The following is a 57,671-nucleotide window of genomic DNA, read 5'->3' on the forward strand; positions in this document are numbered from 1 at the left end:
CGAGGTCGCTGGCGACATCGTTGAGTACGCCCACCGGGAGAAACTCGCTGGTCACCAGGGCAAAGGCGCCCACGGCGACCGAGAGAATCGCCAGCCACTGCTGTTTGACGCTCTGTTGATTATGTTCGGGAAGACCGCTAGGGGCCTGGCTGGCGCTTGGCATGGTGTTGGGTTCCGGATGAATGCAGCCTGAAGCCAGGCCGGGAGAGAATTTGGAGGCGATTATATGAATCAGTGTTGGCAATTAAACAGGTCGGTCGGTTTGATAGTCATCATCAGTGCAATCAATGCGACACGCTTAAGCGGCCTTAAAGGCAGCCCTTTCAAGGTCTTTGAAAAACCAGTCGCATCAGGCCGGGGATCACAATCTAACCGTCGAAGTGAACCCCCTGTGGGAGCTGTCGAGCCCCAGCGAGGCTGCGATTGCGGTGGGTCCGCCAACATCAATGCTGGCAGTGCCGACGCTATCGCAGCCTCGCTGGGGCTCGACAACTCCCACAGTTGATCTTCACTGCCCGAAGCTGGGTATTTCAACCGTATTTGGCTGATTTTTCAAAGACCTTGACAGGGATGGGTCTTAAAGGGGCCTTTGGGCTCGGGAATAAGGCAATGACTTTTAAGGTATAGGGATGCCTGCAAAACCCGGGGCGATTGACAATGGGAACCAGCCATATTGGTTTCCGTACTGTCGCCGTCATCGATCATTTGTGAACAACCACTTCAGTGGAGCACCAGCCATTGCGACCCTTTTGCTTGGCCAGGTAGAGCATCTCGTCAGCCGATTTCAGCAAGTCACCAGGGGTGACCTGTTCACTGGCAGGATGGCTTGCAGTGATACCGGCACTGGCAGTGACGTACCCGAGCGGATGTTCGGCATGCTCGATTTTCAGTGCTCGAATGGCGTCCAGAATGTCGTTGGCAACCCGCGTTGCCCCCGCATTGTTGGTATTGGGCAACAGCACCGTAAATTCTTCTCCGCCGTACCGGACAGCCAAGTCCCCGGGTCGTTTGATCGCGCGTGCAATTGCCTGGCCCACTGCGCTCAAGCACTCATCGCCAGCGGCGTGTCCATAGGTGTCGTTGTAGCGTTTGAAGTAGTCGACATCGAGCATGATCAACGCGAGGAATGATCCCTGGCGCCTGGCCAGACGAATTTCTTCAATCAGCACGGCGTCCAGCCGTCGGCGATTGCCCAACCCGGTCAGGCTGTCTGTCATCGCCATATCTTGCATGGCCTGATGGGCGTGACGTAAGGCTTTTTCCGCCAACATTCTTTGACGTAGCTGGCTCAAGACGATCAGCCCGAATACCGCGAGCACGGCAATCAAAAACACCAGCACAAACCCGGTTTTCCAGAGGTCATGGAGCCAGGGGGCGATGATGGACTCACGGGAAAGCCCGGCCTCTACGACGAGGGGATAGGTCGTCAGTGCTCGATAACCGTAAAGCCGGTCGGTGTCGTCGATGATCGCTTTGACCTCGGCGACGCCTGAGTTGGAAACCGGCAGGTAGCTTTTGAAGATCTCGCTGTCCGCCAGGCTTTTACCGACCACGGATGCGATGAAAGGGCGCCGCACCAGGATGGTGCCGTTGCGCATGGCCAAGACCAGGGAACCCTTGTCATCTATCTTGAAATCACCGTAGTAGTCCACGAAGTAACTGAGCTTGATCGTCCCCAGCAGAACGCCGGCGAAGGAACCATCAGGGTTGTTCAATCGGCGAGAGATGGGAATGATGAGTTCGTCGGTGGATCGGCTTCTGACAACTTCGCCGATGTGTAAATTTCGATCATCGTGGGTGCGGTGGTACTGGAAATAATCGCGGTCGGCATTGTTCGCGGTATCCGGGGTTACGCTCTTGTCCGTCACCACCCATTGACCGTCAGGGCCGTAGATAAACAGCCCATGAAGCTGCGGCATGATTTGGGTTTGCTGGACCAGCAACTCGTGGATGCGAGGAACATTGATGCCTTGCAATCCATCGCTCTGCACCCGTTCGCTGAGGGCTACGGTCAGCACATCGACTTGCCGGATGGCGTCTTCGGCATGCTGGGCCGTTGCACGCGCCAGGTTGGTCACGGAGTCACGGGCAGAGTCGAAGGCTGCGCGATAGTCGCGCCATGTCCGCCACCCCTCAACGCTGATGAACGCAATCACGACTACCAGCATGAAGCTCACGGTGAGTCGAAAGGTAGCTCCCGCCCGCACAACCTTCCCGGGGCAGGGGGCCGTGGCGTTGTCGTCCCTGGGCGTTGGCTGTTTGCGTCCGAGCATCGGGTGTCCTTCTATGGCGGGCACTTGTAGCACGTGCGGCCTTTTGATCGTTCGAGAGAGGGCTTAATCGGGAAAGTACTTTCGCGCCTCTTCGATGGTATAGCGCAAGAAGATCTGCACAGCCTGCCGAATCAGGTGTTGTGTGAGTAGGAAAGCATACAACGACATGTTCTGCAGGGCATAGCTGGGCAGGATACGCACTTGTCGGTGTTTCCTAACCGCCGTCTACTGACAATCAGACGAGCTACTCCGCGGGCTACACCTGGCAGAAGACCGATGCCATCACAGCGCCATTAAGCAAACCCTCAGCTCAAGGCCGCGAAGATCAACTGTGGGAGTTGTCGAGCTTTAGCGAGGCTGCGATGACGTCGGCACAGCCAACACTGATGTTGCCTGACCCGCCGCTATCGCAGCCTCGCCGAGCATCACTGGTCCCAACCCGGTGCAGCAGCCGTCGGTCACGACTCCGGACTTCGCCAGCGCTAGAAGTAATACCCAATGTTCACGTTGGTGCGGTAATACCACTCGTTACTGCCCACCGAATGGGTATTGGTAAAGCCGCTACCGTTTTCCGCGCCACCATAGGGGTTGGCATTTTTGGCCCAGGTAAAATCGACCCAGGCCATGATCGGCATTGCCAGGAATTGCGCGCCGACGGTGTACATCTGTGAGTCGTCCCAGCCGTTTTTGTCTTTCATCAACCGGCTGTAGTCGTTGTAGAGCTTGATCTTCTTCAACTGGCCGAGTTTCGGTGTGTTGATGTCGTAGCTGATATTCAACGAAGCAATGGTCGCTTTGGAGGCAATGAGGTAGGCCGGGGTCAGGCCGTTGCCGCCCATGAGCACCGAGTCTTTGCTGACGCCGGCAGGGTTTTTCGGGTCGTACTCGTAGCGAATGCCCTGGGTGGTGACGGTCCAGGCGCCGTTATTGATGATTGCGTGGAGCCCGCCGGCCCAGTAATCACCGTCATCCTTGGTGGTGGCGTTGTACAGCTGGGCGGTGGCCAACGAAGCGCCGATTTCGGTCTTCCAGTCGCCGCTGCTGAAGCGACGGGCCACCCGGGCGTTGAGTTGGTTGTGCTTTTCGTTGTCCTGGCCTGATTGGGTAAAGGCGATGGCGTTGTTGTCGAGGTCTGCGTAGCGTCCGACTTCCGGTGAGTAGCGAATGCCTGTGGGCAACATGCGTGGGAAGTAGGCCAGTTGCACGTCCCAGTTCTGGTCCTTGTAGCTGTATTTGAGGCCAGAGCCTGCGCTGGAGCCATAGCCCATGAAAAACGGGATGTGGTAGCTCCAGCCAAATTGTGGGTAGGGTTCAAGGCCAAACGGTTTGAAGGGCGCGCCCAGTTGCAGGTTGGAGTTCTCGTTCAGCCGATAAGCCACGAAGCCGCGATCGATGGAGCGTTTGCCATCGTCCTGGAACCAGTAGCCGATGTCGCTGTAGAGGTTTTTGTAAGTGGCCTGCACGTCGAGACGGAAGGTGTCGAACAAGAACCGGCCATTGTTCTCGGTGGTGTCCCAGTGCTCGTCACGGTAGTTGGTGCGCAAGGCGCCACCGATATCCAGGCTGCTCTGGCCGTCGTCGCTGCTCCAGGCAATGTGCGGAAAGGGTTTATTGGCGGCATTGGTACGCACGGGTTCGGACGGGACTGGCTCCACCGCAAAACTGGCACAGCTGATACACATTAATCCCACGCAGACGACCTGGTTTTTCATCTTGTTCCCACCTGTGAAGTTGATCACGGCTTGTTTTTTGGCAACACTTTCCCGCTTGCCTGATAGGGCAATAAAAAATTGCAGGTGAGGTCTTGCCGTATTTAAGCGCTGGTTATTTTTATTGTTTCGAGTGTGATACGCCGTATGGCCTATGAACTCTCAAGGGGTAGAGCAGGAAGTGTGCCAGTCACTGCAAGTGTCGTTTTTATATAAATATTCTTTTAAAAACAGTTGTTTATATGGGAAACGGATTTTTCTGTATTACCCGTGAAACGCAGCCTCTATGGCGTCACCGGTTTGCACAGTGTCAGTGCGGGGTTGGGTATTAGTGAGGCACTTGAAACCACCCAACTCCCTGTAGCCGCTGGCGCAGCCTGCGATCGGCTGCGCAGCAGTCGCAAGGTCTTGAAACCGCCGAAGGTCCTGCGGCCCTTATCGCAGCCTCGTACCTCGACAGCGGCTACAGGGAACATCACGTGTGATGTGTGTCAGAGGTCAAGCACCAGCCGCTGGCTCTTGCAACCAGAGACGCAGACCATCATCGACCGATTTGTCGCGCGCTCGGCCTTGGTCAGCACCCCGTCGCGATGGTCGATGTCACCTTCCAGCACGCGGGTCTCGCAGGAACCACAGACCCCTTCGCGACAGCTGTAGTCAATGTCGCAACCGACTTGCAGCAAGGCATCCAGCAAACTCAAGCCCGGTTCGACCGACAGCGTCTTGCCCGACTTTTTCAGCTCGACGCTGTAGCCATGCTGTGCGTCTTGCGACGGCGGCAGTTCGGCGGCCGCAAAGCGCTCGATATGGGCATGAGGGTAACCCAACCCCTCGCAGGTGCTTTCGAAGGCATCGAGCATAGGCGTCGGACCGCAGCAGTAAAAATGCGTGTCCTTGGGCTGGCCGGCAAGGTAGATGGCCAGGTCGGGGAACGTACCTTTTTCGTCATTGAAGTGGTAAGTCACCCTCGCGTTGAGGCCGCCCAGATCTTCCACCAGCGCCGCTTCCTGGCGGGAGCGGGCGCAGTAGATCAATTCGGCGGATTTTCCCAACGCCAGCAACTGGTGAAACATGCAGTAGATCGGCGTGATCCCGATGCCGCCGGCTACCAGCACGCTGTGGCTGGCGTTCAGGTCCAGGGCGAAATTGTTGCGCGGCGCCGAGATCGACAGTTGCATGCCGACCCGCAACTGGCTGTGGACGTACTCCGAGCCGCCACGGCTGTTGCGATCACGCAGCACGCCAATGACATAGCGCCCCTGGTCGCGGGGCGAGTTGAGCAGGGAGTAACTGCGCACCAGGCCATTGGCCAAGTGCAGGTCGATGTGCGAGCCGGCCTCGAACGGGGCGAACACCGTGTCGCCCAAGGGCCGCAATTCAACGCTGATGATGCCTTCGGCTTCATAGCGCAGCGCCTGGACGCGCGCGGTGAGCAGGGAGGGTTTGGACATCGTTCACCTCTTTGGGGCAGTACGCAGGTCAATATCCAGCCGGGCTGCGGCCTCGATTTCGACCCGCAATGTAGGGAACACCAGGCCACTGACCTCCACCAGCGTGGACGTCGGCAACAGCGCCTGCCCGGCGAAAAAATCGCGCCGGGCCCGGCCGACCTGGTCTTTGTCGCCAATGTCAGTGAGGTACACCGTGAGCCGGTAGATCGTGCCTACGTGTCCGCCGGCAGCCTCGACCAACGCGCGGATTTTGCCCAGCACGATCAGGGTCTGGGCGTAACAGTCCAGCGCCGGATCCTGTTGCGTGGCCGGGTGGGCGGTCATGCCGGACATCACCACCTCGTTGCCAATCAGCAACGCGTTGGACCACGTGGCATTGGCCGGCTCACGTACGGCGTCGGCCTGTACCTGCTGCACGGTGTGGCTCATGACAACTGCTTCGCGTCGATCAGCTCCAACTGCGCCTTGGCCGCGTTCTTCAAATACCGGCGCAGCCGCACCACGCCCAGGTCATGCTGGTAGAGGTTTTCGCGCTGATTGGCGTCTGGCTCCATGAACTCCAGCAGCACCCGGTCTTGCTCCAGCACTGCCCAGTGGCGCGCCTCCAGGCGGTTTTTGTAGAGGAAGCGCCAGGTGTCACGCTGCCAGCCGGTCAGTGGGCGGCAGCGCCAGTGGAACACGGCGGCCAGGGAGCGACTGCTGGGGGTGTAGCTGCCGATGATGGTGAAGTTGCCGCCTGGGCCGCCGGTCTTCGGGTAGGGGATTTCCAGGCGCAGCCAATGGCAGCCGTTGTCCATGAACTCGGTCCAGTCGAAGTTCACCCCGCGCTGGCCTTCCTTCTCGAAGAAAAAACCCTGGTCGGTGTCACGGGTGACGAACTTGGCGGTGGCTTCGCCTTCGCTCATCGAGTGGGACATTTTGTGCAGGTAGGTGCCGTGCATCGGGTCCATGACGTTGTCGATCACGTAACGGTAATCGCCTTTCCACTCGGTGTAGCAGATGAAGCTGCTCCACTCGGGGGAGGTCAGTTGCTCGGGCAGGATCAGTTCTGGCGGTTGCTCCACGTGGGGCTCGGCGGCGTTGTAGAGAAAAATCGCCCCTGCGGCTTCACGGGTGTGGAACATCCGCGTCGGCCGGCTGCCCTCAAGCTTGCAGCCAGGGCTGCCCGGGACTTTGGTGACCGTGCCGTCGCAGCGCACTTCAACGCCGTGATAGGGGCACTGCAAGCGGTCGCCCAGCACCGGTCCCTGGGATAGTGGAGCACCACGGTGAGGGCAATGGTCTTCCAGCGCGTGGACGCTGCCATCGTTGTCACGCCACAGGGCAATCTTGTAGCCCAGGCGACGAATCGAAAGCGGTTTTTCTCCCAGTTGATCGCTGGGCAGTACGGGGAACCAAAGGTTTTTCAAACCAGTGGCGAGAAGGTGTTCAGCAGGGTCGACGGTCAAGTGCGCGTTCATTTTTATCATTACCTCTGTCGGGTCATTCGCCCAACCGGGCCATCAGGGTTGTATAGGCTTGTGGCGTCCACTCTCCGGTGGTCAGGGGGCAGGGCGGGCCGGCCAGGTTCAGGTGCGCGAGCAGCGCAGGCAGCTCCGTTACGCCATTGCCAAAGGCCCGCTCGATGGAGTCTCCCAACAATTCTTCGAACTGGGTGTTGGGCCGTTTGCGCGCCTGATGGGGCTGCAGGTAGGGTTCGGTTGTGCTCATCTCATTGACCTCCGTTGCGTACCCGTTCGCGGATCATTTCGCGCACGGGGATAAAGTCGTAAGTAGGGAAAACTTCAGTGCTGAACACGCCCCAGGCCGAGCGTTCGAGCTCGACGTTGAGGCTGGGCAGCAGGCTGGGCGCCAGGCGCAGGGTGACGATCTGGCCCAGGCCCATGGCCACGGTCCACGACACCACCTCGACGCCCTGGGGCGGAAAGCGCTCCCACCAGTCCTGTCGCTTCATGTGGCCCTGAATGTCTTCCAGGTTTTTCGATTGGTCGTGCTTGAGCAGCACCGTGACCAGCAAGGTTTCGTTCATGCTCAGGCCGCGTGCTCGGTGGGTACGGTCCAGGCGTCGTAGCCGTAGACCCAGTCGGCATTGCCGCCGTCCTTGAGCCACTGGTTGCCTCGCGAGCCGATCTGGATCTGGCTGGTGCGTTCCAGGCGTGCCTGTTGATAGGCCAGCAGTGCACCCGCAATCGAGGCCGGGTCCTGCAGGTCTTGCACGTGACGGGCAAGCACCACGGCGTCTTCGATAGCCTGGCCGGCGCCCTGGGCCATGAACGGCATCATCGGGTGGCAGGCATCGCCAAGCAGGGTGATTGCGCCTTGGGACCAGAAGGGCAGCGGGTCGCGTTCATACAACGCGGTCTTGAGCACCTCGGTACAGGCATCCAGCAGGGCCCGGGCGTCGGGGTGGAACGCCTGATAGTGGCTACGCAGCTCCTCGGCATCGCCCGCGCGGGTCCAGGACTCGTCGTGCCAGCTGTCCTGGGCGGTGGTGGCGAAAATGAAAATATCCTTACCCTGGTTCAGCGGGAAGGTGACGATCTGGCTCTGTGGGGTAGGGCCCCACCATTTGGTGAACGCCTGGATATTCGGCACGTGGGCCACACGCTCCACCGGCACCACCGCACGGTAAGCCACCACGCCGGTGAAGCGCGGGTGTTCATCGCCAAATAGCGCACTGCGCACCACTGAGTGGATGCCGTCGGCACCGATCAACAGGTCGCAGCGGTGCTGGCTGCCATCCTTGAAGTGCAGGTCGATGCCGTCAGCGCCTTGCACCACACACTCGGCGCGTTTGGCAAACTGCACCTGTGACCGCGGGAACACCTCGGCCAGGGCGGCCAACAGGTCGGCACGGTGAATGGTCAGTTGCGGCGCACCGTACTTCTGTTCGGCAGCGTCGGACATTTCCAGGCGCGAGGTTTCCGTACCGCTGTCCCACATCCGGCTGATGCGGTGGGTTGGCCGCGCGGCGGGAATGCGCACCGCCGCACCGATCCCCAGGCCATCGAGGGCACGCACGGCGTTAGGCGTGAGGTTGATGTCGGCGCCGACCCGCAGGAATGCCTTGGATTGTTCAAATACGGTGACCTGGTGACCGGCGCGATGCAGGGCGATAGCGGCGGTCAGGCCGCCGATACCGGCACCGGCAATCGCAATGTTCAGAGAAGACATGGACGACTCCTGCTCAAGGTTTCGGTTTGTCGGTGAGGAACTTGCCTTGCGGCGCCTCGACGTGTTGCTGGCGTCGGGTGTTGCCGTCGATGCCACCGGCAATTGCCCATTCGGCGAACACCGTCGGGCCGGGCTCGAAGGTGCGTGGCTGCCACTCGCCGGTCAGTTGGTCTTCGTCGGCGTAATACTCCACCAGCGCGCCGGCGGGGTTCTTGAAGTACCAGAAGAACGCGGAAGACACCGGGTGACGCCCCGGGCCGATTTCCGTGGCCCAGCCACTGCGGGAGATGTGCATGCCGCCGCCGAACACTTCGTGCACATCGCGCACGGTGAACGCCACGTGGTTCAGCCCGGCCCGTGGCGCGGGCAGTTGCAGCATGAACAGGTCATGGTGGCCGCCTTCTTCGGCGGTGCGCAAAAAGGCGCCACGGTCCGGGTAGCGGTCTGAGGCCTGGAAGCCAAAACGTTCGTGATAGAAGGCTTCGCAGGCGTTCACGTCCTTGACGAAGAACACCACGTGGCCGACTTCAATCGGTGTGGCCCGCTCATAGATCGGCGCGGCCTTGTTGATCCGGCCTTTGGTCTGCCAGGTGTTGTGGCCGCTGCACTCGATGTCGATCTCGCGTTTGCGGGTCACTTGCAGGCGGATCGCCAAACCATTGGGGTCCGTGCAGCCGATACGCCCGTCTATCTCGACAAAACCCGGGTCGCGAATAATACGCTCGCGGTACAGCGCCAGGTCGGCGGTGCTTTCCACCCCCCAGACCACTTCGCGCACGGTGGAGCCTGCTTCGATCGCCGCTGGCAACCCCGGTTTGTGCAGGTCGGCGAGTACTACCCGGCAGCCGTTGAGGGTTTCGAAGATCACTTCGTCTGCCTGGGTGCTGACGGGCGTGAGGCCCCAGTCGCTGAAAAAACGCACGCAGGTGTCGAGGTCTTCGACGCCATAGGTGACTTCATCGATGCCTAAAACGCTCATTGCCCTACCTCGTGTGGCACACCGGCCCAAGCCAGTGGCTGTTCGTTCATGCCCCAATAGAGGCTCTTTTGTTCCATGTATTGCAGGATCCCCAGGCGACCTTTTTCGCGGCCCAGGCCGCTGTCGCGCCAGCCGCCGAAGGGCGTGGAAATCGAGAACTGCTTGTAGGTGTTGATCCACACCGTACCGGCTTGCAGCCGCCGGCCAAGGGCCCAGGCGCGTTTGTAGTCGCGGCTCCAGATCCCGGCGGCCAGGGCGTAGAGGCTGTCGTTGGCTTGCTCCAGCAACTGCGCTTCATCGTCGAACGGCATGGCCACCAGCACTGGGCCGAAAATCTCTTCCTGGCACACTTGCTGGTGGTTGCTGAGGCCCTCGAGGATGGTCGGCGGGTAGTAGTAACCCTGGTCATAGCGTTCGCCACTCAAGCGCTGGCCACCCAGGCGCAGACGGCCGCCTTCGGCCAGGCCCAGGGCGACGTAGCGCTCCACCGACTCACGATGCCCGGCGCTGATCAACGGGCCCATCTGCGTGTCTTCCCGCGCCGGGTCGCCGACTCGCAAATGGGCGGCGGCGGCGACCAGTCGCTGCATGAACGGTTCGTACAGCGCACGGGCGACGAACAGACGGGAGCCGGCGATGCACGCTTCACCCGAGGAACTGAAAATGCCGTACAGCACACCGGCCACCGCATGGTCGAGGTCGGCGTCATCGAGCACGATGGTCGGTGACTTGCCGCCCAATTCCAGGGACACCGGCATCATCTTGTCGGCCGCAATGTGGGCGATATGCTTGCCGGTGGTAGTGCCGCCGGTAAACGACACGCGCTTGACCAAGGGATGGCGGGTCAGGGCATCGCCCAACAGCGAGCCTTTGCCGGGTAACACGCTGATCAGGCCTTTGGGCAGACCGGCTTCTTCACACAGCTGCGCGAGTTTCAGGGCCAGCAGCGGGGTGATCTCCGCCGGCTTGATCACCACCGCATTGCCGGCGGCGAGGGCGGGCGCGACTTTTTGTGCTTCGCTGGCAATCGGCGAGTTCCACGGGGTGATCGCCACCACCACGCCCATGGGCTCGTAGACGCTCATGGTGACGAAGTCACCGCGTGAGGGGGTGATGGTTTCTTCCAGGGTTTCGCAGGCTGCGGCGAAAAACTGAAAGGTGCCGGCCGCACTGGCGACCAGGGCGCGGGTTTCGCTGATCGGCTTGCCGTTGTCCTGGCGTTGCAGTTGCGCCAACTCTTCGGCGTGCTCGCGAATCAACCCGGCGATGCGGTACAGCACAGTGGCCCGCTCGTGGGGTTTGCGCTGGGCCCAACCGCTGTGCAAAAACGCCTGATGCGCGCCTTGGATGGCGTCTTCGACATCCTGCACATCGGCGGCATTGAGCCAGGCCACGGCTTCGCCCGTGGCGGGGTAGCGGCTGGCGTAGCGCTCGCCACGGCCCAGACGCCAGTTGCCGGCGATGCAGATGGGTAAAGTCTGTTCAAGGGTCATCGACGGGCTCCTAAATGGAAATCGCGTGGGCATGGTTGCCCAGGGCACGGACCACGCTGTACACCGTCAGCGCCGAGGTCTTGGGGTTGGCCAGCAGGGGTTTGCCCCGCAGGCTCAACTCAAAACCGCCAAAGGCGCCCCGGGCTTCAAAGTGGTGAACGTTCTCGTCGCTGTGGGGGTCGGCAATCAGGGTGACCTGGGTGCGATCCAGGCCAATCCCGGCCAGGGACAAGGTGGCGGCGACGTTGGCATTTTTCGGGTACAGCCGCGCCGCTTCGCGAGCGCTGCCCTGAAAAATCACGGTCGCCTCGGTGATGCTGTCGAGGTCGCAGGCCTGCTCGCCGGGGGTGTTTTTCCAGGCTCGCGCCGGTTTGCGACCGGTGTAGTTGACCGAGTCCAGCCCACCGACTTTGGCCGCCGACAGCGCATCAATCCCGCCAATGGCGCCGGGCAGTAGCTCGATACGGGTGTGGCCGCGCTCGGCAGCGGCTTCCAGGCGCTCGACCAGGCCGACCTCTGAGAGTGCGCCGACCGAGACAATCAGGCAGGCAATGCCGCGCTCCAGGGCCGGCAGCACGTGTTCTTCAATGGCCCGGTGGCCGGCGCACTCGACCAACAGGTCGGGGCGCGCGTCGGCCGGCAACGCCGTCAACACCTGCGGCGGCTGCTTGAAGCTGGCCAGCCGCTGGCGGACCAGGGCTTCGGAACCCTCGGAGGCGATGACGTAGTCGACGCACAGCTGTGGGTCTTTCTCCAACAGCTCAAGCACGCCGACGCCAATCGCGCCGCAGCCAATCATGGTGATATGCAGCATGGGGCGATCCTCAGGCGTTGGCCTTCTGGGCTTTGGTTTCGCTGTTGGGCGGGCCGGCGAACGGGGTGGCGAAGTTGCCGACGCTGAGCATGTCGACTTCCAGCAGGAACGGGCCGGGCTGGCTCAGGGCGCTGTCGACGACGCGGCCAAAATCCTTGAGGTCGGTGACCAACCCGTGGCGCAGTCCCATGGACTCGGCGAGTTGGGTGTAGTCCGGGGTGTGCAGGTCGACGTAGCAATGACGGCTGCCGTAGACCGCGTCCTGGATGTTGCGAATCACGCCGTAGCGCTGGTCGTTCATCAGCAGGATCACCAGGTTGGCCTTTTCCTGGACCAGGGTCGCCAGCTCGCCCAGGTTCAAAATGAAGCCGCCGTCACCGGCCAGGGCGAACACCTTGCGCTCTGGCGCCGTTTCAGCGGCGGCCACGGCCGCGCCAATGCCCATCGACAGACCCTGGCCAATGCCGCCGCCCAGGGCGTGCACGCCGGCACGTGGGTGGTAAAGCGTCAGCAGGCGGTTGCCCCAGATGCTGTTGGACAACGTTACGTCGCGCACCCAGGAGAAGTTGCGGCCGGTGCTGGCTTGCAGCTGCTCGACCATGGCCGAGTAGGGGCCCAGGTCAGCAATCAGCTGGCGGCGGGATTGCTCGCGAACGGCCTTGAGTTCATCGAGGAAGTTCGGGTCGATCTGCAGGCGACCTTCCAGACGGTCCGCCAGGCCTTCGAGGGCCAACGCCGCGTCACCGCAGATGAACAGCTCGCTGGCATAACTACGGCCTTCGATCGCCGGGTTGGCGTCAATGCGCAGGGTGTTTTGCGGCAATTTCAGCGCGTACTTGAAGGTCTCGTTACTGCGCAGGCGGGAGCCGGCGATCAACAGCGCGTCACAGGTTTGCAGGAATTGCTCGACCCGCTTGTTCTGCGAGAACGCGCCGAGGCAGCGCTCGTCGTCCTCGTTGACCACGCCACGGCCCTGGGTCGAGGTGATCACACCCACGCCCATCGCCAGCAGGCGCTTGACCGCATGCCCGGCATGCCGTGCGCCACCGCCGAGCCAGAGCATCGGGCGCTTGGCACTGGCCAGCCGCTCGGCCACCAGGTCGAGGGCTTCGCGGGGCGGGACGGCGACCGGGATCGGCAGAGGCGTCAGGTCGGTGGGCATTGGAATGAAGGCCGACTGGATGTCGATCGGAATCTCGACGCTGACCGGCCCGGTAGGCGCCGTCAGGGCGGTCTGCACCGCGAGCTTCAAGGTGCTGATGGCGGTCTCGACACTGCGCACCCGAAACGCGGCTTTCGACACGGCCTTGAGCATATTCAATTGGTCACGGGCTTCGTGGATGTACGCCAGTTCCTGGTCCAGGTACGGCGTTTCGATCTGCCCGGTGATGTGCAACAGCGGCGTGCCGGCGGTTTGCGCTTCAACCAGGGCGCCGGCGGCGTTGCCGGCAGCGGTGCCGGTGGAGGTCAGGCATACACCCAGGCCACCGGTGGTGCGGGCATAGGCATCGGCCATGTTGGCCGCACCGGCTTCACCCCGGGCCATGACGAAGCGGATATTGCCGCGCACGGCGAAGGCGTCGAGGATCGGCATGTTGTGGATCGAGATCACGCCGAAGGCGGCTTTGACGTCGCACTGCTCAAGAAAGGCAGTGATGGCAGCGCCAACGGTGACAGTATTTTCATTACGCATGGCGGGACAGGCCTCCGGATACATCGATATGGCTGCCTGTGGTGTAAGCCGACAGAGGCGAGGCCAGAAACAGGATCGCGCGGGCCGCTTCAATCGGCAGGCCCAGGCGCCCCAAGGGAATGTGTTTTTTGTGAGCCAACTGGGCGGTCCATTGACTCCAGTCCAGGTCGCGCTCTTCACGGGCCTCGAAACGGCGGCGCCATTGGCCGGACTCCACCAGGCCGATGAGGATGCCGTTGACCCGGATGCCGTCGGGGGCAAACTCGGTGGCCATCGAACGCACCAGGTTCATCACCCCGGCACGGGCGGCGGAGGTGGCAACCATGTGCGGCTCAGGCTGGCTGGCCAGCAGTGAGTTGACGCACACAATGGCCGCGTCGGCCTGCCCCTGAAGCTGCGCCTTGAAGGCGCGAACCGGGTGAATCACCGAGAAGAATTTCAGGTTCAGCTCTTCGGTCCAGGCGTCATCGCTGGTGTCATGGAAGGTTGAAACGCGGCCTTGACCGGCGTTGTTGATCAACACGCTGGCGGCGCCCAATGCACGCTCGCTGGCGGCCGCAAAGGCCTTGACTGATTGGGCGTCGAGTACGTTGCAGACCTCGGCCAGCAGCTTTGCAGTGGGGAAGCGTTGACGCAGTTGCGCTTCAGCACTGCGCAGACGTTCTTCGTTACGCCCGCAAAAGGCGACCGCCGCGCCGGCTTCCAGCAGCAACTCGACGCACGCCAGGCCAATGCCTGAAGAACCGCCCGTGACGATCGCCGTGCGACCTTGCAGTTGAAAAAGGCTCATCTCAATCTCTCATCAGTGCGGTGACACGGTGCTGCCCGTCGTGGGCACCGCCGTTGTAGTTGAGCAGGCGCGACAGCTCATCGGCGCTGCGTCGCACTTGCGACAGCAGTTCCTGAAAGTTCACATGGCCGATCTGGGTGGTGGGGATGGTCACGCCCAGCGCGGCGGCAATGCGCCCACTCTGGTCGCGTACCGGTGCGGCGACGGTGGAGATCGCCGACTCGAAGAACCCTTCGCCACTGACGAAGCCACGCTGGCGGTCGGCTTGAACCATGTCGAACAGCTCCATCACGGTTTTCGGCGTGCAGGCGGAGTGTTGTTCCAGGTGTTCTTCCGGGTACAACTCGCGCAGCTCGGTCAGGGACAGGTCCTCCAGCAGGATGCGCCCCAGCACCGTGGCGTGGGCCGGCAGGCGGGTGCCGACGTTGACCGCACTGGAGAACACCGACGGTGGCGAGACCTTGGCCACATACACAATCGAACGCCCGTCACGCACCACCAGGTTGCTGGGGTAGTTGAGCCGGTCGCACAGCCGCGCCAGCAACGGTTGACCCAGTTCGGTCAGCTCCAGGGACGCGAGGTATTCAAAGCCCAGGCGCAGCACCGACATGCCAAGGCGGTATTCATTGCCGCTGCGGGTGACGAAACCCATGGTTTCCAGGGTGGTGAGCAGACGAAAGATCGTCGAGCGTGGCAGGGCCAACCGCCGCGCCAGTTCCGGTGCGGTCAGGGTGCGATTGCGCCGGGTGAATTCGCAGAGCAGCAGCAGACCGCGCTCCAGGCCTGGCACGATGTATTTGTCCTGAGCATCCTTCAGCAGATCTGAGTCGTTCATAGGGTTCTACCTGTCAGGGATTCTTTGATGGCAAAGGCCAGGCGGCCTGCAACCACCAGCGGTTGTTCGATGGGGCTGGCGTGCCCGGCGTCGGGGATCAGGCTGAAGGACGCGCCCAGGGCCTTGGCCAGCGGCAGGCAGCCCTCCGGCGGGGTAATGCCGTCGTCCTGCCCGCAATGCACTTCACACGGCATCGACAGCGGGGTGTGGCGCAGCAGGTCGTCGCCGCACAGCAGCTCGATGGCCTGGCGATAACCATCGGGGTTGAGCCGCGCCATGTTCCAGCGCACCCACGCCAGCGCCTGTGGCGAGGCCTTTGCGGACACCATATGGGCGCTGCGTTGCTCGGCGTTGCCCTGGATACCCACCTGTTCCAGCGACCGCAGGCGTTTGGTGCGCACCTCCTGGCGTTGCTGGCTGCGGGACGGATCGCCGTAGCCACGGGCCGGACTGATCAGCACCAGGCGACTGACCCGGTTGGCATACAGCCGGGCAAACGCCACGGCGGTCAGGGCGCCCAGGGAATGGCCGACCAGCACGCAGTGCTCGATGTGCAGGCCGTCGAGCAATTGCAAAAGGCGTTGGGCATAGGCCGCAGCCTTCGGTGACGAGTCTTCCAGCGGCGTGGAGTCGCCATAGCCTGGGGCATCCCAGGCGATCACCCGAGCGCCGGGGGCCAATTGTTGCGCCACCTGCAACCAGGAGGCTGCGCCCGAGCCGATGCCGTGGAGCAAGACGATGGCCGGGCCACTGCCGCATTCGCGCAGGGCCTGCCGGCCGCCGTCGATCTTCAGCGTGCGCTGAGGAAAATCGGCGACCAGGCGGGCCTCGAGGTCCGCGGTCAATGGCAGGTGATCGACGCTGGGTAACATCGGCTTATCCGCGCTTGATCGAGGCCAGAGGGTGCTCTGGCGGGTAAGTCGGGGTGACGGGCTTTTTCGCCCCGAGCATCACGCACATCAGCGCGTCTTCATCGCCGATGTTGATTTCTTCGCGGTAGACGCCTGGCGGTACGGAGATCACGTCGCGGTCGGTGAGGATGGTTTCAAAGCGTTCGCCGTCCTTCTCGATCACCACCTTGAGTTTGCCCCGCAGCACGAAGAACACTTCTTCGACGTCGGTGTGCAGGTGCGGCGGCCCCTCGTGGCCGGCCGGAATCACCATGGTGGAAAAGGTGAAGTGCTCCGATGGGATGGTGTTCATGTCGGTGCTTACCCCGGTGCCGCCCGTGCCGATGTAGCGCATTTGCGCGCGGCGGAACTTGGGGTCGTAGTCGGCCTGGAACTTCAAGGCATCCCAGTCGTATTTACGCGTCTCGTAGCGCGCGATGCGGGTGCTCATCCAGCTCTCCAGGCTCGCGCCGGAGGGGCGTTCCCAGGTTTTCGGGGTGTCTTGCGAAGCAGATAGGTCGGTCATGGCAGTCTCCAGATCAAGGCATGACGAACCCGCCGTTGACCGGCAGGGTTTGTCCAGTGATAAAGCGGGCAAGGTCGGACAGCGCAAACAGCACCGCGCCGCTGACGTCTTCGGGCAGTTGCGGGCGCTGCAGGGCGCGCTGGTCGTTGTACAAGCGGTGGCGTGCTTCAGGCACGTAGGCGGTGGCTTCCACCAATACCAGGCCGGGCGCGATGGCGTTGACGGTGATGTTGTCGGCCCCCAGTTCGCGGGCCAGGCTGCGGGTCATGGCGATGATCGCGCCCTTGCTGGCGACGTAAGCCAGCAGGTTCGGCGCGCCCCACAGCGGCGTGTCGGAGGCCAGGTTGACGATGGCCCCGTGGCCGCTGGCGCGCAGGGCTGGCAGGCAGGCGGTGGTCATCAGCCAGGTACCGCGCACGTTGACTTGCATGACCTGGTCCCAGGTATCGAGGCTCAACTCTTCGCAGCTTTTGCCGCCGGAATTGGTGATCGAGGCATTGTTGACCAGTCCATCCAGCCCACCGAGCACCCGCAGGGTTTCACTGACACAGGCGTCGATGGAGGCGGGCTGTGCGAGGTCAACCGTCACGGCTTGAACATCCAGGCCCTGGCCCTGCAACTCGGCAGCGGCCTGTTGCACGCGCTCGGCCAGCACGTCGGCAATCACCACCCGTGCACCGGCGTGGCCGATGGCGTGGGCGAAGGCATAACCCAGGCCGCGAGCACCGCCGGTGACCAGTACCCGGCGACCTTCGAGTAAACGATTGAGGTTCGTCATCATTGGGTACTCAACATGGCTTTGGGCATGTAGTGCAGCACGCGTTTTTCGGCCCAGACCACGGCGCCGTAGGCAATCACGCCGATCAGGGTGAGCATGACGATGGCGACGAACACGCCTGCGGTGTTGCCTTGGCCTTCGGCGTCCACCAGCAGGAAGCCCAGGCCCTGATTGCCGCCCACCAGTTCACCGACGGTGACGCCGATCACTGCCAGGGTTGACGCGATGCGCAAGCCGGAGAACAGCGCGGCCATGGCCGAAGGGAACTCCACCAGGCGAAAGATCTGCCAGCGGCTGGCGTTCATGGTGCGCACCAGGTTGATCATGTCGGGGTCAACGGTACGGATCGCCGACAGCACGTTGATCATCACCGGGAAAAACACGATCAGGATGGCGATCAGGATTTTTGGGTAGATGGTGTAGCCCAGCCACATCACGAACAGCGGCGCGAAGGCCACCTTCGGCGCGATCTGCAAGGCCAGGATGTACGGCGACAACATGGCCTCGGCCGCCGGCGATAAGCCGAGCGAAACGCCAATCACCACGCCCAGCAGGGCGCCCAGGCCGAAGCCGACGATGATCTCCAGCGCCGTGATCAGGGTGTGCTCCAGCAGGCCGCCGGTGTGCCACATCACCAGGCTTTCCTGGGCCACGCGGCTCAGTTCCGGCATGACGAATTCGGGCATGCCCAGCAGTCCCGGGCCCCATTGCCAGAGCGCCAGGAACAGCATCAACAGCACAGCGCTGCCGAGCATCGAGGTATTAAGGTTTTTCATCGTGTCATTACCTTGTGGTCACAGGCCGTCATTGCGCAGCCATCGGCGGGTCGACGAACTGGTTGGTGTAGAGCTCGTCGAGCTTGGGTTCCTGGCTGACGATGCCTTCGCTGACGTAGAACTGGCGGACCTTGTCCAGGCGAGCCGGGTCGATGTGGCCGAGCACGCTCTGGTTGGCGTAAACGTGCTCGACGTAAAGCGTGAACACCTTCTCCAGGGAGTCTTCCTTGCCGGCATACGCCGGAACGGCCTTGGCGAAGGTCACGGCGGCGGCGCGCGGGTCGGCAATGATGTCGCGCATGCCTTGCAAGGTGGCCTGGACCACGCCACGCACTACTTGTGGGTGGTTTTTGATCGCGTCATCGGAAGCGAGGATCGCCTGGGCCATGCTTTCGAAAATCTGCTCCTGGGGAATCAGCTTGAGGTTCAGTCCGGCCTCCTGGGCATTGACCACCCAGTCCGGTACCCCCGCCATGGCCTGGGCCTTGTTGGCCGAGAACAACTGCCAGACCCCGGCGGGGCCCGCGGCCTGGATGTTGACGTCGGTCTTGCTCAGCCCGGCTTTGCGCAGGGTGGCAAGCAGGGCGTAGTAAGTGGTGTCGGAATAGGACATCACCGTCATGGTCTTGCCCTTGAGGTCGCTGACGGTGTTGATGTTGTCGCCGGCGTTGGTGGCAATCATCGTCACGCCGCCGGCTCCCAGCACCGCCACGGCGCGCACTGGAATGCCATTGGCCCGGACCACGATTGGCGTGTCGCCAATCGCACCGCCGAGCAAGGCATTGCCGGCGCCGATCTGCTTGGCCACGTCGACGCCGCCCTTGGCGGCAATGAACGTCAGGTTCAGGTCCTGGGCGGCGTAGTAGCCTTTTTCCTTGGCAATGATCCAGGGCGCAAAGGCCGGCGAGTTGGGCGGCGCCGGCAGCAGGTAGGTGACATCAGTCGGTTGCGCCTGGACGCCGGCGGCCAGGCCGAGGCCAAGACCGAGCACGCAGAAGCGTTGAAACAGAGACGTGAGCATGGGCACTCCGGAATCAGTTAAGGGCATCGGGGCGGTGATCAGTGCAGTTCGGTGTCGGCGCCTACTTGCAGCAACTCCATCAGGCGGCCTACCAGCGGGCCGATTTCCGGCAGCTTGCGGCGCTCCAGCGGGTTGTCGCGAAACGGCAGGTCAATGGTGATTTCTTCGATGATGGTGCCGGGGCGGGCGCTCATGACCAGCAACCGGTCGGACATGGCGATGCCTTCGATCAAGTCGTGGGTGATAAACAGTGCGGTCTTCTTTTCATCGAACAGCATCCGCGCCATGTCCTGTTGCAGGATCATCTTGGTCTGGGCATCGAGGGCCGAAAACGGCTCATCGAGAAACAGCACCTGCGGATCAATCGCCAGGGTGCGGGCCAGTGCCGCACGCTGGCGCATGCCGCCGGACAATTGGAAGGGATAGTGGTCGGCGAAGCCCTGCAGATGGCAGCGGTCCAGCAGTTCTTTCGCCACGGCCTCGCGCTTGGCCCGAGCGACGCCCTGAATCTCCAGACCCAGCTCGACGTTACGGCGAATGCTGCGCCACGGCATCAGCAGGTCTTTTTGCAGCATGAACGCGACTTTGCGTACGGGGCCGGTGACCGCTTCACCGCCGACAAACACTTCACCTTCACTGGGGCGATACAGACCCGAGCCCATATTAAGGATGGTGCTCTTGCCGCAACCCGATGGGCCAATGATCGACACCACTTCACCGCGACGAATCTTGAAATTCACCTCGCGTATGGCGAAAGGGGCCTCGGACTTTCCTTTGGCCGGGAAACATTTACCGACATTACGAAACTCAATTTCGGTCGGCTCCAGCTCTTCCTTGTGAACAGGCTTATTCCATTGTGGGGCGACGGCGTACATCTCATTCACAGCCATGGGAGGGGTCTCTGGTCTGTTTTATAGGTGATACATCGTTTAGTGCATGAACAATGCCAGGTGTTTTTATTGAAGTGATTTTGTTGGAAAGTGCTTATTTATTAATAGGTTGTAAGTATTCGTAACAGGTATTGATGTTTCGCATATGAAACAAGGTTTCTTATCTGGCACGAAAATGCACATCGGCACTGCATTTCACCGCGACGTGCCTCACGAAGTAACGCGCGGCGAAGGTTGACGTTTTATGGGTGAAACCGATGGAGGCTTCCAGTGATGTTGCGGGCGATAAATATGCGTGTTGGAGGCGAGGGGAGTGTCCGGCAGTTACCTTTGTTCACTTCTGCTTAAAAAAGATTGAATATTCACAGAAAATGTTATTTAAATACCAAAATAATAGCGGCACGACCTGCCTGGTCGTACCCGCAAAAAAAGGGATGGCACTGTGAATGACTATTGAAGAGCGTTTGATGGAGCAAGCGAAGCGTGCTGCTGAGTGCACCTATTCGCCGTACTCCCATTTTCCCGTCGGTGCGGCGTTGCTGACCGCCGACGGCGAAGTGGTACAGGGCTGCAACGTGGAGAACATCTCTTACGGGCTGACCAATTGTGCCGAGCGCAGCGCCTTATTCAGTGCTATCAGTCAGGGCCATGCGCCGGGAAGCTTCAAGGTCATGGCTGTCTACGCACCCAACGTTTCACTGATAAGCCCTTGCGGTGCCTGCCGCCAGGTGATGCTGGAGTTGATGGCCAAGGATGCGGTGGTGATCTGCCAGGGCAATGACCCGGCTGCCACGCGTATCTGGACCCTGGAGCAATTGCTACCGGGCGCCTTCGACGCTTTGTAATCCTGGGCAGGCCTTCGGGCCTGCATTCGCGTGGTCCACTGTTGAGGCGCCTGCATGATCAGTCTTGTCGGAATAGCGACACTTATTGCCATTGCCATTGCTTTATCCCACCAACGACGCTCGATCAACTGGCGCACGGTTTCAGTGGCGTTTGTGATCCAGGTGTTGATCGGCGCCTTCGCGTTGTACGTGCCGTGGGGCCAGACGGTGCTGGCCTCCTTATCTAATGCGGTGGCATCGCTGCAGCTCTACGCCAACAAGGGCATCGAGTTTCTCTTCGGTGGCCTGAGTTCGCCGCATATGTTCGAGGTGTTCGGCAATGGCGGGTTTGTGTTCGCCATCAGGGTGCTGCCGATGATTGTGTTCTTCGGCAGCTTTATCTCGGTGCTGTATTACATCGGCGTGATGGGCTGGGTCATACGCCTGGTGGGCGGCGCCCTGCGCCTGTTGCTGGGCACCAGTCGCGTAGAGTCGATGGTGGTGACGTCGGCGATTTTCATCGGCCAGTCGGAGGTGCCATTGGTGGTACGGCCGTTCATTGCCAAGCTGACGCGCTCCGAGTTATTCGCGGTGATGGTCGGTGGTTTCGCGGCAGTGGCCGGCTCCGTACTGTTGGGTTATGCCGGGCTTGGGGTGGAGCTCAAGTACTTGATCGCGGCGTGTTTCATGTCGGCGCCGGGGGCGTTGCTGATGGCCAAACTCATGGAACCGGAAACTGAATCGGCCCGCACCGAACAGGTGATCGAGGAGCTGAACCAGGGCGAGCATCGCCCCGCGAATATCATCGACGCCGCCGCCGAAGGGGCTCAGGTCGGCTTGCGCCTGGCCTTGTCCGTGGGTGCCATGTTGCTGGCGTTTATCGCCTTGATTGCCCTGTTCAACGGGCTGCTGGGTTGGGCGGGCAACTGGTTTGGCTATCCGCAGTTGACCTTGCAACTGGTCCTCGGGCACGTGCTGGCTCCTATCGCCTTTCTGCTCGGGGTGCCGTGGCACGAGGCAGTCATGGCGGGTGGTTTCATCGGTGAAAAACTGGTGCTCAATGAGTTCGTCGCCTATGCCGACCTCTCTAACTACCTGACCCCGGCCAAGGCCGCCGAAGCCGGTGTGCCGCTGTTGTCGGTCCACACTCAAGTGATCGTCACCTTTGCCCTGTGTGGCTTTGCCAATCTGTCCTCGATCGCCATTCAACTGGGCGGCCTGACGGGTATCGCCCCGCAGCGTCGTCACGAACTGGCGCGGCTGGGCTTGCGGGCCATGATCGGCGGCACACTCTCTAACCTGATGAGTGCGGCCATCGTCGGCTTTTTCATTTCGCTGTAAGGAGTGCGGTATGTGGTTGCCACAAGAAGTGATTCGCCGTAAACGCGACGGGCACGCCCTGGCGGCGGCTGACATTCAACGGTTTGTCGCCGGCATTGCCGACGGCAGTCTGAGCGATGGGCAGGTGGCGGCGTTCGCCATGGCGGTGTTTATCAAGGGCATGGACGTGGCCGAGCGCATCGCTCTGACCGAGGCAATGCGTGACTCCGGCCAGGTGCTGAGCTGGGAACTGCCGGGACCAATCGTGGACAAGCATTCCACGGGCGGCGTCGGCGACCTGATCAGCCTGCTGCTGGCGCCTTTGCTGGCGGCCTGCGGCTGTTACGTGCCGATGATTTCCGGGCGCGGCCTGGGGCATACCGGCGGCACCCTGGACAAGCTCGAGAGCATCCCTGGCTACGACTGCCAACCCAGCCCCGAGCGGCTGCGCGCGGTGGTGGCCGAGGTCGGTTGCGCCATCATCGGCCAGACCGCCAACCTCGCGCCGGCGGACAAGCGCTTGTACGTGATCCGCGACGTGACCGGCTCAGTGGAGTCGATCGACCTGATCACCGCGTCGATCCTCGGCAAGAAACTCGCCGCCGGCCTCGACGTCTTGATCATGGACGTGAAGACCGGCAACGGCGCGTTCATGGCCGAGCCTGAGCAGGCTCGGGAACTGGCGGCCAGTATCGTTGCAGTGGCCAACGGTGCCGGGGTCAACACCCGCGCCCTGATCACCGACATGAACCAGCCGCTGGCGCGCAGTGCCGGCAATGCCTTGGAGGTTGCCGAAGCGGTGGCCTTGCTCAAGGGCGAGGTGCGCAGTGAGCGCCTGTGGGCGGTCACCCTGGCACTGGCTACTCAGGTACTGACGATGGCCGGCCTGGCGAGCGATGACGCCCAGGCGCGTGATCAACTGCATCACGCCTGGCAGAGCGGGGCGGCCCTGCAGCGATTCGCGCAGATGGTCAGCGCCCTGGGCGGCCCGCAGGACTTTACCCGCAACCCAAGCGAGCATTTGCCCAAGGCCGCCGTGTCGGTGCCGGTGTGGTCCGAGGAAGCGGGGCACGTCACCGAGATCGACACTCGGGCAGTGGGCTTGGCGGTGGTGGCGCTGGGCGGTGGACGCAGTCATCCGGATGACGTGCTGGACCTGTCCGTGGGCTTCAGCGAGTTGGCGTTTGTCGGTGAGCAGGTGAACGCGCAACGGCCCCTGGGTTGGGTGCACGCGCGCACTCCAGAGCAGGCCGAGCAGGGCGCATCCGCCTTGCGCGCAGCCTATCGCTTGGGCGGCGAAAGCCTTGCCGCACGCGCCTTGATCCAGGACATCCTATGAACAAAGCCATCGTGTTGGTGCTGGACTCTCTGGGCATCGGTGCGAGTGCCGACGCTGCCCTGTTTGGTGATACCGGCGCCGATACCTTGCGCCATATCGCCGAGGCGTGTGCCCGTGGCGAGGCCGATGGGCCGCAGCGCAAGGGGCCACTGTCATTACCGAACCTGGGTCGGTTGGGGTTGGGTGCCGCAGCGGCGGCCAGTGGCGAGGGGCCGTTGCCGGGTTACTGGGGGGAGGCTGCGCCGATCGGTGCCTTCGGTCATGCACGGGAACAATCCTCAGGCAAAGACACGCCGTCCGGGCACTGGGAAATGATGGGCGTGCCGGTGTTGTTCGACTGGGGTTATTTCGAACAGCCGGTCGATTCCTTTCCGCCGCAGTTATTGGCTGATCTGATTGAGCAGGCTGGGTTGCCGGGTATCCTGGGCAATTGCCATGCCTCGGGCACCACCGTGCTGGACGAGTTGGGCGAGGCGCACATCCGCAGCGGGCAGCCGATTTGCTACACCTCGGCCGACAGCGTGCTGCAGATCGCCGCCCACGAAAGTCACTTCGGGCTTGAGGCGCTGTATCGGGTGTGCGAGATCGCGCGCAAATTGTGCGATGCATACACGGTCGGACGGGTGATTGCCCGACCGTTCACCGGGGAGCGTGCGGGTGAGTTTCGCCGCACCGGCAACCGCCGCGACTACACCGTACCGCCGCCCTCGGCCACGCTGCTGGATCGTCTGTGCGAAGCCGGCGGCACCGTGCATGCCGTTGGCAAGATCGGCGATATTTTCGCCCACCGCGGCATCAGCCGTCTGTACAAGGCGCACGGTAACGATGCGCTGTTCGATGCCACGCTCAAGGCCTGCCGGGAGGCGCCAGACAACAGCCTGGTGTTCGCCAACTTCGTCGACTTCGACATGCTCTACGGGCACCGTCGGGACCTGGCCGGATACGCTGCCGCGCTGGAGGCCTTCGACCGCAGGCTGCCGGAACTGTTGGCGTTGATGGGCCCACAGACGTTGTTGATCATCAGCGCCGACCACGGTTGCGACCCGTCGCGTCCCGGCAGCGATCACACCCGCGAGCATGTGCCTGTATTGGCCTATGGGGCCGGTGTGGCGGCCGGATGGTTGGGCGAGCGGGGCAGCTTTGCCGATATCGGCCAGACACTGGCTGCGCATTTGGGATTGGCGCCGTTGGCGTGGGGGGCCTCTTTTCTGATGCGGGACTGCCTGCCATCGCAGCAAGGATAAACCTGACTCTGTAGCCGCTGCCGAGGTACGAGGCTGCGATGCGGGCCGCTACGTCGGAATGCCGCCCAGCCCCATCGCAGCCTCGTACCTCGGCAGCGGCGACAAGAACAAAACCGGCAGGCTTCGATTGACAGGATCGTGCAAGAAATAGCGAGCTTCGTTCTATCACCAAGTTGCCTTTACCTGATCAACTACTGTGTCAGACAACTTGCGCCTGTATCCGCAAAGAATCGGTTGTTGCTTGCTCATAAGTTGTTCTGCTTGCTTTAAATAATAATCCCTATCATTAAGCTTTGCCTGGATATGTAAAGTTTGCCTGCCGCTACTTGGTTGTTTGCGGTGCCTGCGAGTAAGGTGTGTCATCAATAGATTGAAACGGGGACAGGCTGCAGTGGCGTGCCGTAGGGCCTCTGTTACCGTCGATCACCAGGATGGAGTTATTTAATGAGCACTTCTGAAGTCTCGTTGTCTCGGCGTCAGTTTATTGTGGGCTCCAGCGTATTGGTTATTGGGGCCTATCTTCCGGGCAAAGGCGCGCAAGCCAAGTCCGGCGTTAATAACGAAGCCGCTTTTGTACCCAATGCCTTTGTGCAGATTGGTGAAGACGGCATTGTTACGGTATTGAGCAAACATTCCGAAATCGGCCAGGGCGTGTATACCGGCATGGCTACCTTGGTGGCCGAAGAACTGGACGCCGACTGGTCGCAGATGCGAGTCGTCGCAGCGCCGGTGGATACGGCGGTGTACAAGAACCTGGCCTTCGGTTTCCAGGGCACTGGTGGTTCCAGTTCGGTGGCCAATGCCTACCAACAGATGCGCAGCATGGGCGCCATGGCGCGGGCCATGCTGGTCCAGGCGGCGGCGAAGGAATGGCAAGTGCCGGCGCAGCAGATCAGCGTCAAGCAGGGGCGCATCAGCCACGCGGCCAGTGGGCGTGAAGCCGGCTTTGGTGAGTTCGCGGCACAGGCCGCGCGCTTGAGTGCCCCGGACCCTGCCACGTTGACCCTCAAGGACCCGGCGAACTTCACCCTGATCGGTAAACAAACGGGTATGCACCGTGTCGACTCGTTGGGCAAGACCAACGGTACGGCGCAGTTTTCTGAAGACATCCACGAACCGGACATGCTCACCGTCACCCTGGCCAAATCACCGCGCTTTGGTGGCAAGGTCCGCAGCTTCGACGCCACCCAAGCCCTGGCGGTGCCGGGGGTGGTAGCCGTCAAACAGGTCGACACCGGCGTGGCCGTTTACGCCAAGGGCACCTGGGCGGCGATTCAAGGCCGCAACAAGCTGAAAGTCGAGTGGGACGATAGCCAGGCAGAAATGCGCAGCACTGAACAGATCTTCACGGAGTTCCGTGAAGTGGCGCAGAAAACCGGGGTGACGGCGAAAACTGTCGGGACGCCGGATGACGCCTTCAAAAACGCCGACAAGGTGATCGAAGCCGAGTACAGCTTCCCCTACGTGGCCCACGCGCCGATGGAGCCGCTGGGCGGCTACCTGTTCTGGGACGGCAACACCGTCAAGGCCCGCTACGGTTGCCAGATCCAGACCCTGGACCATAAACAGCTGTGCGACCTGTTCCAGTTACCGCCGGAAAAGGTCGAGATCGAAACCATCATGGCGGGCGGCAGCTTCGGTCGCCGTATCGACTTGGGTAACCCGGCGCTGGGGCCGGACCTGGCGGCCGACATGGCCGCAGCGGCCAAGGGAATCGGGCCCGGCCACGGAATCAAGGTGGTCTGGACCCGCGAGGATGACCTGCGCAACGGCTGGTACCGGCCGATGATCCTGCACCGCCTGCGCGGGGCGATCCGTGGCGGCAAAGTGGTCGCCTGGACCGACACCATTGTCGGCCATTCCTGGACCCGCAACAGCGCCATGGATGCCCTGGTGGTCAATGGCGTCGACCTGATGATGGTCGAAGGCGCCAGCGAGATTCCCTACACCTTCGAGCACTTTCGCTGCGACGCGCATATCGTCCCGGGCAAGGTGCCGACCACCTCGTTGCGTTCGGTGGCGAGCACCCATACCGGGCATGCCGTCGAGAGCTTCATTGACCAGCTGCTGCACGAAAGCGGGCAAGACCCGGTGGAAGGGCGCCTGGCCCTGATGGGCAATGCGCCTCGCGAAGCGGGTGTGTTGCGCGCGGTGGCCAAGGCGGCCAACTGGCAAGGTCCGGGCGTGATCGAGGGCAGGGCACGCGGCGTTGGCGTGGCCAAGGCTTTTGGCACCTATGTGGCGCAGATCGCCGAAGTGTCTCTGGGTGAGGGCGGCGTGCCGCGAGTGCATAAAGTCTGGTGCGCGGTGGATTGCGGCATCGTGGTCAACCCCGATGTGGTGCGTGCGCAGATCGAAGGCGGTATCGGCTACGGCCTGGGCATTGCCTTGCACGGCAACATCAGCCTCAAGGACGGGATTGTCGAGCAGAGCAATTTCCATAACTACCGCCCCTTGCGTATCGACGAAATGCCGCAGATCGAAGTGATCATCGTGGCGTCGGGTGAGGTACCCACCGGGGTCGGTGAATTGGGGGTGCCGGTCATCGCGCCGGCGGTGGGCAATGCCCTGGCCCAACTTGGACTGCCCCGTTCGTCTCTCAGCCTGCCTCTGCAGCGGCCCAGCGTATAAGGAATAACCATGATCAATCTGACCGTGAATGACCAGGTGCTGTCCTTCGAGGGCGACCCCAACATGCCACTGCTGTGGTTCCTGCGTGACGAAGCCGGCATGACCGGCACCAAGTATGGCTGCGGCATGGCCATGTGCGGCGCCTGCACCGTGCACATGGACGGTGTGGCGGTGCGCTCTTGCGTGCTGCCCGTGTCCGCCGCACAGGGCAAGAAGCTGACCACCATCGAAGGCGTCGGCGCCACGCCGGTGGGCCAGGCGGTGCAGCAGGCCTGGGTCAATCTGGATGTGGTGCAGTGCGGTTACTGCCAGTCCGGGCAAATCATGAGCGCCAGCGCACTGTTGATGCAAAAGACCACGCCGAGCGACGCGGATATCGATGCGGCCATGTCCGGTAACGTCTGCCGGTGTGCCACCTATGTGCGGATTCGTGCCGCCATCCACGAGGCGTCCGGTGCCCTCGACAAAGGTCAGCCGTCATGACTGGCGTGTGGAAGCGCCTGCTGTGGCTGTTGATCGCAGTGGCGGTGCTGGTGGTCGTCTATGTCCTGTATGTGGTGCTACGCCCGGTAGGGGCTGAACCTGCTGCGCCGATTGCCGGTGCGCCGGCACAGATCACCGACCCGTTGGCCCGTGGTGAATACCTGGCGCGGGCGGCCGATTGCGTGGCCTGCCATACCCAGCCTGGCGGCCAACCCTTTGCCGGGGGCCTGGCGTTCAAATTGCCGTTTGGCGTGATCTACGGCACCAATATCACCCCCGATCGTGAGACGGGCATCGGCAATTTGAGCGATGACCAGTTCGTGCGGGCGGTGCGCGATGGCGTCGGGCCTGAGGGCAACCTGTACCCGGCCATGCCTTACACCTCTTATGCGGCATTGAGCCGTGAGGATGTGTTGGCGATCAAGGCTTACCTGTTCAGCCTGGCGCCGGTCAAACAGCCGAACCCGAGCAACGAACTGCCATTCCCGTTCAACCAGCGTTGGGGCATGTCCTTCTGGAAGCTGGCGTTCTTCGATAACCGACGTTTTGCCGCCAACCCGACCAAGAGCGAGGAGTGGAACCGCGGCGCCTACCTGGCCACCGCCCTCGGCCACTGTGGCGAGTGCCATACCCCGCGCAACCTGGGGTTTGCGATGAAACCCGGCCAGTACCTGTCTGGCGAAGTGATCCAGGGCTGGTACGCCGCCAATATCACCCCGCACCCGCAGAGCGGTATCGGCGGATGGAGCCAGGAGCAATTGGCGGCTTACCTGGCAACCGGTCACGCGCCAGGACGCAGCAGCGCTTCCGGGCCCATGGCGGAAGCGGTGGAGCACAGCCTGCAGTACCTCGTACCTGCCGACATCCAGGCCCTCGTGACTTACTTGCGCGACATACCGGCCCTTGCCGGTGACACCTCTGTCGCCGTCAACCTCAAGCCTGAAGGCGCCCTGGCCGCCAGCGTGGTGGCTCCGGCACAACAGCAGGATGCGTTTGGCCAGCGGCTTTTCGCACAGAACTGCGTGGGTTGCCACCTGTGGAACGGGCAGGGACGCCAGTCGTCTTATGCGTCATTGGTGGGCAGTACCGCCAGCAACGATCCGCAAGGGCGCAGCGTGGTTCAGGTGATTCTCAACGGCACGCGTATCAGCATCGGCGACCATCACGAGTCCATGCCGGCCTTCGGTCAAAGCCATTCCGACGAGGAAGTGGCGGCTATCGCCAACTATGTGGTCACTCAGTTCGGTGGCAAGAAAGGCTCCGTCACACCTGGACAGGTGGCCGAGCAGCGTAAGCAATAGCGCGAGGCTGCGATGCGTGTCCGCAGGACCGCCCTCGGGGGTCGCTTCGCAACCCATCGCAGCCTCGTACCTCGTCAGCGGCTACAACCCGTCGCAGCGGCACTCTTTGTTGGCATTGTTACGCGTTTCGCAAGTCTCTATTCCAAATGTTAGCTAGCTAACTATCTCTATTGCCTGATACGTTTCAGCTCTCTAGGTCGCACCTCTGCGGCCTGAACGCCAGATCAACATGGCGACAATCACAATGCCTATCGTGAGAGGTCTGTATGGAACCTGGCAGTTATCAGTTGAGCATGAGCGTGCTCATGACCCCCGACAAAGCCAACTTTTCGGGCAACGTCCATGGTGGGGCGTTGCTCAAGATGCTCGATGAAGTGGCCTTTGCCTGTGCCAAGCGTTATGCCGGCCGTTATGTGGTGACCTTGTCGGTGGATCAGGTGATTTTCAAGGAGCCGATTCACGTCGGCGAACTGGTGACCTTCCTCGCGTCCGTCAATTACACCGGACGCACTTCCCTGGAAGTCGGCGTGAAAGTGATGACCGAAAACATCCACGAACGAACCGTACGCCACACCAACAGTTGCTATTTCACCATGGTCGCGATCGACACCGATGGGCGCCCATGCCCGGTGCGCCCGTTGCTGCCGGATACCCCAGGCGAATTACGCCGTTTTGCCCAGGCGCAACTACGTAAGCAACAGCGCCAGGAACTGCAAGCGCGCTACGCCGAGATTCGTGAGTTGGGTGCCGCCCAATAAGCCCTGTCTTTTCTGTCGGGCCTCAAGGGTGAACCTGAGTCCGCAACGAGGAATAACCATGAAAGTCTCACTCCTGAGCCGGTATGCCGTCTTCGCCGTGTGTGTGCTATTTACGTTGGGTAGCCTGTTTTTTCTGCCGCTGTCACCGTGGCTGACCGGTCTGACGCTGGTCACCGGCGTACTTAGCCTCATCGGCTTCAACGACCTGCTGCAAACCCATCATTCAGTGCGTCGCAACTACCCGATTCTGGGCAACATCCGCTACCTGGTGGAAACCATTCGCCCGGAGATCCGCCAGTACCTGCTGGAGGGCGACGATGAACAGTTGCCGTTTTCCCGAACCCAGCGTTCGATCGTCTATCAGCGCGCAAAAAACCAGCCGGCGGAAAAAGCCTTCGGCACGCTGACCGACGTCTACAAACCCGGCTTCGAATTTATCAGCCACTCCATGTTGCCCAGTGACCATTGCGACCCACAGCAATTTCGCGTGGTGGTCGGTGGCCCTGAATGCCTGCAGCCCTACAGTGCGTCGGTGTTCAACATCTCGGCCATGAGCTTTGGCGCCCTCAGCGCCAATGCCATCCGCGCCTTGAACAAAGGCGCGAGCCTGGGCGGCTTCGCCCATGACACCGGTGAAGGCAGCATCAGCCCGTACCACCGCGAGTTCGACGGCGACCTGATCTGGGAAATCGGCAGTGGTTACTTCGGCTGTCGGACCCTGAACGGTCGCTTTGATCCGGAACGCTTCGCCGAACAGGCCCGCCAGCCGCAAGTCAAAATGATCGAAATCAAGCTGAGCCAAGGTGCCAAGCCGGGTCATGGCGGGATCCTGCCCAAGCACAAAGTCACCGAGGAAATCGCCAGCACCCGTGGCGTGCAAATGGGCAGCGATTGCGTGTCGCCTGCGCGGCACTCCGAGTTCAGTACGCCCATGGAACTGCTGGCGTTCATCGTGCGCTTGCGCAATCTTTCCGGAGGCAAGCCGGTGGGTTTCAAACTGTGCCTGGGCCATCCGTGGGAGTTCATGGCCATCGTCAAGGCCATGCTGGAGACCGGTATCCTGCCGGACTTCATCGTGGTCGACGGCAAGGAAGGCGGCACCGGCGCCGCGCCCCGCGAGTTCACGGATAACATCGGCATGCCGATGCGTGAAGGCTTGCTGTTTGTGCACAACACCTTGGTCGGCGCCGGCTTGCGCGGGCATATCAAGTTGGGGGCCAGCGGCAAGATTGTCAGCGCCTTTGACATCGCAAGCGTGCTGGCTATCGGTGCCGACTGGGTCAACTCGGCCCGGGGCTTCATGTTTGCCATCGGCTGCATCCAGTCGCAAAGCTGCCATACCAACAAATGCCCCACTGGTGTTGCGACCCAGGACCCGCTGCGCCAGCGCGCCCTGCAAGTGCCGGACAAGGCTGAGCGGGTGCACAACTTCCATCGCAACACCCTGGTGGCGCTGGGGGAAATGCTCAGTGCCGCAGGCCTGAGTCATCCTGCACAATTGCAGCCCAAACACCTGGTACGGCGCATGACCACCACCGAGGTGCGGCTGTTTTCGCAGATTCATGTGTTCCTCGAACCTGGGGAACTGCTCAAGGAGTCGATCAATTCCGAGTTCTATGCCGGCATGTGGCGCGCAGCCCAGCCCCATAGCTTTGCGCCCTTGGCCGTCACAGCGCCGGCCAAGGTCGACAGGCGTGAGGCGTCAGTGACAGCGTGAGAGGGCAGGCGTCTCCCGTTCGTGCTCCGGCGACGTCTTGCTCAGGACCAGGTCCGCGGCTTTCTCGCCGATCATGATCGCACCGGCATTGGTGTTGCCGGTAATCAAGGTCGGCATGATTGACGCATCGGCCACTCGCAACCCCATCAGGCCATGGACACGCAGTTGGTCGTCAACCACCGCCATGGGATCATTGCCCATTTTGCAGGTGCCCACCGGGTGAAACACGGTGCCCAGGTTTTCCCTGATCCACTGCTCGATCTGCTCAGTACTGCTGACCTTCGCCCCAGGCACCAGCTCACCTTGCAAGCGCTCGGCAAAGGCCGGGGTCGCCGCCAATCGGCGCACCAGGCGAAAGCCTTCTACCAGGGTGCGCAAATCGTCCGGATGGCTGAGGAAGTTGCCGTCCACCTGCGGTTTGTCCTTTGGGTCAGCCGAGTGCAGGCGCACCTGGCCACGGCTTTTAGGGTGCATCACCGCCACGTGCAAGCTGATGCCGTGGCCTACGGGAATCAGGCGTTGGGGCTGGTTCTTCAGGGCCGGGGCAACGATCAGCCCCAACTGCGGTGCGGTATCGGTGGGGTTGAGGCGTAAAAAGGCGCCGGACTCCACGGTGTTCGAGGTCAGTGGACCTCGTCGCGCCGCCAGGTACTGAAAGGGCGAGGCCGCCAACGGCAATATCCCACGCACAGACAGCCCGTAACCCAGGTCGCTGTCGCTGCGGTACATCAAGACAATGTCCTGGTGATCCTGCAGGTTTTGACCGACGCCGGGCAGTTCGTGGTGCTGGGTAATGCCGTGCCGCGCCAGTTCTTCAGCCGGACCGATACCGGACAGCAACAACAGTTGCGGCGAGTTGATACTGCCGGCGCTGAGGATCACTTCACGCCGGGCCTTGAGCGTGAACGTCCGGTCTCCCTGGCTCACTTCAATACCCTTGGCACGCTTGCCATCGAGCAACACCCGATGGGTCAGGGTCTCGCTGAACACGGTTAAATTCGTGCGGGACAACGCCGGGTAGAGAAACGCCCGGGCAGCGCTGCAGCGCTCACCGTTGATCTGGGTGACGTGAAACGCGCCATAACCTTCCTGCTCCTCGCCGTTGAAGTCGGTGTTGTAGCGCCAGCCCATTTGCGCCGCCGCCTCATAGAACACTGAGTTGACCGCACTTGGGCTGCGTTGGTGGGTGACGTTCAGTTCGCCGTTCTGCCCATGCCACGGCGAAGGCCCGGGCTCGAAATGTTCGGAGCGGCGAAAGTACGGCAACAAGTCGTCATAGCCCCAGCCCCGGTTGCCGGCCGCCCCCCAGCGGTCGTAATCGCTGCGATGGCCACGCACATAGATCATGCCGTTGATTGCACTTGACCCGCCCCAGACCCGACCGCGCGGGCAGGGGATGGGTGTGTCACCGCGGGTGGACTGGGCCTCGAACTGATGCATCCAGTTCCATTTCGGGTTGGCGATCAACCGGATGATGCCCGCCGGGGTACGGATGTAGGCGCCCGGAAACAGCGTGCGATCACTGGGCCCGGCTTCTACCAGGCACACCGAAACCCCAGGCTCGGCAGACAGTCGGTTGGCCAGCACACAGCCGGCCGAACCTGCGCCGACCACGATGTAGTCGAACGTATGCGCAGGGGATTGAGTCATGAAAATTACCTCTTCTTGGAATGTGTATCCGAACCTGTAGCCGCAACCTCGTGCCTCGGCAGCGGCTACAGGTTTTGGCCTTGGGTTCTACAGCCCCAGCATCGAGCCGACATCCAGCATCACTTGTAGCCCGACAACGAAGCCATTAGCGCTAAGCTCCCGAGCGCCGGGGTTGTAGAAATTGTCCGGATTGATCAGGTACTGCACGCTTGGCTCAATGGACAAATTGCGGCTAAGGGCAAAGTGACCGTTAGCTTCCAGCGCGTAGACATCCCGGTCGCCCAGGCGCGGGTCGCCGTTGTTGTCGGTGCGCATCCGTTGCTGGAACTCCAACTGGTGCGGGTTGATCCGCAGGTAGCTGGTCTTGAAATTGAGCTTGTCCCGGGGCCGGTCGAAGGGCGCGAGGTAGGTCAGCCCGGCTTCGGCAAAATGGCTGAAGGGCTGCTTGTCATCGGCCGCCGCCGACAGTGAGCCGAACACTTGCAAGCCTTGCAGGTTGGTGCGCCACAGTGTCTGACGAAACTTGAAGAAAGCGCCGGCGGTGCCGTGGTCGCGGGCCTGAGTCAAGGGGTCGACCTGCGTCGAGGAGTTGAAGTAAGCGTTGAGCTCGTACTGGGTGGTGTCGTCGCCTGGCTTGCTGCCGATCCCCAGCAGAAAACTGGTGCCGCTGGCGTCGTCGGTGCTGAAGTCCAGGCCCTTGCGCTTTTTCAGGTAGTCCACCGGGTTGGATTCGAACGCCCCCGCGTGCACGTACAGGCTTGGGTTCAGCTGGTATTTCAGGTAGCCGCCCCAGGCGCCATAAGGCGGTGGCAGCACACCGGTGGAGGAGTCGATGATCGGGTCGTTGCAGGTGACCACGGTGTCGCAGTTGTAGATATAGAAATAGCGCCGCGCATTGGTGCGTCCCAGGTGCAAGTCGAGCTGGCCGTCGAGCCATTTTTGTTCGAAGGTCAGCAGGCTCAGTTGGTTGCTGGTGATGTCGTTGTGAATCGGCGCCCCGGCGAAGTAGCTGCCGGCGGCGCCTTGCCAGTTGCGTGAAGTGGGTTGCCCGGTGCCCTGGTCGAGGATGAACACGGTTTCTTCGACATGAAACGCCGAGCCATCGAGGCCAGCCAGCGTGCCCAGGTTGACATCGGCACCGATAAACAGGTCGCCACTGTTGCCAAAGCTGTTGGGCCTTGGGCCGGTGTCGAGGTTCTTCATCGACAGGCTCCAGAACTGCACATGGGGCTGGATGCCGTAGCCGGCCAGTTGTTCACCCAGGTCTGCCAGCGGGCCTTCACGGGTTTGCGCCCAGGCCTGGGGATACACGGACACCGCGAGCAAAAAGGTGCACAAACGCATTGGAGTGTTCATGGTCAGGGACTCTTTTTATTGTTGTTGTGATGAGCGGGTGGTTCATTGATGGGCCAGTGACGGCGTGGGATTGACCAGCACCTTGATCTGGCTCTTGTCGGCTGACAGGCCCTCGAAACCGTGTTCGACGGCATGCTCCAATGCGACGCAGCGCGTCACGATCCGAGTGAGGTCCAGGCGCCCGCTGGCCAGCAACTTGATCAGCGCCGGGTAGGCATGGCGGTACCCGACGCTGCCCAGCAGCCGCAGTTCGTTGTTGACCAGGTGAAAGGCATCGATCTGCACCTCACCCATCAAACCCACCAGCACCGCTTCGCCGCCTTTGCGCAGGCAGTGCAGGGCGTTGGTCAAGGTCTGTTGGCTGCCGGCTGCCTCGAACGCGCTGTCTACACCGCCGCCGCTCAAGGTTCGCAGGCGTGGCAGCAGGTCGGCGTCGCGGCCATCGAGCACTTCCCGGGCGCCGAGCTCGCGGGCCAGTTGCAAGCGCTGCGGGCTGATGTCCACCGCGTAAATCCGCTCCACACCGCGCAGACGCGCAAGCATGATCAACAGCAGGCCGATAGGGCCGAGGCCGAATACCACGCAACTGTCGCCGGCCTGTAAGCTGCTTTGGTTCAGTGCATGGAAGGCCACGGCGGCGGGCTCCAGGACGGCGGCCTGCTTGAAGCTCACCGCATCCGGCAATGGATGGAGCATGTAGACCGGCACCACCACACGCTCGGCAAAACCGCCGTCGCCCATCAGCCCGATGAAGCCCATGGACTGGCACAGGTTGTAGCTGCCCTCCAGGCAATACGCACAGTGGCCGCAGCGGTACTCGGGTTCGACCGCGACGCGGCTGCCGACCTGTACGTGGCTGACACCCTCACCGAGGGCGATCACCTGGCCGCAGAACTCGTGGCCCAGGGTCAACGGGGCGCGGCAACCTGAAAGGGGGTGAGGTGTTTGCTGTGGAATCGAATGCGGGCCGTCCTGGTACTCGTGCAGGTCGCTGCCGCAGATCCCGCAGTAGGCCACTTGCACCAGGACCTCACCGAGGCCGGGGGAGGGTTCGGGCAGATCCGTCAGGCGCAGGTCTTTGGCGGCGTGCCAACGCAATGCTTTCATGGCTGGTTTCCTTGCAGGATGGACGTGGCTGCCACCTGACGGCGCAGCACAGCGGGGGCGGTTTCCTTGAGGAACAACGACAGAACGGCGGCCAGCAGAGCACCGGCACACGACATCCACATCACGATGGACAGGCCAAAACGATCGGCAGCAAAACCGGCCACGGTCGGCGCGACAAAACCACCCACCAGTTCACCAATCCCCATGATCATGCCCAGGGCGGTGGCCATCACTTCACGGGGAACGGTCTCCGCTGGGATGGTTGCCATAAACAGCGTGAAGCAGCCCAGGCCGGTGTAGGTCAGCACCATCAGTACGCCGAGAATCAGTGGTGAAGGCGCAAACAGCAGGGCCATTGGGCAGCACGCGGCAACCAGCGAAAACAGCACCAGCGTCGGGCGGCGGCCGATGCGGTCGGAAATCGCCGGCACTGCAAATCCCCAAAGCACCCAGGCGGCGCCCAGGCAACTCATGATCGCGCCCATGCTCGGTGGGCTATAGCCGCGAACACTGACCAGGAAGGTTGGGGTGAATGAGATCAGGATGATGAACCAGGTCAGGAACACGCAACTGATCAAGGTGCAGAGCACGATGTTGCGGCTTTTCAGCAGGGCCAGGCGATGCCCGGTCTGGTGCTCACTGACCTTCGGCGCCTGGCGCGGTTCGTCGTTGCGCACATAGCGCCAGATCAACCAGGCAATCAGCAGGCCGGGCACCAGCGACACAATGAATGCATGCCGCCAGCCGTAGGCTTCAGCCAGGGCAATCAACACCGGGGGGCCGATCACCGCGCCTAAAAGGCCCGCTGCCGACCCCTGCAACAAGCCCATGTTCAGGCCCCGTCGATGGGGCGACGAGGCTTCTACCATCAGCGACTGGGACAGCGGCAGAATCGGTCCTTCGGCCAGGCCCATGATCCCGCGAAACAGCAACAGGCTGAGAAAGCCGGTGACCAGCCCTGACAGCGCCGAACACAGGGAAAACAGAATCACCGCGATGATCAGCAGCGGCTTGCGTATACCGCGACGGTCCGACCAGGCCCCCACCAGCGCGCCGGACAGCGCCCAGGCCAGTGCCAGCACCGAGGACAGCATGCCCAGGTGGCTATTGCTCAGTTGCAGTTCCGTGGCCATGAACGGAAACAGAAACGCGAGGGCCAAACGGTCGAAAAACACGAAGCCAAAGGTCAGGAACAGCACGCACAGCAAGGTGTTTTCGTAACCGGCTTTATTATTGTTGTCAGCCATGGTGGTTCTCCGAAAAACGCGTTTAGCGAAACAGGCGGTCCACGGCATCGGCGCCCAGGCCGACCTTGTCGTAGTGCTTGCGGCACAGGTCGATGTAGGAGTGCACGTCGAAATAGCCGTTGGGTTCACCCTGTTCATCGAGCCAGATCAGCGGCCCCTTGACGATGAAAAACACGCGCATCGGCTCCGGGTGGTCATAGGCCACCAGCGTGTGGCCTTCGCCCGGGGTCTCGTAGACAAAGTCGCCGGCGGTGGCGGTCCAGTCGTGTTCCAGGTAGCCCCATTTTCCGGAGAGGGTGTAGGCGAACACTTCGTGGGGGTGGTAATGCCGATTGACCAGGCCTGCGCGGCTGGACATCAGGATGTCGCACCAGCGGTTTTCACTCGGGGAAATCCACAACGGGCGTGAAGACACGGTTTCGGTGAACGGTACATAGAGCCGCAGGTCGTCACTGGCGGCGTTGGGCAGGTAAACCTCGGGCTTGGCGTCGGGCTTGAAGCAGTTGGCGATGGGCTGCAAGTCTTTCCAAAATTCGGTGCTGGCTAATTCGGGCATGTTCGGCCTCTGCTTGTGGGGGATGCAGGGCCACTCTAGGGCGTCAAAGCATGGGCGGTTTGATCGCAAGCGACGTGATGGTTGCTTGTATCGGACGCCGCTTTATCGAGTGCCCGGCGGTCGATTCCGTCTGGGCAATCAGTTGACATCGGGGATTGTTCAGATATTAATGAGTTCTCTGGAAGCCCCGGAATTGGCCTTGCCTGGGCCAGGGCAACCTCCCGCTGCCATGAGAAGAATAAAAATGACTCCATGTGCCATGCTCGACACTCGGCGAGCCAGTACCGACAGCATTCCCCTGGACCAGCGCCTGGCCTTTTGGGAGCAGTACAACGCGTCCACCCTGGTGGGCCTCAAATGCTCGTCCTACAGCGAAGGTGGATTTACCGCGACCCAGGACAACCTGAGCCTGGAAAGCATGCACCTGGCCCATATCGTCGGTAACGAACACGTGGTGGAACGCGACGGCTCGATGATTCGAGCGGTGCCCAAGGCCTCGATCTTCGTGTCGTTCGTGACGGGCAGCGGTTCATTTTTCTTTCAGAACGGCCAGTGCCAGTTGTTGGAGCCTGGCGAGTTGATGGTCTATCGCACCGACAAACCCTACCTGTTCGGGTTTTCCGGGCCCATGCGCCAATTCATCTTCGATGTGCCCCAGGAAATCTTTGCCAGCCACTGTTTGAGCCACTTCGACAATGCCCTGAAAATCAGTGCCCACACCGGCGTGCAGCGCTTGTTGCTACGCACACTCGGTGAGCGCACCCGGGCTTTTTTCCAGCAGCCGTTGAGCGGGGAAGCGGGGAGCTATCAGGACGATGCATTCGAGTTGCTGGGCAATATCATTGCCGGCCAAGTGGGGCACCGCCGGATCAACGCCTTGAGCGCTTCCTACCTGTTGGCGGCCAAGCAATGCATCCGGGATCAGTTGGCCGACCCGACCTTGAGTTGCGAGCGGGTGGCGATCCAGACCGGGATCTCCACCCGACACCTGGCACGGCTGTTTGCCCTGGAAGACACCCAGCCACGGCGCTTCATCCTGGAAAAACGCCTGCAACAGGCTTACGGGCTGTTAAGCAGCCAGCAGGTCAGGGGCCTGGATGTGGGGGAGGTTGCCTACCGCCACGGTTTTACCAGCCAGGCGCACTTCTCCCGGGCGTTCAAGGCGCGTTATGGGCAAACACCCAGCGAGGTGCGCGCGCAGGCGTTGGGGGATTAGCACCGCGGCGAAAACCTCAGGCGGTCGCTCTCAAACCAACAACCGCAGGGTTTCAAACAGTTCACGGTCTTCCCTTTTCGCCGAACGGGCGTGGCGCCGAATCACCTGCAGCAGGCAGTCGGTGAAGCACAGCGCTGCATTGCTCAGCGAGCCATTACGCCGGGTGACGATGCTCAGTTGCCGCGGCTCGAACGCTTCGCTCAACTTCAGGGCAACAATGCGCCCCAGGAACGGTGGCGCCGTGCTCATGATGGTTGGCCCCCAGGTGCACATGTCGGCGCGCTCCACCATCATCTGCAGGATCGCCAGTGAGTGCGCACGCACGATGCGATTGCTATCGATGTGCGCGCTGTGTTTGCCGAACAATTCCTGCATCAGGGCGTCGCGACCGTCTGGGGCATAGTTCAGCGTCCAGTTCTGGTCCAACAGTTCGTGGATCGATTGTGCGTTCTGTCGAGGATGGCCCTGGCGAACCAGCACCGAGGTCTGATAGTCCAGCAAGGTTTCGCAGGCAAACTCCGGGGTCGCCTGCGCCGGGTGCAACTGACCGATGGCGAAGTCCATGCTGCCGTCACGCAGCAGCGGCTGGGCCACCGCCATCAGGCTTTCGAACAGTTCCAATTGGATGTCTGGCATGCGTTGGCGAAAGTCCAACACCACTTGCGGTAGAAACGTCAGTGCAATCCAGGGCGTGACGCCGACGCAGAGTCGCCCCTGGGCTTTGCCGCGCAACTGATCAAGCTCGGCCTGCGCATGTTCCAGTTGCTTGAGTACCAGCTTGGCGTGGGTCAGCAGCACTTTTCCGTATTCAGTGAAGTTCAGGCCACTGGGGGTCCTGACGAAAAGCGGCAACTGTTGAGCTGTTTCCAGTTCACGCAGGGCTTTGGTCACGGCGGCCTGGGAGATATCCAGCGAGCGCGCGGCCGCGCGGATGCTGCCGGTCTCGGCACTGGCAATCAGCGCTTGCAGTTGATGCAGCTTCATAGGCTCACCTTTGGGACAACCAATGGTTGTCATCATAACCAAACTGAGTCTCCCTGGCCCAGCACCTGTTCCTTAAGATCGATTCGGCAGCGCCCGCCGGACTCACCCTTGAGCCAGGGGCACTGAATGATCTTATCGAGGAGTACCACCGTGCATGCTGACCATGTCCTGCCGGGAATCGCTGCATCGCAAAATGAGATGATTGCCCTGCGTCATCGTATTCACGCCCACCCCGAGCTGGGGTTTGAAGAGTTCACCACGGCTGAGCTGGTGGCGCAGTGTTTGACGCAGTGGGGGTTTGAAGTGAGCCGAGGAGTGGGCAAGACCGGCGTGGTCGGGACCCTGAAAAATGGCCCCGGGCGTGCCATTGGGTTACGCGCCGACATGGATGCGCTACCGATTCAGGAGGCTACCGGGTTGCCGTATGCCAGCCGCAATGACGGGGTGATGCACGCCTGCGGTCACGACGGTCATACGGCCACGTTGTTGGCGGCAGGGCAATACCTGGCACAAACCCGAGTGTTCAACGGCACGGTGCATCTGGTGTTTCAGCCGGCTGAAGAAGGGCTGGGCGGTGCCCGGAAAATGCTGGAGGACGGGCTGCTCGAACGTTTCCCCTGCGACGCGATTTTTGCCATGCACAACGTCCCGGGTTATCCCGCCGGGCAATTGGGGTTCTACAGTGGGCCGTTCATGGCATCTGCCGACACGGTCACAATCACCATCAAGGGTGTCGGTGGCCATGGTGCGGTCCCGCACAAGGCGGTCGACCCGGTGGTGGTTTGTTCGTCCATTGTGATTGCCCTGCAAAGCATCGTCTCGCGCAACGTCAACCCTCAGGAAACGGCGATTATCACGGTCGGCAGCCTTCATGCCGGCAGCGTGTCGAACGTCATTCCGGCCACTGCCGAAATGATCCTGAGTGTGCGAGCGCTGACGCCGCAGATTCGCCAACTGCTTGAAGTCAGAATCACCGAACTGGTCCAGGGCCAGGCGGCGAGTTTTGGTGCACAGGCGCATATCGACTATCAACATTGCCATCCGGTATTGATCAACGATCCCGAGCAGACGGCATTCGCCCGTGAGGTCGCCAGAGAGTGGTTGGGCGAGGGACAGTTGATCGAGGACCTGCGGCCATTCACCGCCAGTGAAGACTTTGCCTTCATCCTGGAAAAATGCCCGGGCAGTTATCTGGTGATCGGCAATGGCCAGGGCGATAGTGGGTGCTTGTTGCATAACCCCGGTTACGACTTCAACGACGCCTGCCTGCCCATCGGCGCCAGTTACTGGGTCAAGTTGGTGGAACGATTTCTGCGCTGAGCAGGGCTGCATAAACGCTATCGGTAACCTGGCTCTGCGAGCCCTCGAGGAAGATAACAATGAATAAGATAATCGCGGCTGTTTCCCTGGTGTTCTTGAGCGCATCCAGCCTGGCTGGCGCGGCCGACTGGAGCGGAAAAGTACTGAAGCTGGGTGTTGACCCGACGTATCCACCGCTGGAATACAAAAATCAGGATGGCACGCTGACCGGTTTTGGGGTCGATATCGCTGAGGCGCTCTGTGCAGAGCTGCATGCCCGGTGCATCTGGGTTGAAAGCAGCTGGGACGGCATGATTCCGGCCTTGCTGGCACGCAAGTTCGACGCGGTGGCTTCGTCGATGACCGTCACCCCCAAGCGCATGGGGCAGATTGCGTTCACCGACAAAGTATCAAACGCCCCGGCACGTCTGGTCATCAAGCGTGGCTCGGGTTTGGAACCGACTGTCGAGTCGCTCAAAGGCAAGCGCGTAGGCGTGGAGCAGGGCTCGACCCAGGAGGCTTTCGCGAAAGCCGTCTGGGGTTCCCAAGGCGTGGATATTCTCTCTTATCAGAATCAGGACCAAGTCTACGCCGACCTCATGGTCGGGCGACTCGATGCCTCGTTGCAGGGTTCTATTCAGGCCAGCTACGGGTTTCTGGATAAGCCGGTAGGCAAGGACTACGCGTTTGCCGGTGGCACCCTGGACAACCCGGAGTTCTTTGGCGTGGGTGATGGCATTGGTGTGCGCAAGGCGGACGTTGAGCTGCGTGAAGACTTGAACAAAGCGCTGGCGACGATCATCGCCAATGGCACCTACGCGCGGATCAACAAAAAGTACTTCGATTTCGACGTCTACGGCGCGAAATAACCCCGCTCGAAACCCTGTGCAGAGCAGCCGCCCGGGCTGCTCTGTTACCGCTTTACCTTCACCTCAACCTAATAAAAACAAGGAGAGTGAAATGCTTCTGGAAGGCTTTGGTCCACAGATTCTGTTGGGCACCCTGGCCACGATCAAACTGGCGTTGGGGTCACTGCTGTTCGCCGTTCTGATAGGGCTGATGGGGGCCAGTTCCAAGCTGTCTTCAAACCGTGTGCTGCGGATGTTTGCGACGAGCTACACGACATTGATCCGCAGCATGCCGGACCTGGTGATCATGCTGTTGTTGTTCTTCAGCCTGCAAATGTTGCTCAACCAACTGACTGATTGGCTGGGCGTTGCCCAGCTCGATATCGATCCTTTTCTGGCGGGTGTCGTGACTCTGGCATTCATTTATGGGGCGTACTTTACCGAGACCTTTCGCGGTGCTTTTCAGGCGGTTCCAGCCGGCCAGATTGAAGCCGCCAGGGCCTACGGCATGACGCGAGCACAAACCTTTCGCAAGGTCTTGTTCCCACAGATGCTGCGCCACGCGTTGCCGGGGATTGGTAATAACTGGCAAGTGCTGATCAAGTCGACTGCGCTGGTGTCGATCATCGGCATGACCGATGTGGTCAAGGCGACGCAGGATGCGGGCAAGGGCTCAATGCAGTTCTTTTATTTCACGCTGGTTGGCGGCCTGATCTACCTCGCGATCACCAGCGTTTCCAACGTTCTGCTGATGTGGCTCGAACACCGCTATTGCGTGGGTGTCAGGAAGGCCGTGCTATGACCACTATCCTCCAGGACTACTGGCAGGCCTACCTGTGGAGCGACGGGGCGCACCTGTCCGGGTTGGCGGTGACCTTGTGGCTGCTGATCCTTTCAGTGTTGATCGGTTTCCTGTTGGCCGTTCCGTTATCAATTGCCCGCGTCAGCGCCAACCCGCTGATTCGCACACCGGTCTGGTTCTACACCTACGTGTTTCGCGGTACGCCGTTGTATATCCAGCTGCTGTTCTTCTACACCGGGGTGTACAGCCTGCATGTGATCCGGGCGCAGGATTTTCTCAATGCGTTTTTCCGGGATGGCTTCAACTGTACGGTCCTTGCGTTCGGGCTCAATACCTGTGCCTACATGACTGAGATCTTTGCCGGCGCCATCAGGGCCACCCCACACGGTGAAGTCGAGGCCGCCAGGGCCTACGGGATGAGCACCTTCACGCTGTACCGGCGGATTGTGTTGCCGTCAGCGTTACGTCGGGCGCTGCCTTTGTTCAGCAATGAAGTGATCTTGATGCTGCATTCGACCTCCGTCGCATTCACCGCCACGGTGCCCGATCTGCTGAAGATCGCCCGGGACGTCAACTCGGCGACCTACGCCTCGTTTGCGGCATTCGGGATTGCCGGGGTGCTGTATGCCTGCAGTGCATTTTTGCTGATCTGGCTGTTTCGCCGTGGCGAACTGCATTGGCTGGCCTACCTGAAACCCCGCACGCACTGACCTCACTGGAAATGCTCGCATGTATAAATTGATCGTTGAAGATGTCCACAAGAACTACGGCAGCCATGAAGTACTCAAGGGTGTATCACTCAAGGCCAAGGCGGGCGATGTGATCAGTATCATTGGTTCTTCCGGCTCCGGGAAGAGCACCTTTTTGCGCTGTATCAACCACCTTGAACAACCCAGCGCCGGGCGCATTATCGTCAATCAACAGGAACTGCTGACACGCAAGGACGCAAAGGGCGAGCAATGTGCCGCCGACCCCCAACAACTGCGGATCATGCGTAGCCAGTTGTCGATGGTTTTCCAGCATTTCAATCTGTGGAGCCATATGACAGTGCTGGACAACATCATTGAGTGCCCGATCAGGGTGCTGGGGATCAGTCGGCAGCAAGCCCTGGAGCGTGCGCGCAAGTACTTGTCCAAGGTGGGGTTGGCGGAACGGGTCGAGGCGCAGTATCCGGTTCAGCTGTCCGGTGGGCAGCAGCAACGCGTGGCCATTGCCCGAGCGCTGGCGATGGAGCCAGAGGTGATGCTGTTCGATGAGCCAACTTCCGCGCTGGACCCGGAATTGGTGGGTGAGGTGCTCAAGGTCATGCAGCAACTGGCGGAGGAGGGCAGGACGATGGTTGTGGTGACTCACGAAATGGCCTTTGCACGGCACGTCTCCAATCACGTGATGTTCCTGCATCAGGGACGAGTGGAGGAGCAAGGTTCGCCCAGCAGTGTGTTCGACCATACCCAAAGCGAGCGGTTGAAGCAGTTTCTGGCGGGAAGCCTTAAATAAGCAGGTAGAACGAACATCCGATATCGGCAGCATCGCGCTGCCGATTCGTTATCACCTCCCCAATCCGGGACTCAGACCGTACGGGTACCAGCCCTCGATGGCATCAGCACTGCGATCAACGCGGGCATCAGAATCAATGCCCCGATCATGTTCCAGATAAACAGCAGCACCAACAACAGACCCATATCCGCCTGGAACTTCAATTCAGAGAACACCCACGTAGACACGCCCAGTGCCAGGGTTATCCCGGTGAACGCAACGGAAGTGCCGGTGGTCTTCAATGTCTCGAAGTAGGCCGCGCGCATGGCCAGCCCTTGCTGCATAAAGCCTTCCATTCGGCTGTACAAGTAGATGCCGTAGTCCACACCGATACCCACGCCAAGCGCGATCACCGGCAAGGTGGCGATTTTCACGCCCAAGCCCATCTGCGCCATTACCGCTTCACACAGCACCGTCGACAGGTACAGCGGCGCCATGAGTGCGATGGTCACCTTGAGCGACTTGAACTCGAAAAACACCACCAGCGAGATAATGGCGAACACCAGCAGCACCATCAGTTTTTCCGAGTGCTTGATCACCTGGTTGGTCGCCGCCTCTATCCCGGCGTTGCCTGCCGCCTGGAGGATCTGGAAATCGCCGGTGTTGTACGTGCGGTTGAACTGTTCCACCGCTGCACTGACACGACTGAGGGTTTGCGCCTTGTGGTCAGCCAGGTACAGGCTGATCGGCGCGATGTTGCAGTTCGGGTCGACCAGTTCTGTGGCTACGCCGGCGCGGGCGTTATTCATCACGTATTGGTCGCGGGAGAACTCGGCCCACTTGGGATTGCCCTCGTTGCGCGCAGCGATATTGAAACGCATGGTGCCGTACAGCGACTGCACAGACTCCACGCCTGGCACTTCGAGCAAGTGCTGTTCCAACTGGTTGGCCAGGTCGGCTGCGGCGAAGCGTGAACATTGTTCGGGCGGGGTCTTGAAGATCAGTACATACACATCGGTACTGGCGCTGTAATGGGCGAGGAGGTAGGCGTTGTCCTGGTTGTAACGCGCTTGTGCACGCAACTCCGGTGCGCCGGCATCCAGGTCACCGACTTGCAGGTTCTGGCGGGCATGGTAACCAAGGCCGAGCAGCACCAGGCTCGTCAGGATCACCGCGACAGCGACCGGTGTGTGCATGACCCCTGCAAGCCGACGGAAGACCGGCCAGTCGGACTGGCTGCGCTCACGCTGTTGACGCAAACCCCGTGGGCTGATGCCGACATAAGACATCAGCACCGGCAGCAGGAACATCTTGGTGAAGATGGCCACAAACACGCCAATGCTGGCGGTTATGGCCAGTTGCTGAATGACCCCGATGTCGATCACCAGCAGCGTGATAAACCCGACGGCGTCGGCCAGCAATGCGGTACTGCCTGGAATGAACAGGGCACGAAAGGTACGTTTGGACGCGGGTAACGCAGCGCAGCCATTGCCCATTTCGTTCATCATCAGGTTGATATTTTGCACGGCATGGCTGATGCCAATGGCAAAGATCAGAAAGGGTACCAGGATCGAGTATGGGTCCAGGCCGTAGCCCAACAGGCTGAGCAGCCCCAACTGGCAAATGACGGTGAGCAGGCAGGTCAGTACGGTGACGGCAGTGCTGCGCCAGCAACGGCAATAGAGGTACAGCAGTACGCTGATCAACCCGACGGTAATGGCGAAGAACAACGCGATGTCGCTGGCAGCGGCCAGCAGGTCCCCAATAATCTGTGCGAACCCAATCACGCGAATGGTCACGCCTTGGGCGCTGAAGTGTTCACGCACCTGGGTGTTCAAGGCTTGGCTGAAGGCCCCGTAATCCAATGGTTTTCCGGTTTGTGGGTCGTTATCCAGCAACGGCACGCGAATGATCGTCGAGCGCCAGTCGTTAGCCACAATGTTGCCGAGCATATTGGCGCGCAGGATGTTCTGGCGTACCTGAGAAAGCGACCCGGGGCTTGCGTCATAGGTATCCGGGATGACACGGCCGGAGCGAACGCCCTCGGTGGTCACTTCACTCCACAACGCATTGGGGGTCCATAACGATTTGAGTTTTCCCCGGTCGACGCCGGGCAGGTAGAAAATTTTGTCGTTGACCTCGCGCAGGGTTTCCATGAACACAGGGTCGAGAATCTCTCCCTTGGGGTTTTCCACCAGCACGCGCAATACGTTGCTCTGTGGTCGCAACACGTCCTCGTATTGCAGGTAGTTCTGGATGAAGGGGTGACTGCTCGGGATCATCCGCAAAAAGCTTGCGTCCGGGCGCAGCGCCAGGGCCTTGTACCCGAGCAGCAGCGAAACAATCAGGAAAAACACCAGCACTGCCAGGCGATTGCGGAACAGCGTTCGTTCGATGAAATCCAGCAGTCGTGGTTCGGGTTTTTCCAACTGTTGAGGAGGCGGGTTGAGGTTCAGGCGCGAGTTCATCAGCGCAGCTCCTTCAGTTCATGGATGGCGAGAACGTGCAGACCCTTGTTACCGACCAGGGCCAACTGCGTATCGCCGAGGGCCGCCACGCCAAGCCAGGCGCCTCTGATGGCGCTCTGGAAGAGACGGAATTGCTGCAGGTCCTGACTGTGCAGTAACACGCCGGCCTGGCCGGTCAACCAAAGGCTGCCATCGGCAAGTTGTTCTGCGCCATAGAGGCTGGCCTTGGTGCCTAGTGGGATGGGCTTCCAGTCCTGGCCGTGGTTATTGCTGACCAACAGCGCGGCGCCGAAGCCCATGGCGAGGACTTCTCCGTCACGCAACTGAACGAGTTTGTACAACGAGGCGGGCGTCAGTTGCTGGGCGGCCAGCCATTGACCGTCAACCCGTCGGTACAGTCGGCCGCCTTCACCCGCAATCAACAGATCACCGTTGGCCAACCCCAGCACGGCATTGAGGTGCAGGCGCTCGGGGTTATCCAGGTCGGGTAAGTAATCCCAGCGCTTACCGCCATCGCGAGTGTGCAACACCATGCCATAGGCGCCCACCACCCAGCCTTCGTCAGCATTGGCAAACCATACGTCCAGCAGCGGTCGTGAAGGGCCCGCGACGGCGCCTGCGGTTATGTCGTCGAGGGCGAAGCGGGCATTATCCAGGGCTTGCAGTTGTGCTGCGTTGTCGGAGCCCTGTGCACTGGCGACCTGTTCCAGGCGTGCCACCTCAGTCTCGGCCCACGTGAGCATCAAGGTGTTGATGGTCTTGCCATCGAGTTGTTTGTCCCAGTTTTCTCCGCCATCCGCGCTGTGCAACACCACCCCGTCATGGCCCACGGCCCAGCCTTGGCGATCGTCGACGAAATGGACGGCAGTGAGCAGTACATCCACCGCAACCTTGGCCTGGTGTAGCCGGCCATCCGGCTCGCGTAGAAGGATGTGGCCGTCAGCACCCACTAGCACCAGACGCTGGCCTAAACGCTGGATGCCGGTGAGGGGCGCCTGGCTGGCACTCGCGGATATCCGTGACGGACGTTCCAGGCGATCCGCCATAGGCGCGGCAAAAGGTGTGGCCGACAGCACGGCGCTGGTCAGCCCGATGAGCAGACTCAAGAACGGGCAGGTGAACGTTTTCATGGCAGATGTCTCGGGAGAAATAGCAGGGGTGGCACATGACCACCCCAGTGTTCGGCAGCAGGCGGTTCAGTGGCCTGAGCGGCGTAATGCAGCCGGACTGAATTCGGCCAGCTTGCCGCTGATGCCAAACTGGGTGCTTCGCTCTTCGTTCTCCAACCCGTACACCACGTAGCGGCGAGCTTGCAGGTCGTAGGCGACATCGCTGAGTTGCAGGCTCGAGAGCACGTCGTAGCGTTGCAAGGTGTGGGCTTCCTGGACCCGCCACAGGTCGCCGCGACCGTCGTAGAGGTCGGCTGTCAGGATGCTCCAGCTGTCCTCGTCGACATAGAACACACGCTTGGCGTAGATATGTCGTTCGCCCGGCTTCAGGGTCGCTTCTACCACCCAGACGCGGTGCAGCTCGTAGCGCAACAGGTCCTGGTTCAGATGATTGGGCTGGATGATCTGGTTGTACTTGAGCGAACGGTCAGCCAGTTTGTAGGTGTTGTAGGGCACCAACAGTTCTTTTTTGCCGATCAGCTTCCAGTCGTACTTGTTGGGGGCGCCGTTATACAGGTCGATGGCGTCATAGGTGCGCAGGCCTTCCGAGGTGCCGACCGGGGAGTCGTAGGCCGCTTCAGGTGCACGCAATACACGGCGCTGGCCAGGGTTGTAGCTCCATGCCAGGCGTGCTTCGCGGGTCTGGTCAATGGGCTCGTGAATCAGCGTTTGGCCGCCCGCCACGCTCTCTGGCGAGATGACCTTGCCCAGGTAGTAGTACAGGCGGTTTGGCTCGGGATTGCCCATGGCCGAGGCCATCATCACTTTTACGTCGCGGCGGATCGGGGTGAAGCTGCCGTTGTTCTGCACCACCATTTCGGTGGGGAAATACTGATAGCCACCGCTGCGGTAACGGACGAAGTGATTGAACAGCACCTCGATGCCCGAGTGAGGAATGGGAAAGGGCACGCTGCTCTTCTCGTAGCCCATCAGGCCGTTGCCGCCGTCAGCCAAGGAGATAGTGGGCGCTTCCCTGGCAATTTCTGCGTATTCGCTTTGGGGCAGGGCGGCCGTGCGGTGAGAGGGATAGACGAGCATCTTGAAGTCAGGGTATTTGCCCAGCAGTGCCTGGTAGCCGGGGGTGAGCAGTTGAGCATATTGGCCCTGATTACCCTGGGTGATGGTGTACAGCGGTTTTTCGCTGGCGTAGGGGTCTACGTAACCCTGGCCGGCCTGGTACCCCGCCGGTGGTTGGGTGAGCCCGCCGGTCCAGGCAGGAATACTGCCGTTGGCGTTTGCGGCTTTTTGTGCGCCGGTGGGTGTCAGTTCCTGGCCCAGGCGGGCCGCTTCACTGGCGTCAAGCTTGGCCAGGGCGCTACCACTGGCGAGGCTCAGGAGAGCGCCCAATACGGTGGCGTGAAACAGCGTGGTGTTCATGGCGTACCTCACTAATCAGAAGCCCATACGCAGGCTGAGGGAAACAAAATCCTTGTCGGTGGTGGCGTAGGGCGTGTTGCCACTGGCAGACCAGGAAAGCTCGGCGGAGTACTTCTGCAGGTAGTCGAACTTTGCCCCGACTGAACTGAGCAGCCGTCCTTCGGAAAAGGTGCCGTCGTAGGACCAGCCTTTAACGTCCTGGCCGAAGGCCACGAACGGCGAGACGTTGACCCCGGCGACCAATGCCGGATAGCTCAGTTGCGCGCGCAGGCGGTAACCCCAGGAAAACTTGCTGGTGTACCCGTCGCTGGAGCAGCCCAGTTTCTGGTACTTGCCCGGTGAACCGAGGGCGCAGCCTGCTGCGCTGCCATTGGCCAGGTCGGAGCCATACAAGTCTCCCTTGGCATATCGACGATCATCCAGGCTGGGCAGGTCATGCATGTACTTCATGCCGGCCTCGCCAATCAGGTTGAGGCTTTCGGCGCCCATCACCTGAGGCAGAGATTTGAGGAACCCCAGCGACAGCTGCGAGATCTTGCGCCGGTCGTAACCGTTGTAGACCGAGCCCGGCGCTGCGTTGATAGCATCCTGGCCCAGGGTGATGTTCTGGCCGATCTGTTGGCCCAACTGCAGCGGGTTACCGGCAAAGGCCGGGATCAGATCGCCGTTGGCCAGTTGCACCGGTTGATTAGGTCGATAGCTGTACTCGCCAAAGACCGAGGTGCCCCCCAGGTTGCTGGAGAAGCTCAGGCCGAAGATGCGGATGTCTTCCGGGAAGTCGGCGAAGTAAGTGCCGTTGGTGTCTTGCTTGCCCGCAATCCAGCCTGCCCCGGCGCCGGGCCGCAGGTCAGTGGTGATGCTGGTATAGGGCGTGCGTGAATGGATGTTCAAGGCATAAGCCCCGAACTCGGTGTTGAGTTGATCGGCAAAGTAGCGCAAGGCGAAGCCGAACTGACCGCTGTTCGAGGGCTCGTTGTCACCTGTGCGGCGGATGATCTGATCGTTGGCAAAGCTGGCCGGGTCGTTCGCACCGCCGCGAGGTACTCCGTAGCAGCCATCAGGAAGAAAATCGTTGCTTGAAAAATAGGTCCCGCAACCTTCCAGCACCGTGCGACGCCATTGCAACTGGTAGAAGGCTTCCAGGCTCAGGTTATCGGTGATGCCAAAGTTGCCGTAGAGCATGGGCACTGGCAGCAGCGCTTCCTTGACCTGTGAGCCGGGTCGCCGCAAGGCGGCGAGGTCGACAGGGTTGATCGCATTGATGCCGTTCTGGAAGTAGAGGCCTTCACCCCAGTTGATCACCTGGTTACCGACTCGGGCATTCAAGGGGTGGTCGGCGAGGGTGAAATCACCGAACACGTACGCATCCAACAGCGCGACTCCCTGAAACTTGGCCAGGTCGTCAAAGTGGCTGTCGTCGAGCTTATGGTTGGCTTGGTAACCGTTGGAGGAGTGGCCGAAATCGACTTCACGGTTGTTCAGGGTGTAGTCATACCAGGCTTTACCGCGAATGAAGGCGCCGTAGTTTTTCCAGTTCAACTCCATCTCGCCCAGCAGGGTGGCGGGAGAGGACACCAGGTTACGCTTGCGAAAGTTCAGGCGCCCATCGTCGCCAGTGCGGCCACCGCTGGGGTTGAACTCACCGGGTTTGCCATAGCCAATGGTGTTGGCGTTGCCCTGGAATATGTTAGCGGCATTGGGCTTTTCGGCGCTCCACACACCACCCAGGCTAAGGCTGCCGTTGTAGCGGCCGCTGATTTCGCCCCAGGTGAAGTCGGCAGCACTGGCGTAGCTGCACAGGGCGCAGGCCAAGGGTGTCAGAAGCATGCCGGCGATTTGATTACGAGGGCGCAGCAGTGTGCCGCTACCTGATTGGGAGCCCATGGGGTCTACCTCTTAATTATTGTTATAGGAAGCCCTTCGGCACACCTGGCGCGGGAGCGCCAGGTACCGTTGAGTTGCAACTCTGATTGGCCTGCCAGCCCGCCCAGGACTGGCGTCGATCGCTATTTGAGGGTCGGGAGCAGCGCGCTGATCAGGCTGTTGAAAGCTGTGACGCTATCGATCTTTGGCGCTGAGACATGTGCGGTGGCGTCGGCGCTGGTGGCCCTGGGAGCCATGTCCGGCGCAGAGGACATTTTGACGATGACCAGGCCGCGTTTTGGATTGATGTAGATCCGTTGGCCGAAGCGCCCGGCGGCCTCGACGGAGCCTTCGCCGTCATTCTTTTGGTACCAGTAATCTCTGTAGGAGTAGCCCGCGCGCTCCTTGGCGCCCGGATTATTTTTGATCAGGGCTTGGTTATCGTTGGGCCGCAAGGCCAGTTGCACCGCCTGGACAAACGGGTCATCGGCTGTCCCCTTGGCGGCGGCCAGGCGGACAGCCTCGGCAAAGCGAGCCGCGTCACGCAAGGTGCTGCTCATCCCGCCGCTGGCCATTTCCGTGCCCAACTGATCTACCTGAGCGTAGGCATCGTCCTCGGCAATGTGCGACCAGATACGTTCCGACACCAGGGTGGACCAGCTTTTTCCAGTGATACGACGCATCGCCCAGGCGACCGCTTCGGGGGAGCCGTTCTGATAGAACCAGATGTCGCTATCTGCAGATTCCTGAGGACGTGTCGCCACTTTCAGGAAGTCGTAAATATTGTCGGGCATGCCTTCGCGACGCGGCAGGATGCCAGCGGCGGCAAACAGCCCGAGGTCGGGTGGCAGGTTGGCTGGATAGGTGGCGCGAACCTGCATGTCGAGGTTTTGTTGCACGCTGGCTTCGCCGAATGGCGTACCGGCCAGTTCCGGGACGTAGTTTGCCAGCCGGGCTTTGGGATCGAGCTTGCCTTCGGCGATGAGGCTGGCGGCGAGCAGGCCGGTGACTGATTTGGTCATTGACGCCCAGACATGCGGCTGCCGCGCGGTGAAGGAGTCCAGATAACGTTCGTACACTACCTTGCCGTGCTGCAGAACGATGAACCCATCGGTGTAAGTCTGTTGCAGATATTCCGGCAGGCTCAGCGTGGCCTCACCGACCTTGAAGTTCAGTTCATCCAGGGCAAGTTGAGTCCCTACGGGCAGCACAAGGGGAGATGGCCCGCGGTCGATACCGGCAGAGGGCGACATTGACCGTGCATTACGCAGGGCCCAGCGCAGGTTTGGCATTTCAAAGGCGTTGAGCTTGGTGACGCGCTTGTCCATGGCCGGAGGAAACCCCTGCATGACACCCAACTGGATCGGGTCGGTGCTGGTTGTCGCGGCACAGGCATGGCCACCGATAGCCGTCAGGAGGAGGGCGGGAAGCACTCGCATGACTTTCGTTGTCAGGTTTGCTGTGCCGGGTTTCTCGCTCTTCGCTACGTGCATTTTTTATTTTCTCCTGATGGCGTGGACAGTCAACGTGCCTCCCACGCAGCCCAGACCTGTCGGGTGGGCGTTGATTCCAGTCTGAGAGCGAGATATACATAAGCGCAATGCATTACTAGTTATAGATACATAGCCAAGAGGAATGCCATGGACGTTCGAGATCTGGAGTATGTCATTGCGGTCGAGCAGTGCGGCACCATCGGAAAGGCCGCCGATATGCTTGGCCTCACGCAGCCGTCACTGACCAAAGCGGTGCGCCGGGTGGAAACGCTGCTGGGGGTCATGCTGTTCGAGCGAACCTCCACCGGCATGCGGGTAACCCAGGCGGGCGTGCAGTTCCTGGCGCGGGCCAAACGCCTGCGCCGCGACTATGACGATGCACTGGCGGAGATGCGCAGCATCAGGACCGGGGAGCAGGGCGCTGTGCGGCTTGGTTACTCACCCTCACTACCTGATGGGTTGCTGGTTGCCAGTTGCCGTCGATTGTTGCGCGAGCGCCCGGCGGCCCGCTTGCGCCTTCGCCGCCGACTGGCCAAGGAACTGCTGGATTCATTGCGCAACGGCGAGATCGATGTGGCCGTAATGCCACTGCCCGGCATCTCTGCCGAGTTCGCCACCGAAGACCTGTATGAGGATCGCCTCGCGGTGGTAGCCGATGCAAAACATCCACTGTTGTCCAGGCCGCGCCTTCGTCTGAGCGATTTGCAGGGGGAGGAATGGCTGTTGCCGGAAGGGCATATCACCGTCAGGCAATCGCTGGAAGATGCATTTGAACGACACGGGCTAGCGCCGCCGGTACTGCGCATAGAGGCCGACTTCAGCAGTGAAGCGCTTTTCCAATTGATCGCTGGCACCAATATTCTGACGATATCGCGCTGTGGCCAGATCACCCGTTCGGCCGGGTTGGAACCGCTGAAGTTGGTGGTCGACGGCCTGGAACTCAATCGCCGCATAGGACTCGTCACACGCACCGGGGGGTACCTGTCTCCAGTTTGCTGCCGGCTGATTGATCTGTTTCGGGAGGAGGCCACGCAGGGCAACATGGCGAAGTGGTTGTAGCCGTCCGTGCAGCGCTGACATGCCGTATGCCCCATCCAACTTTGTTATGGGTCACATCAAACAGTGGTATTGGCGGGCCATTTTTCTGCGCTTGTAAGATCGCCTGACCTCGTCTTACTTCGGAGAATAAAAGTGAACCTCGGAAAGATACTGAGCCGAAGTGCGTGTTATTGGCCCAATAACCAAGCCGTTATCGATACCCGGCAACGGCTGACGTATGCGCAACTGGAGGCACGGACCAATCGCCTGGCATCGGGTTTATTCAAGCTTGGCCTGAAGCAGGGCGCGCATGTGGCGATATTGGCAATGAACCGCGTCGAGTTGGTCGAAGCGGAAGTGGCCTTCTACAAGACCGCCATGGTCAAGGTGCCGATCAATGCCCGGTTGTCACCTGAAGAAATCATTAGCGTACTGAATGATTCGCGCAGTGAAGCGGTCATCACCGGGAGCAAATTCGCCAGTGCGCTGGCGGCGTATCGCCAAGCGCTGCCGTACTTGAAATGGGTGATCGTGCTGGCCGACACCGGTGGTGATATTCCCTACGCTGAAGTGCTGCAAATGGGTGAGGAGGTGCCGTTGTCCTGTGACCCGGACGACGATCAGCTCGCCGTGTTGCACTACACCTCCGGCAGTTCGGGCGTACTCAAAGCCGCGATGCTCACCGTCGGCAACCGCAAGGCGCTGATACGCAAGAGCCTGGCCAGCCCGGTGCGCAAGGCGGGCCCCGACGACGTCATGGCCCATGTCGGGCCAATTACCCACGCCAGTGGCATGCAGATCATGCCGTTGTTGGCAGTCGGTGCCTGCAACCTGTTGATCGAGCGCTACGACGACGAACTATTGCTGCAAACGATTGAGCAAGAGCGTGTGACCCGTCTGTTCCTGGTACCTGCCATGGTCAACCGTCTGGTGAACTTCACCGGTGTCGAGCGTTTCAACCTGAGCAGCCTGCGCCTGGTCATGTACGGCGCTGCGCCAATGGCTCCGGCGCTGGTTCAGCGGGCGATCGAGGTGTTCGGCCCCATCCTGGCCCAGGGTTACGGGGCCGGCGAAACCTGTTCATTGGTGACCGTGCTGACCGAGGAGGATCACCTGCCTGAGGACGGCGATGTACGGCGCCTGGCTTCCTGCGGACGCTGCTATTTCGAAACCGACCTGCGGGTCGTCAATGAGCAGTTCGAGGATGTACGACCCGGCGAGATCGGCGAGATCGTGGTCAAGGGCCCGGACATCATGAAGGGTTACTGGCAGGCACCGGAGCTGACGGCCGAAGTCATGCGCGACGGTTACTACCTGACCGGCGACTTGGCCACGGTTGATGAGTTGGGTTACGTGTTTATCGTCGACCGTAAAAAGGAAATGATCATTTCCGGTGGTTTCAACGTTTACCCCACTGAAGTCGAACAGGTGCTCTACAGCCTGCCCCAGGTATTTGAAGCCGCTGTAGTCGGTGTGCCGGACCCTCAGTGGGGCGAGGCGATCAAGGCTGTTGTTGTGCTCAAGGCGGGCGCCAGTCTCGACCAGGAGCAGATCATTGAATATTGCGGCCAGCACCTTGCGGGCTTCAAGAAACCGCGCAGTGTCGACTTCATCGACGAGTTGCCCAAGAACCCCAACGGCAAGGTAGTACGCCGCCTGGTGCGTGATGGGTATTGGAAAACCAGCGATCGCAAGATCTGAAACCGCAGAAGAGAATTAGACATGATCGAGCCAAGCGAAAAAGCCAAACGCATTATCAGCGACATGGGGACGTTCATCCGTGACGAAATCATCCCGCTCGAAAAGAAAGAGCAACTGCAATGGGGCGAAGCGTATCCCAAGGCCCTGCTGGCCGGTGTCTGGAAGCGTTCTTGCGAGCTGGGGTTCTACAACATCATGCTGCCTGAAACCCTGGGCGGTGCCGGGTTAAGCGTGGTGGATCTGTGCGCGGTTAAAGAAGCGGCGATTCTCACCGGTTCGATGCTCGCCCCGCACGTGCTGGGGGAGTTGAGCGGGCCGCCGCGTATTGGTCACCTGTTCCGGGTCGCCAGTGAAGTGCAAATTGAACGCTTCCTCCAGCCTGTGTGCCGTGCGGAAAAAGCCGTGTGCTTTGCCCTCACCGAAGCAGAAGCGGGTTCAGACGCCGCGGCGATCAAGACCAGCGCCCGGCTCGAGGGTGATCACTACGTGCTTAACGGTGCCAAGCGCTACATCTCCGGCGCCCCTTATGCGGATATTGCGGTGTTGCTGGCGGTCACCGGGGCAGGCCAGGGCGCGGCGGGCATTTCCGCGTTCTTCATTGATCTCAAGGCGTCAGGGGTGCAGATCGATTCGGACTATCAGGTCATGTCCGGCGCCGGCAGCCACGGGAATATCGAGCTGTGCGACGTCAAGGTGCCGGTGGCCAACCGTATCGGAGAGGAGGGGGCAGGGTTCAAGCTGGCGATGGGGCGCATTACCCTTAACCGGCTGCTGCATTGCCCGACGATGTTGGGAATGGCCGGATTGGCCTTGAACCTGTCGATTGACTATGCCCGAACCCGTACTCAGTTCGGCAAGCCGATCGCCATGTTCCAGGCGGTCAACCATATGATCGCCGACATGGCCACCGAGCTGCTTGCTGCCCGCAGCATGATGTACGCCACCGCAGCGTTGAACGATGCGGGCGGTGATATCAAGGTGCAAGCACCGATGTGTAAAGTGTTCGCCTCGGAAACGGCGTTTCGTATCGTCGACCGCGCAGTACAGGTCCATGGTGGCGCCGGATTGATCCGTGGTAACCCGGTGGAGTGGTTGTTCCGGGCAACCCGCATGATGCGGATTCTCACCGGCACCAGCGAGATTCAGCGCAACACGATTGCCAAGGGCATTCTGATGCCCAACTGAAGGGCAGGCCTGTAACGCCTGCCTGCGGGCAGGCGACTAAAACATAACAATAATCAGGGGTACCGCATGCTCAGTGTTGAATCAGCCTACCGCCCGAGGGCCGCCTGGACGATTGCGGCGCTGTTGGCCGTGATGATGTTGGTTAACTTTCTGGATAAGGTCGTCATCGGCCTGGTTGCTGTGCCGATGATGCAAGAGCTTGCGCTTTCTCCAGCGCAATTCGGTCTTGTCGCCGGTGCGTTGCACTGGCTGTTTTCGATTTCGGCGGTGGTCGGCGGCTTTATCGCCAACCGCAAACCCACACGCTCCTTGTTGCTTGGCATGGGTATCTGCTGGGCGCTGATTCAACTGCCCATGCTGTTTGCCACTTCATTGTGGGCGATCGTCGCCTGCCGGGTGTTGCTGGGGATTGGTGAGGGGCCGGCGTCTCCTGTGGCGACCCACGCGTTGTACAAGTGGTTCCCCGATAACAAGCGCAGCCTGCCCGTTGCCCTGTTGCATTCAGGCAGTGCCCTGGGGGTGCTGGTGGCGGGGTTACTGATCCCCTGGATCAGCCTGCACTATGGCTGGCGGATAAACTTTGCGGTGCTGGCGCTGGTTGGCCTGATCTGGTGTGTGGTCTGGTACCGGTTTGGGCGGGAAGGGCAGTTGGACACTGTCCATAAGGAGGCAGCAGTGCCCGATGCAGACCGCATACCTTATCGTCAGCTGCTGACGGACCCTACGGTGCTCGGCAACTACTTCGGCCACTTTGCGGCCAACTGGTCGCTGGCGTTGACGTTGACGTGGGTACCGGCTTATTTGGAGAAAGGATTGGGCATGGCCTCGCTGAACGCCGGGCGGATGTTCGGGATTTTCGTGCTGGTGACCACGCCCCTCAGCCTGATCATGGCCTGGTGGTCTCAGCGGCTGTTGCGCCGCGGCCTGCCTTCTCGCGTAGCGCGTGGCATGTTCGTTTCACTGTGCCTCATTCTTAGCGGATTGCTGGCGGCACTGCTGGTGTTGCCGGGGTTGTCGTTGTTTGAACGTATGGCTTGCCTGACGTTCAGCGGTGGCCTGGCGCTGGTGATGTACTCGATCGGCCCTGCGATGCTGGCAGAAGTCGTGCCCAGCGGGCAGCGCGGCAG

51 protein-coding genes (2 of these 51 cut by a window edge) are annotated in these 57,671 nt (G+C 61.1%); 19 read left to right on the forward strand and 32 right to left on the reverse strand.

Translation table 11 applies throughout. The annotated features are described in order from the left end of the window. From GNF76_RS05190 to GNF76_RS05290, 21 genes are all read right to left on the reverse strand, one after another. Window positions 1-163, reverse strand: the start of a protein-coding gene (locus tag GNF76_RS05190) for an MFS transporter (protein ID WP_155582101.1). Its footprint begins 1,064 nt before the window's first position; the window shows 163 of its 1,227 coding nt (coding positions 1-163); its start codon is at window positions 161-163; its stop codon lies beyond the left edge, outside the window. A 538-nt stretch (window positions 164-701) separates the two neighbouring features. Beyond that, complete coding sequence (locus GNF76_RS05195) at window positions 702-2,273, reverse strand: sensor domain-containing diguanylate cyclase (RefSeq protein ID WP_155582102.1); 1,572 nt, start codon at window positions 2,271-2,273, stop codon at window positions 702-704. A gap of 482 nt (window positions 2,274-2,755) precedes the next feature. Further along, window positions 2,756-3,985 carry a hypothetical protein gene (locus GNF76_RS05200; protein ID WP_155582103.1) on the reverse strand — a complete coding sequence of 410 codons (1,230 nt, stop codon included), beginning with the start codon at window positions 3,983-3,985 and terminating at the stop codon, window positions 2,756-2,758. A 488-nt stretch (window positions 3,986-4,473) separates the two neighbouring features. After that, window positions 4,474-5,433, reverse strand: coding sequence for a PDR/VanB family oxidoreductase (locus tag GNF76_RS05205; RefSeq protein WP_155582104.1), 960 nt, complete (start codon window positions 5,431-5,433; stop codon window positions 4,474-4,476). Window positions 5,434-5,436: 3 nt separating this feature from the next. Continuing rightward, the gene (locus GNF76_RS05210; protein ID WP_155582105.1) at window positions 5,437-5,862 is read right to left on the reverse strand and encodes a RidA family protein; all 426 of its coding nucleotides are present in this window, start codon (window positions 5,860-5,862) and stop codon (window positions 5,437-5,439) included. Continuing rightward, window positions 5,859-6,893, reverse strand: coding sequence for an aromatic ring-hydroxylating oxygenase subunit alpha (locus tag GNF76_RS05215; protein ID WP_155582106.1), 1,035 nt, complete (start codon window positions 6,891-6,893; stop codon window positions 5,859-5,861). Before GNF76_RS05215 ends, GNF76_RS05210 begins: the two co-directional genes overlap by 4 nt. A 22-nt stretch (window positions 6,894-6,915) precedes the next feature. After that, window positions 6,916-7,143, reverse strand: coding sequence for a recombinase-like helix-turn-helix domain-containing protein (locus tag GNF76_RS05220; protein WP_155582107.1), 228 nt, complete (start codon window positions 7,141-7,143; stop codon window positions 6,916-6,918). Window position 7,144: 1 nt separating this feature from the next. After that, window positions 7,145-7,462, reverse strand: a complete 318-nt coding sequence (locus GNF76_RS05225; protein WP_155582108.1) for a hypothetical protein — start codon at window positions 7,460-7,462, stop codon at window positions 7,145-7,147. 2 nt (window positions 7,463-7,464) lie between these two features. Then, window positions 7,465-8,607, reverse strand: a complete 1,143-nt coding sequence (locus tag GNF76_RS05230) for an FAD-dependent monooxygenase (protein ID WP_155582109.1) — start codon at window positions 8,605-8,607, stop codon at window positions 7,465-7,467. A 13-nt stretch (window positions 8,608-8,620) separates the two neighbouring features. Beyond that, on the reverse strand, window positions 8,621-9,586 hold the full coding sequence (locus GNF76_RS05235) for a VOC family protein (protein WP_155582110.1): 966 nt from the start codon (window positions 9,584-9,586) through the stop codon (window positions 8,621-8,623). Beyond that, window positions 9,583-11,079, reverse strand: a complete 1,497-nt coding sequence (locus GNF76_RS05240; protein WP_155582111.1) for an aldehyde dehydrogenase — start codon at window positions 11,077-11,079, stop codon at window positions 9,583-9,585. Before GNF76_RS05240 ends, GNF76_RS05235 begins: the two co-directional genes overlap by 4 nt. A 10-nt stretch (window positions 11,080-11,089) precedes the next feature. After that, complete coding sequence (locus GNF76_RS05245; RefSeq protein ID WP_155582112.1) at window positions 11,090-11,893, reverse strand: aspartate dehydrogenase; 804 nt, start codon at window positions 11,891-11,893, stop codon at window positions 11,090-11,092. A gap of 10 nt (window positions 11,894-11,903) precedes the next feature. Then, window positions 11,904-13,586: a thiamine pyrophosphate-binding protein gene (locus tag GNF76_RS05250; RefSeq protein WP_155582113.1), complete on the reverse strand. Its 1,683-nt coding sequence runs from the start codon at window positions 13,584-13,586 to the stop codon at window positions 11,904-11,906. Further along, window positions 13,579-14,376 carry an SDR family oxidoreductase gene (locus tag GNF76_RS05255; RefSeq protein WP_155582114.1) on the reverse strand — a complete coding sequence of 266 codons (798 nt, stop codon included), beginning with the start codon at window positions 14,374-14,376 and terminating at the stop codon, window positions 13,579-13,581. Before GNF76_RS05255 ends, GNF76_RS05250 begins: the two co-directional genes overlap by 8 nt. 1 nt (window position 14,377) lies before the next feature. Next, window positions 14,378-15,211: an IclR family transcriptional regulator gene (locus GNF76_RS05260; protein WP_155582115.1), complete on the reverse strand. Its 834-nt coding sequence runs from the start codon at window positions 15,209-15,211 to the stop codon at window positions 14,378-14,380. Next, the gene (locus tag GNF76_RS05265; protein ID WP_155582116.1) at window positions 15,208-16,083 is read right to left on the reverse strand and encodes an alpha/beta fold hydrolase; all 876 of its coding nucleotides are present in this window, start codon (window positions 16,081-16,083) and stop codon (window positions 15,208-15,210) included. The genes GNF76_RS05260 and GNF76_RS05265 overlap by 4 nt, the downstream gene beginning before the upstream one ends. A 4-nt stretch (window positions 16,084-16,087) precedes the next feature. Beyond that, a complete protein-coding gene (locus GNF76_RS05270; RefSeq protein ID WP_155582117.1) occupies window positions 16,088-16,627 on the reverse strand; it encodes a cupin domain-containing protein in 540 nt (179 codons plus the stop codon). Between the two features lie 13 nt (window positions 16,628-16,640). Further along, window positions 16,641-17,408 (reverse strand): SDR family oxidoreductase, encoded by a 768-nt coding sequence (locus GNF76_RS05275; RefSeq protein WP_155582118.1) that lies wholly within the window; start codon window positions 17,406-17,408, stop codon window positions 16,641-16,643. Further along, the gene (locus GNF76_RS05280; protein WP_155582119.1) at window positions 17,405-18,181 is read right to left on the reverse strand and encodes an ABC transporter permease; all 777 of its coding nucleotides are present in this window, start codon (window positions 18,179-18,181) and stop codon (window positions 17,405-17,407) included. Before GNF76_RS05280 ends, GNF76_RS05275 begins: the two co-directional genes overlap by 4 nt. A 28-nt stretch (window positions 18,182-18,209) precedes the next feature. Next, entirely contained in the window at window positions 18,210-19,202 is a 993-nt protein-coding gene (locus tag GNF76_RS05285) for an ABC transporter substrate-binding protein (protein ID WP_155582120.1), read from the reverse strand. A 38-nt stretch (window positions 19,203-19,240) separates the two neighbouring features. Continuing rightward, entirely contained in the window at window positions 19,241-20,077 is an 837-nt protein-coding gene (locus tag GNF76_RS05290) for an ABC transporter ATP-binding protein (RefSeq protein WP_246211873.1), read from the reverse strand. Between the two features lie 461 nt (window positions 20,078-20,538). On the opposite strand from GNF76_RS05290, the gene GNF76_RS05295 reads away from it, so the two are divergent. From GNF76_RS05295 to GNF76_RS05335, 9 genes are all read left to right on the forward strand, one after another. Then, window positions 20,539-20,937 carry a cytidine deaminase gene (locus GNF76_RS05295; protein ID WP_155582122.1) on the forward strand — a complete coding sequence of 133 codons (399 nt, stop codon included), beginning with the start codon at window positions 20,539-20,541 and terminating at the stop codon, window positions 20,935-20,937. Between the two features lie 54 nt (window positions 20,938-20,991). Beyond that, complete coding sequence (locus GNF76_RS05300; protein ID WP_155582123.1) at window positions 20,992-22,257, forward strand: NupC/NupG family nucleoside CNT transporter; 1,266 nt, start codon at window positions 20,992-20,994, stop codon at window positions 22,255-22,257. A 10-nt stretch (window positions 22,258-22,267) separates the two neighbouring features. Beyond that, the gene (deoA, locus tag GNF76_RS05305; protein WP_155582124.1) at window positions 22,268-23,575 is read left to right on the forward strand and encodes a thymidine phosphorylase; all 1,308 of its coding nucleotides are present in this window, start codon (window positions 22,268-22,270) and stop codon (window positions 23,573-23,575) included. Then, on the forward strand, window positions 23,572-24,819 hold the full coding sequence (locus tag GNF76_RS05310; RefSeq protein ID WP_155582125.1) for a phosphopentomutase: 1,248 nt from the start codon (window positions 23,572-23,574) through the stop codon (window positions 24,817-24,819). The genes deoA and GNF76_RS05310 overlap by 4 nt, the downstream gene beginning before the upstream one ends. Before the next feature lie 444 nt (window positions 24,820-25,263). Further along, window positions 25,264-27,450 (forward strand): xanthine dehydrogenase family protein molybdopterin-binding subunit, encoded by a 2,187-nt coding sequence (locus tag GNF76_RS05315; protein ID WP_155582126.1) that lies wholly within the window; start codon window positions 25,264-25,266, stop codon window positions 27,448-27,450. Window positions 27,451-27,459: 9 nt separating this feature from the next. Further along, window positions 27,460-27,933 carry a (2Fe-2S)-binding protein gene (locus tag GNF76_RS05320; protein ID WP_155582127.1) on the forward strand — a complete coding sequence of 158 codons (474 nt, stop codon included), beginning with the start codon at window positions 27,460-27,462 and terminating at the stop codon, window positions 27,931-27,933. Further along, a complete protein-coding gene (locus GNF76_RS05325; RefSeq protein ID WP_155582128.1) occupies window positions 27,930-29,234 on the forward strand; it encodes a c-type cytochrome in 1,305 nt (434 codons plus the stop codon). Before GNF76_RS05320 ends, GNF76_RS05325 begins: the two co-directional genes overlap by 4 nt. A gap of 266 nt (window positions 29,235-29,500) precedes the next feature. Continuing rightward, window positions 29,501-29,992: an acyl-CoA thioesterase gene (locus GNF76_RS05330; protein WP_155582129.1), complete on the forward strand. Its 492-nt coding sequence runs from the start codon at window positions 29,501-29,503 to the stop codon at window positions 29,990-29,992. Between the two features lie 58 nt (window positions 29,993-30,050). Continuing rightward, window positions 30,051-31,709: an FMN-binding glutamate synthase family protein gene (locus GNF76_RS05335; protein ID WP_155582130.1), complete on the forward strand. Its 1,659-nt coding sequence runs from the start codon at window positions 30,051-30,053 to the stop codon at window positions 31,707-31,709. Here the strand turns inward: GNF76_RS05335 and GNF76_RS05340 are convergent. From GNF76_RS05340 to GNF76_RS05360, 5 genes are all read right to left on the reverse strand, one after another. Continuing rightward, the gene (locus tag GNF76_RS05340; RefSeq protein WP_155582131.1) at window positions 31,695-33,359 is read right to left on the reverse strand and encodes a GMC family oxidoreductase; all 1,665 of its coding nucleotides are present in this window, start codon (window positions 33,357-33,359) and stop codon (window positions 31,695-31,697) included. The genes GNF76_RS05335 and GNF76_RS05340 overlap by 15 nt on opposite strands. Before the next feature lie 87 nt (window positions 33,360-33,446). Next, window positions 33,447-34,715: a carbohydrate porin gene (locus GNF76_RS05345; RefSeq protein WP_155582132.1), complete on the reverse strand. Its 1,269-nt coding sequence runs from the start codon at window positions 34,713-34,715 to the stop codon at window positions 33,447-33,449. A 42-nt stretch (window positions 34,716-34,757) separates the two neighbouring features. Beyond that, complete coding sequence (locus GNF76_RS05350; RefSeq protein ID WP_155582133.1) at window positions 34,758-35,822, reverse strand: 2,3-butanediol dehydrogenase; 1,065 nt, start codon at window positions 35,820-35,822, stop codon at window positions 34,758-34,760. Next, on the reverse strand, window positions 35,819-37,069 hold the full coding sequence (locus tag GNF76_RS05355; protein WP_155582134.1) for an MFS transporter: 1,251 nt from the start codon (window positions 37,067-37,069) through the stop codon (window positions 35,819-35,821). The genes GNF76_RS05350 and GNF76_RS05355 overlap by 4 nt, the downstream gene beginning before the upstream one ends. Window positions 37,070-37,091: 22 nt before the next feature. Continuing rightward, a complete protein-coding gene (locus GNF76_RS05360; RefSeq protein ID WP_155582135.1) occupies window positions 37,092-37,625 on the reverse strand; it encodes a 2,4'-dihydroxyacetophenone dioxygenase family protein in 534 nt (177 codons plus the stop codon). A gap of 244 nt (window positions 37,626-37,869) precedes the next feature. Between GNF76_RS05360 and GNF76_RS05365 the strand changes: the two genes are divergently transcribed. Then, a complete protein-coding gene (locus GNF76_RS05365) occupies window positions 37,870-38,841 on the forward strand; it encodes a helix-turn-helix domain-containing protein (protein ID WP_155582136.1) in 972 nt (323 codons plus the stop codon). A 30-nt stretch (window positions 38,842-38,871) separates the two neighbouring features. Here GNF76_RS05365 and GNF76_RS05370 read toward each other — a convergent pair whose 3' ends face one another. Further along, window positions 38,872-39,825, reverse strand: a complete 954-nt coding sequence (locus GNF76_RS05370) for a LysR family transcriptional regulator (RefSeq protein ID WP_155582137.1) — start codon at window positions 39,823-39,825, stop codon at window positions 38,872-38,874. A 126-nt stretch (window positions 39,826-39,951) separates the two neighbouring features. Between GNF76_RS05370 and GNF76_RS05375 the strand changes: the two genes are divergently transcribed. The 5 genes from GNF76_RS05375 to GNF76_RS05395 all read left to right on the forward strand — a co-directional run bounded on the left by GNF76_RS05375 (window position 39,952) and on the right by GNF76_RS05395 (window position 44,271). Next, window positions 39,952-41,145: a M20 aminoacylase family protein gene (locus GNF76_RS05375; RefSeq protein ID WP_155582138.1), complete on the forward strand. Its 1,194-nt coding sequence runs from the start codon at window positions 39,952-39,954 to the stop codon at window positions 41,143-41,145. Between the two features lie 59 nt (window positions 41,146-41,204). Next, window positions 41,205-41,993: an ABC transporter substrate-binding protein gene (locus tag GNF76_RS05380; protein WP_155582139.1), complete on the forward strand. Its 789-nt coding sequence runs from the start codon at window positions 41,205-41,207 to the stop codon at window positions 41,991-41,993. A gap of 91 nt (window positions 41,994-42,084) precedes the next feature. Further along, entirely contained in the window at window positions 42,085-42,774 is a 690-nt protein-coding gene (locus GNF76_RS05385) for an ABC transporter permease (protein WP_155582140.1), read from the forward strand. Next, the gene (locus GNF76_RS05390; protein WP_155582141.1) at window positions 42,771-43,484 is read left to right on the forward strand and encodes an ABC transporter permease; all 714 of its coding nucleotides are present in this window, start codon (window positions 42,771-42,773) and stop codon (window positions 43,482-43,484) included. Before GNF76_RS05385 ends, GNF76_RS05390 begins: the two co-directional genes overlap by 4 nt. 19 nt (window positions 43,485-43,503) lie before the next feature. Then, window positions 43,504-44,271, forward strand: coding sequence for an ABC transporter ATP-binding protein (locus GNF76_RS05395; RefSeq protein WP_155582142.1), 768 nt, complete (start codon window positions 43,504-43,506; stop codon window positions 44,269-44,271). A 71-nt stretch (window positions 44,272-44,342) separates the two neighbouring features. Here the strand turns inward: GNF76_RS05395 and GNF76_RS05400 are convergent, their stop codons facing one another. The 5 genes from GNF76_RS05400 to GNF76_RS05420 all read right to left on the reverse strand — a co-directional run bounded on the left by GNF76_RS05400 (window position 44,343) and on the right by GNF76_RS05420 (window position 52,566). Next, entirely contained in the window at window positions 44,343-46,718 is a 2,376-nt protein-coding gene (locus tag GNF76_RS05400) for an efflux RND transporter permease subunit (protein ID WP_155582143.1), read from the reverse strand. After that, the gene (locus tag GNF76_RS05405; protein WP_155582144.1) at window positions 46,718-47,848 is read right to left on the reverse strand and encodes a WD40/YVTN/BNR-like repeat-containing protein; all 1,131 of its coding nucleotides are present in this window, start codon (window positions 47,846-47,848) and stop codon (window positions 46,718-46,720) included. The genes GNF76_RS05400 and GNF76_RS05405 overlap by 1 nt, the downstream gene beginning before the upstream one ends. A 66-nt stretch (window positions 47,849-47,914) precedes the next feature. Further along, window positions 47,915-49,264: a DUF1329 domain-containing protein gene (locus GNF76_RS05410; protein WP_155582145.1), complete on the reverse strand. Its 1,350-nt coding sequence runs from the start codon at window positions 49,262-49,264 to the stop codon at window positions 47,915-47,917. A gap of 15 nt (window positions 49,265-49,279) precedes the next feature. Beyond that, window positions 49,280-51,148 (reverse strand): DUF1302 domain-containing protein, encoded by a 1,869-nt coding sequence (locus tag GNF76_RS05415; protein ID WP_155582146.1) that lies wholly within the window; start codon window positions 51,146-51,148, stop codon window positions 49,280-49,282. 122 nt (window positions 51,149-51,270) lie between these two features. Next, complete coding sequence (locus GNF76_RS05420) at window positions 51,271-52,566, reverse strand: serine hydrolase domain-containing protein (RefSeq protein WP_155582147.1); 1,296 nt, start codon at window positions 52,564-52,566, stop codon at window positions 51,271-51,273. 201 nt (window positions 52,567-52,767) lie between these two features. Between GNF76_RS05420 and GNF76_RS05425 the strand changes: the two genes are divergently transcribed. From GNF76_RS05425 to GNF76_RS05440, 4 genes are all read left to right on the forward strand, one after another. Further along, a complete protein-coding gene (locus GNF76_RS05425; protein WP_155582148.1) occupies window positions 52,768-53,679 on the forward strand; it encodes a LysR family transcriptional regulator in 912 nt (303 codons plus the stop codon). A gap of 132 nt (window positions 53,680-53,811) precedes the next feature. Beyond that, window positions 53,812-55,359: an AMP-binding protein gene (locus GNF76_RS05430; protein WP_178123187.1), complete on the forward strand. Its 1,548-nt coding sequence runs from the start codon at window positions 53,812-53,814 to the stop codon at window positions 55,357-55,359. A 21-nt stretch (window positions 55,360-55,380) separates the two neighbouring features. After that, entirely contained in the window at window positions 55,381-56,544 is a 1,164-nt protein-coding gene (locus GNF76_RS05435; protein WP_155582150.1) for an acyl-CoA dehydrogenase family protein, read from the forward strand. Window positions 56,545-56,610: 66 nt separating this feature from the next. Next, window positions 56,611-57,671, forward strand: partial view of an MFS transporter gene (locus tag GNF76_RS05440; RefSeq protein WP_155582151.1) — the 5' portion only. 235 nt of this gene lie beyond the right edge of the window; only the first 1,061 of its 1,296 coding nucleotides appear in the window; it begins with the start codon at window positions 56,611-56,613; its stop codon lies beyond the right edge, outside the window.

Origin of the sequence: Pseudomonas spelaei (genome assembly GCF_009724245.1) — a bacterium.
Taxonomy (GTDB): Bacteria; Pseudomonadota; Gammaproteobacteria; order Pseudomonadales; family Pseudomonadaceae; genus Aquipseudomonas; species Aquipseudomonas spelaei.

Coding starts and splice junctions, on each gene's coding strand:
- GNF76_RS05235 (WP_155582110.1), bottom strand. CDS start 9,586: ATGAGCGTTTTAGGCATCGATGAAGTCACCTATGGCGTCGAAGACCTC.
- GNF76_RS05360 (WP_155582135.1), bottom strand. CDS start 37,625: ATGCCCGAATTAGCCAGCACCGAATTTTGGAAAGACTTGCAGCCCATC.
- GNF76_RS05245 (WP_155582112.1), bottom strand. CDS start 11,893: ATGCTGCATATCACCATGATTGGCTGCGGCGCGATTGGCGTCGGCGTG.
- GNF76_RS05355 (WP_155582134.1), bottom strand. CDS start 37,069: ATGGCTGACAACAATAATAAAGCCGGTTACGAAAACACCTTGCTGTGC.
- GNF76_RS05230 (WP_155582109.1), bottom strand. CDS start 8,607: ATGTCTTCTCTGAACATTGCGATTGCCGGTGCCGGTATCGGCGGCCTG.
- GNF76_RS05265 (WP_155582116.1), bottom strand. CDS start 16,083: ATGTTACCCAGCGTCGATCACCTGCCATTGACCGCGGACCTCGAGGCC.
- GNF76_RS05275 (WP_155582118.1), bottom strand. CDS start 17,408: ATGATGACGAACCTCAATCGTTTACTCGAAGGTCGCCGGGTACTGGTC.
- GNF76_RS05340 (WP_155582131.1), bottom strand. CDS start 33,359: ATGACTCAATCCCCTGCGCATACGTTCGACTACATCGTGGTCGGCGCA.
- GNF76_RS05220 (WP_155582107.1), bottom strand. CDS start 7,143: ATGAGCACAACCGAACCCTACCTGCAGCCCCATCAGGCGCGCAAACGG.
- GNF76_RS05325 (WP_155582128.1), top strand. CDS start 27,930: ATGACTGGCGTGTGGAAGCGCCTGCTGTGGCTGTTGATCGCAGTGGCG.
- GNF76_RS05295 (WP_155582122.1), top strand. CDS start 20,539: ATGACTATTGAAGAGCGTTTGATGGAGCAAGCGAAGCGTGCTGCTGAG.
- GNF76_RS05240 (WP_155582111.1), bottom strand. CDS start 11,079: ATGACCCTTGAACAGACTTTACCCATCTGCATCGCCGGCAACTGGCGT.
- GNF76_RS05250 (WP_155582113.1), bottom strand. CDS start 13,586: ATGCGTAATGAAAATACTGTCACCGTTGGCGCTGCCATCACTGCCTTT.
- GNF76_RS05300 (WP_155582123.1), top strand. CDS start 20,992: ATGATCAGTCTTGTCGGAATAGCGACACTTATTGCCATTGCCATTGCT.
- GNF76_RS05365 (WP_155582136.1), top strand. CDS start 37,870: ATGACTCCATGTGCCATGCTCGACACTCGGCGAGCCAGTACCGACAGC.
- GNF76_RS05205 (WP_155582104.1), bottom strand. CDS start 5,433: ATGTCCAAACCCTCCCTGCTCACCGCGCGCGTCCAGGCGCTGCGCTAT.
- GNF76_RS05375 (WP_155582138.1), top strand. CDS start 39,952: ATGATCTTATCGAGGAGTACCACCGTGCATGCTGACCATGTCCTGCCG.
- GNF76_RS05290 (WP_246211873.1), bottom strand. CDS start 20,077: ATGTACGCCGTCGCCCCACAATGGAATAAGCCTGTTCACAAGGAAGAG.
- GNF76_RS05410 (WP_155582145.1), bottom strand. CDS start 49,264: ATGAACACCACGCTGTTTCACGCCACCGTATTGGGCGCTCTCCTGAGC.
- GNF76_RS05345 (WP_155582132.1), bottom strand. CDS start 34,715: ATGAACACTCCAATGCGTTTGTGCACCTTTTTGCTCGCGGTGTCCGTG.
- GNF76_RS05380 (WP_155582139.1), top strand. CDS start 41,205: ATGAATAAGATAATCGCGGCTGTTTCCCTGGTGTTCTTGAGCGCATCC.
- GNF76_RS05435 (WP_155582150.1), top strand. CDS start 55,381: ATGATCGAGCCAAGCGAAAAAGCCAAACGCATTATCAGCGACATGGGG.
- GNF76_RS05320 (WP_155582127.1), top strand. CDS start 27,460: ATGATCAATCTGACCGTGAATGACCAGGTGCTGTCCTTCGAGGGCGAC.
- GNF76_RS05315 (WP_155582126.1), top strand. CDS start 25,264: ATGAGCACTTCTGAAGTCTCGTTGTCTCGGCGTCAGTTTATTGTGGGC.
- GNF76_RS05425 (WP_155582148.1), top strand. CDS start 52,768: ATGGACGTTCGAGATCTGGAGTATGTCATTGCGGTCGAGCAGTGCGGC.
- GNF76_RS05225 (WP_155582108.1), bottom strand. CDS start 7,462: ATGAACGAAACCTTGCTGGTCACGGTGCTGCTCAAGCACGACCAATCG.
- GNF76_RS05415 (WP_155582146.1), bottom strand. CDS start 51,148: ATGGGCTCCCAATCAGGTAGCGGCACACTGCTGCGCCCTCGTAATCAA.
- GNF76_RS05370 (WP_155582137.1), bottom strand. CDS start 39,825: ATGAAGCTGCATCAACTGCAAGCGCTGATTGCCAGTGCCGAGACCGGC.
- GNF76_RS05390 (WP_155582141.1), top strand. CDS start 42,771: ATGACCACTATCCTCCAGGACTACTGGCAGGCCTACCTGTGGAGCGAC.
- GNF76_RS05195 (WP_155582102.1), bottom strand. CDS start 2,273: ATGCTCGGACGCAAACAGCCAACGCCCAGGGACGACAACGCCACGGCC.
- deoA (WP_155582124.1), top strand. CDS start 22,268: ATGTGGTTGCCACAAGAAGTGATTCGCCGTAAACGCGACGGGCACGCC.
- GNF76_RS05385 (WP_155582140.1), top strand. CDS start 42,085: ATGCTTCTGGAAGGCTTTGGTCCACAGATTCTGTTGGGCACCCTGGCC.
- GNF76_RS05200 (WP_155582103.1), bottom strand. CDS start 3,985: ATGAAAAACCAGGTCGTCTGCGTGGGATTAATGTGTATCAGCTGTGCC.
- GNF76_RS05310 (WP_155582125.1), top strand. CDS start 23,572: ATGAACAAAGCCATCGTGTTGGTGCTGGACTCTCTGGGCATCGGTGCG.
- GNF76_RS05255 (WP_155582114.1), bottom strand. CDS start 14,376: ATGAGCCTTTTTCAACTGCAAGGTCGCACGGCGATCGTCACGGGCGGT.
- GNF76_RS05215 (WP_155582106.1), bottom strand. CDS start 6,893: ATGAACGCGCACTTGACCGTCGACCCTGCTGAACACCTTCTCGCCACT.
- GNF76_RS05405 (WP_155582144.1), bottom strand. CDS start 47,848: ATGAAAACGTTCACCTGCCCGTTCTTGAGTCTGCTCATCGGGCTGACC.
- GNF76_RS05210 (WP_155582105.1), bottom strand. CDS start 5,862: ATGAGCCACACCGTGCAGCAGGTACAGGCCGACGCCGTACGTGAGCCG.
- GNF76_RS05400 (WP_155582143.1), bottom strand. CDS start 46,718: ATGAACTCGCGCCTGAACCTCAACCCGCCTCCTCAACAGTTGGAAAAA.
- GNF76_RS05420 (WP_155582147.1), bottom strand. CDS start 52,566: ATGCGAGTGCTTCCCGCCCTCCTCCTGACGGCTATCGGTGGCCATGCC.
- GNF76_RS05280 (WP_155582119.1), bottom strand. CDS start 18,181: ATGAAAAACCTTAATACCTCGATGCTCGGCAGCGCTGTGCTGTTGATG.
- GNF76_RS05260 (WP_155582115.1), bottom strand. CDS start 15,211: ATGAACGACTCAGATCTGCTGAAGGATGCTCAGGACAAATACATCGTG.
- GNF76_RS05335 (WP_155582130.1), top strand. CDS start 30,051: ATGAAAGTCTCACTCCTGAGCCGGTATGCCGTCTTCGCCGTGTGTGTG.
- GNF76_RS05395 (WP_155582142.1), top strand. CDS start 43,504: ATGTATAAATTGATCGTTGAAGATGTCCACAAGAACTACGGCAGCCAT.
- GNF76_RS05350 (WP_155582133.1), bottom strand. CDS start 35,822: ATGAAAGCATTGCGTTGGCACGCCGCCAAAGACCTGCGCCTGACGGAT.
- GNF76_RS05270 (WP_155582117.1), bottom strand. CDS start 16,627: ATGACCGACCTATCTGCTTCGCAAGACACCCCGAAAACCTGGGAACGC.
- GNF76_RS05330 (WP_155582129.1), top strand. CDS start 29,501: ATGGAACCTGGCAGTTATCAGTTGAGCATGAGCGTGCTCATGACCCCC.
- GNF76_RS05285 (WP_155582120.1), bottom strand. CDS start 19,202: ATGCTCACGTCTCTGTTTCAACGCTTCTGCGTGCTCGGTCTTGGCCTC.